The organism is Streptomyces sp. NPDC001832, assembly GCF_040297265.1.
Classification (GTDB): Bacteria; Actinomycetota; Actinomycetes; order Streptomycetales; family Streptomycetaceae; genus Streptomyces.
This window is the reverse complement of record NZ_JBEOYU010000005.1, coordinates 183,621-224,417: the sequence shown is the minus strand read 5'-3', so window position 1 is coordinate 224,417 and position 40,797 is coordinate 183,621. Positions and strand designations below refer to the sequence as shown.

Here is a 40,797-nt window from a genome sequence, read left to right as displayed (position 1 = left end):
CCGACGCCCCGCACCCCACCACCATGTGGGCAAACCACCCCAAACGAACACCCGGCGGAACGCGGGAAAGGATCAAGCACCTTAAACGTCAAGCTCAGAGGCTGTCGGGTGGCCTCTCAGCTCTTGGGGACGATCTGGATGTCCATGTCGATGGTGATGCTGGAGCCGATGGCCGCGATGCCTCGGGCCAGCATGGTCTGCCAGGTGAGGGTGAAGTCCTCGCGGTGCAGTTCCGTGGTGGCCCGGCAGGCCGCGCGGGTCTCGCCCTCCAGGCCGTTGCCCACTCCGAGGTACTGGGTGTCCAGCGTGACCGTACGGCTGACGCCGTGCAGTGTGAGCGCTCCTGTCACACCCCAGCGGGTGCCGCCGCGGTGGATGAAACGGTCGCTGTAGAACTCCAGCGTCGGGTAGCGGCCCACGTCGAGGAAGTCGCTGGAGCGCAGATGGTCGTCGCGCATCTGGACGTTCGTGTCGATCGACGCGGCATCGATGATCACGTGCATGGCCGAATCCTCCATGCGATCGGCGATCCGGACAGCACCGGCGAAGGTGTTGAACCGGCCGTGGATACGTGCCATGCCAATGTGCCGGGCCGCGAAGCCGATCTGCGAGTGCGTCGGCTCGACCTCCCACTCGCCGGGGTCGGGCAGTTGCGGGGGCGCGGACAGTTGCAGGGTCACGTCGCCGAGGCTCGCATGGCCGCCCTCGACGACCGTGGCCGCGCCGTGGAACGGGGTGAATCCCTCAGACGTGACGGCCAGCCGGTATTCGCCGGCCGGGACGGTGGCAAGGACACTGCCGTACGGGTCCGTCTCACCACTGACGACCTTGCGGCCGGCGCTGTCCGTGACAACGAACTCGGCCTGCTGCATGACCTCGTTGACGGGGTCGAGCACTCGGCAACTGAGCACTCCTGCGGTGCGCGGCACCTCAAGTCCCGCGAGGGCATCGCCGCGCGCGGCACCTGTTGCTCCCCTGTTTCCCAGCCAACGGCCGAACATCTCTACCTACCCGGGGGTGATTCACCTTGGGCCTGGCGGCTGGACGTCCTCGTCGGAGCAGCGGCCCGCCGACAAGCATGCATTCGATCACCCTTGCGGTGTTCGAGGCAAACAGAGCAGCTCGCAGGGGCTTGCGTAGAGGTGTTACCGAAGGTCCGAATTGGACCAGCCGGCGAATGGAGGGGGGAGAAGGAGCGGGGCTGGGGTGCGTGCAGCTGCAAGGCGGAGGAGGGTGTCGATGCGAGGGCCCCTCCCACGCCTTTCGGGCTATGGGGGAGCCTGCGGCTGACAACAACGCCGCAGATGTGCGCACCCGCCAGGCTGGACTGAGCCTGGGCGACTGTATGGCTGAGCGGCCGTACAGGCGGCCGTCGACGGGCGTAAGTTTCATGGCTGGCCCACCGCCCGCAGACCCCGCCCGGCACCCGTCACGGCGATCGCGCCGTCGGTGTCCGTACGCAGCACCACCGCGCCGCCGGCTCTGAGCGCATCGACGGTGCGCGCGGCCGGGTGACCGTACGGGTTGTCCCTGCCCACGCTCACCAAGGCGAGTCTCGCGTGCGCGCCGCGCAGCAGAGCGGGGTCCTGGTGAGCGGAGCCGTGATGGGCGACCTTGAGAACGTCTGCCCGTGGCAGCGCGGGATACCGGCGCAACAGCCCCTGCTGGGCTGGAGGTTCGAGGTCACCCAGGAGCAACAGGGTCATCCCGCCGGCCCGGACGTACAGGGTGACGCTGGCGTCATTCGGCTCCTGCGGTACGGGCCCGGACCCGGGGGCCGCCGATACACCGCCCGCCCCCGCACCGCCCGCCGGCCAGAGGACCCGCCAGTCGAGCGGCCCGATCCGGCGACGTTCACCGTGGACGGCCCGCACCAGGGGGACGCCTGATGCGGCGGCCGTTCTCCGTACGAACGCGACCTGGTCCGGCGGTTCGTCCAGGCTCGTCGTCTGGATCGCCCCCACCGCTCTGCCCCGCAGCACACCGGGCAACCCCCGTACGTGATCCGCGTGGAAGTGCGTAAGGATCAAAAGTGGCACCTCGGTGACGCCGAGGTTGCGCAGACACCGGTCGACGAGCCGGGGATCGGGACCGGCGTCCACGACCACACCCGTGCCGTCCCCCGCGGCCAGCACCAAGGCGTCACCCTGCCCCACATCGCACATCGCGAACGCCCAGTTCGGCGGCGGCCATCCGGTCAGCACCCGGGTGAGCGGCACCGGGCGCAGCACCGCAAGGATCAGCAGCAGCGCGGCGGCCGAACAGACCCAGGGGCGGCGCACGATACGACGGGCGGACAGCATCACCAGAACCGTCAGCGCGGTGAGCAGCAGCGCACCCTTCCCGCCATCGGGCCAGTCGATCTCCGCCCCGGGCAGGGCGGCCCCGGTGCGGGCCACCGAGGCGATCCACCCGGTCGGCCAACCCGCGATCCGGGCGAGCAGCTCTGCCACCGGCATGGCCACCGGCGCCAGGGCGAGCGCGGCGAACCCGAGGACCGTGGCCGGCGCCACCGCGAACTCGGCCAGCAGATTGCACGGGATCGCCACCAGGCTGACCCGGGAGGCGAGCAGCACGACGACCGGCGCGCACACCGCCTGCGCCGCCGCTGCCGCGGCCAGTGCCTCGGCGAGCCGGGGCGGAACCCGGCCCCGTTGCAGCGCGTCGCTCCACTTCGGGGCAATGGTGAGCAGGGCGCCGGTGGCCAGGACGGAGAGGACGAAGCCGTAACTGCGCGCCATCCACGGGTCGTACAGCACCAGCAGCAGAACCGCGGCGGCCAGCGCGGGAATCAGTGATCTGCGGCGCCCCGTGCCGATGGCGAGCAGGGTGATCAGTCCGCAAGCCGCGGCCCGCAGCACGCTCGGCTCAGGCCGGCAGACGATGACGAAGGCGAGTGTGAGCCCGCCGCCGAGCAACGCCGTCATTCTGAGCGAGATCCCCAACCAGGGCGCAAGACCACGGCGTTCGACACGCGATGCTGTGCCCGGCGGTCCGATCAGCAGGACGAGCAGGATCGCCAGGTTGGCACCGGAGACCGCCATCAGGTGGGTGAGATCGACCGTCTGGAAGGCATCGTGCAGTTCGGGCGTGACCCGTGAGGTGTCGCCTACCACCAGGCCCGGCAGAAGCGCCCGCGCATCGGGATCCAGCCGCTCGGTCGCCTGCCGTAGACCGCCACGCAGAGCACCCGCCGTACGCTGCAGAAAGGAAGGGGGCCCGGTGATGCGGGGTGGGCCTTTGCCCTCGGGTCGCAGCGCGGCGGCATTGCGCTCCCCTTCGTGCAGCGGTGGTGCCAGTCGGCCGCCGATGTGCAGTTGCGTGGAAGGGAGCAATTGCTGCCACCGAGCCATCGATCCGCTGGGCGAGATGATCAGCAGCACCGGCGTACGCAGCCGGGTGACCGCGCCGTCGGGCCCCGTCAGTCGCGTGATCTCGGCGTCCATGAGGAGTGAGGCGGGCGTGCTGTGGTCGCCTCGCACCCGGGACTGGGTCTGCCTGGCGTCGGACGTCACCGTCACCTCCGCCTCGACCCTCGCGAATCGCTGGGCAAGCCCATGGATCGGCCCCTGCCGTACGTCCGCGCCGTGCAACCCTGCCGACGCGGCCCCGGCCGCCGCGCAGAGCAGCACCGCAGCAGTGGCGGTCGCGGTGGTGTGCGGCCGCCGCCGGTTGTGTACCGCGCGCTCGTCGTCTGCCGCCCCTCCCCCGGCGTCGGCCGACAGCCTGTGCATCGCACGGGTCGCCAATAGTCCCGACATCGCCAGGAGCACCGTGGATGCGCCGATGCAGAGCATCGCGCCCGCCGCCGTCCACCGGCCCGGCGCACTCAGCGCGAGCGCCGCTCCGGCCCAGGCCGCCATGGCCGGCGGGACCAGCCGGAGGTCGACCGGGCCCTCCTGCCGCGGGTTTGAGGCACCCAGCCGTCGGCCCGACGCCGCATGGACGTCCGGGTGGTTCATGGCCCCACCAGCGGTTGGAGGTCGGCGAACCGCCGGTCGCCGATCCCGTTGACTTCGCGCAGCTCATCGACGGAACGGAAACCTCCGTGCTGTGTGCGGTAGTCGACGATGTGCTGAGCGAGAACCGGGCCGACACCGGGCAAGGTGTCGAGTTGTTCTACGGTCGCGCTGTTGAGACTGACCGGTCCGGTCGTGGGGCTGCCACTGCCGCCAGTAGCGGCTGCTCCCGTACCGCTGGCGGCAGGAAGGCCGGGCGGGGCGCCCACCACGATCTGCTCACCGTCCATGAGCACCCGCGCCCGGTTGAGCCCGGCGAGGTCGATACCCGGCCGGGCTCCGCCCGCCGCACGCAGCGCATCGGCGACCCTCGCACCGGACGGCAGTCGGTGGATCCCCGGCCTTCGCACCTTCCCGCTCACATCGATGACGATGTGCCCGCCAGGCCCCGTCGGGGGCGGCAGCCCCGGTGACGGCTCCGGCACTCCTGTGTCATCCGGCGCCGGGGCCGATGTCCGGGCATGCGCGGCCTCGTTGACCGGATCAGGAGCGCGTACGGAATGAGGGCGCGCGGACCAGAAATGCACCGCGGCGAAGACCGCGGCCGCGATCAGGACAACGACCAGTGCAGCAAGAGACTTTGACTCCAAACCACATCTGAGCTGCAGCCACACCGGAATCCGCTCCCGCAGTGCCGGAACCAGCCTCTCCCACCGCCCCGGCATCCCCGAGACCGTCGCCGGGGTCGGGGACGGGGACGGGGTCGGGGACGGGGACGGGGTCGGGGGCGGCGCAGGAGCCGTAGCTGGAAAGGGACTTGGTGTCGGGGACGGGCTCGGCGTAGAGAGTGGGCTTGGGGCCGAGACCGGAGCGGGAGCCGAAGCCAACCCCAGCACAGGTCTCGCGACTCGTCCGCCGTACGCACCTCCCATGAGGGCGTCCGCCCGATGGCGCGAAGCCGCCGCTACGACGTCTGCACGCCCACGCGACGGCCGTCGCCTTCCGGGGCCGAGACCGGGACCGCTACGGGTGCGCCCGTCCGAGGCCGGGGCGCGGCCGGGGCCGCTGCCGCTTCCGCTGGTTGCTCGATGTGATCGGGGAGCCATGCCTCACGACGGTAGGCACATCCGTCCGAACCTGCTGAACAGGCTCAATTTCTGTGGACAACCGGCCAGTTGTGGATAACTCGACCACCCCGAGGAATGACGCCGGCGAACCGGCTTCAGCGCGGCGAAACCACTGCCCCGAGCAGACCGGGCCCGGTGTGCGCACCGATCACCGCGCCCACCTCGCTGACATGCAGATCGACCAGACCCGGCACCCGCTCACGCAGCCGCTCGGCGAGGCGCTCGGCCCGCTCGGGTGCTGCCAGGTGATGCACGGCGATATCCACCCGGCTGCTGCCCGCCCGTTCCGCGATGATCTCTTCCAGACGCGCGATCGCCTTCGAGGCCGTCCGTACCTTCTCCAGCAGTTCGATACGCCCGCCGTCCAGCTGGAGCAGCGGCTTCACGGCGAGCGCCGATCCCAGCAGAGCCTGCGCGGCACCGATACGACCGCCGCGGCGTAGATAGTCCAGCGTGTCGACGTAGAAGTACGCGAAGGTGTCCGCTGCCCGCTTCTCCGCGGCTGCGACGGCCTCATCCAGGCTTCCGCCCGCCTCTGCCGTCTCCGCCGCCGCCAGGGCGCAGAATCCGAGGGCCATGGCAACCATCCCGGTGTCCACCACCCGTACCGGAACCTGTGCGTCCTTCGCTGCGAGCAGAGCGGCGTCGTACGTACCCGAGATCTCGGCCGAGAGGTGCAACGAGACGATGCCGGTGGCTCCGGCCGCGGCCGCCGCCCGGTATGTGGCGGCGAAGACCTCCGGGCTGGGCCGGGAAGTCGTCACGGGGCGACGCTTCTGGAGCGCCACCGCGAGGGAACGGGCCGAGATCTCGGTGCCGTCCTCCAGAGCCTGATCACCGAGAACGACGGTCAGCGGCACCGCGGTGATGCCGTGCCGCTCCATCGCCTCGGGCAGCAGGTAGGCCGTGGAATCGGTGATGATCGCGACATGGCGGGACATGAGCGGGAGGTTACCTGGCGAGTCCGCAGCTCGGCAGTCCGGCCCCAACCGAATGATCGCTCCCGATCGCTTCGGACCGCATCCTTTCACCACTGGTCATCGGACGCCTCACCACCGGCCTTCGAACGCCTCAGTTCGTCGTTTCGGGCCGAGCTGCCTTCTGCCACGGGTATTCGGTCTGTCGTCGCGGGTCCGCAGCTGTGATCGCCTGCGCCACATCATCGGCCGGCCCACGTCCCTGTCCCTGTCCCTGTCCCTGTCCCTGTCCCTGTCCCTGGTCACGCTCGCCGTCCTGCGGCTTCCCCTGACCGCGAATCGGCTGCTCGTCCGACTCCACCGTCCAGTGCCGCAGCGCCCCGGCCTCCACATCGATCTGCGCTTTCAGGGCGTCCAGGTCGCCGTCGGTGAAGTGCCGCGCCCGGTCCCGCACGGCCCATCGCAGCGAATCCGCGGAGTGCGTGATCCGCTCCGTACGCTGCTTGAGTCCAGGCAACAGCGAGGCGACCGTCGCCCGGTCGGGCTCGCGCTCCAGTCTCTTCAGCTCGTCGTCCAGCTCGCGCCCGTGCACGCTCAGCCGCTGGAAAAGGCCCAGCGACTCCGAGAGCGAGGCGTCCTCGGCGGCTCCCGACTGCAACGCCTCCTGCGTGGCCCGCATGGACGTGCGCAGCGCAAGCCGCAGCTGCGCCAGTTCTCCCCCGACGCCCGCCTGGCCATAGCTCTTCGCCCGCAGCGCGGTGTCCTCGACGGTGCGGCGTGCCTGGGTGACCGTACGGTCCACACCCCGCTTCGCCGCGCCGATGGCCTTGACGCCCGCGTACACGCCCAGGGCCACGAAGGCGAAAAAGAGCAACCCCAGAATCAGGATCACGGCTTCCATGAGCGCCCCTCGGATGTCGTTTCGGCTGCCGGCCCCTCCACCGTAAACGGAAAGGGCAGGCCGAGGGTTCCTTCGGAACCCCCAGCCTGCCCGTAGGGGAATGCCCCCACACCGCCGTACAGCAACCAGCGATTACGCGACGACCGCCACGCAGAACGATGGGCACCGTCACACGGGACGATCAGCGGCGTCACGCCGGGACGATATTGACCAGCTTCGGCGCGCGCACGATCACCTTGCGGATCCCCGCACCGTCCAGCGCCGCGACCACGGCCGGGTCGGCCAGGGCCAGTGCTTCCAGTTCCTCGTCCGCGATCGACGGGGAGATCTCCAGACGCGCCTTGACCTTGCCCTTGACCTGCACGACGCAGGTCACGGTCTCGTCCACGACGTACGCCGGGTCGGCGACCGGGAAGTCCTGGTGCACGACCGACTCGGTGTGGCCCAGTCGGCGCCACAGCTCCTCGGCGATGTGCGGCGCCAGCGGCGCCACCAGCAGCACCAGCGGCTCGGCGACACTCCGGGACAGCGGACCGCCCGCCTTGGTCAGGTGATTGTTCAGCTCGGTGACCTTGGCGATGGCCGTGTTGAAGCGCATCCCGGCCATGTCCTGGCCGACCCCGTCGATCGCCTTGTGCAGCGCCCGCAGCGTCTCCTCGCCCGGCTCCGTGTCGACGACGGTGACCTCACCGGTCTCTTCGTCCACGATGTTGCGCCACAGCCGCTGCAGCAGCCGGAACTGGCCGACGACCGCGCGCGTGTCCCACGGCCGCGACACGTCCAGGGGACCCATCGCCATCTCGTACAGGCGCAGCGTGTCCGCTCCGTACTCGGCGCAGATCTCGTCCGGCGTGACGGCGTTCTTCAGGGACTTGCCCATCTTGCCCAGGACGCGGCTGACCTTCTCGCCCCGGTAGGAGAACTTTCCGTCGCGCTCCTCGACCTCGGCCGCCGGGACCGCGATGCCGCGGCTGTCCCGGTAGACGAACGCCTGGATCATGCCCTGGTTGTACAGCTTGTGGAACGGCTCGGCGGACGAGATGTGCCCCAGGTCGTGCAGCACCTTGGACCAGAAACGGGCGTACAGCAGGTGCAGGACGGCATGTTCCTGGCCGCCGATGTACAGGTCGACACCACCGGTCGGCTGCCCCTCGCGCGGGCCCATCCAGTACTGCTCGATCGCCGGGTCGACCAGCTTCTGGTCGTTATTCGGGTCCAGGTAGCGCAGCTCGTACCAGCAGGAGCCCGCCCAGTTGGGCATGGTGTTGGTCTCGCGGCGGTACTTTTTCGGGCCGTTGCCGTCGCCCAGGTCCAGGGTGACGTTGACCCAGTCGGTGTTCCGGGACAGCGGGGTCTCGGGCTGGGTGTCGGCGTCCTCGGGGTCGAAGGTGCGCGGCGAGTAGTCGTCGACCTCCGGCAGTTCCAGGGGCAGCATCGACTCGGGCAGCGGGTGGGCGATGCCGTCCTCGTCGTAGACGATCGGGAAGGGCTCGCCCCAGTAGCGCTGGCGGCTGAACAGCCAGTCGCGCAGCCGGAAGTTGACGGTGCCCTCACCGACGCCGTGCGCCTTCAGCCACTCGGTGATCTTCGCCTTGGCGTCGACGACACCCAGACCATCCAGCGAGATCTCGTCATTCGCGGAGTTGACCAGCTTCGCTTCGTACGAGTCGAAGGCGTCGTCCCACGTCGAGGGATCCGTGCCGCGGTCGTCCGACGGCTCGACGACACAGCGCATCCGCAGCTCGAAGGCCCGCGCGAACGCGAAGTCGCGCGCATCATGCGCCGGTACGGCCATGATCGCGCCGGTGCCGTAACCCATCAGGACGTAGTCGGCGATGAAGACGGGCACCTTCTCGCCGCTGACCGGGTTGGTCGCGTACGCACCGGTGAAGACACCGGTCTTGTCCTTGGCCTCGGCCTGCCGCTCCACGTCGGACTTGGCGGCGGCCAGCTTGCGGTACGCGGTGACGGCCTCGGCCGGGGACGCGTACCCGCCGGTCCACACCGGGTGGGTGCCCTCGGGCCAGGCGGCCGGAATGATCCGCTCGACCAGTTCGTGCTCGGGCGCCAGCACCATGTAGGTGGCACCGAACAGGGTGTCCTGGCGGGTGGTGAATACGGTGATGTTGCCCGCACCGTCGACCGGGAAGTCGACGCGCGCGCCTTCGGAACGCCCGATCCAGTTGCGCTGCTGCAGCTTGATGGCCTCGGGCCAGTCCAGGCCGTCCAGGTCGTTCAGCAGCCGGTCGGCGTAGGCGGTGATGCGCATGTTCCACTGGCGCAGCTTGGCCTTGAAGACGGGGAAGTTGCCGCGCTCGGAGCGGCCGTCGGCCGTCACCTCTTCATTGGCCAGTACGGTGCCCAGGCCCGGTGACCAGTTGACCGGCGCGTCGGAGGCGTACGCCAGGCGGTACTCGCCCAGGACGTCCGCGCGCTCGGCGGCGCTCAGCGCGCTCCAGTCACGGCCGTCCGGGGTGGGGCGCGAACCGCTCTCGAACTGTGCGACCAGCTCGGCGATCGGGCGGGCCCGGTCGGCCTCGGTGTCGTACCAGGAGTTGAAGATCTGCAGGAAGATCCACTGCGTCCACTTGTAGTACTCCGACTCGATCGTGGCGAACGAGCGGCGCTTGTCGTGGCCCAGGCCCAGCCGACGCAGCTGGGCGGTCATGTTCTCGATGTTGGCCTCGGTGGAGACCCGCGGGTGCGTGCCGGTCTGCACGGCGTACTGCTCCGCGGGCAGGCCGAAGGCGTCGAAGCCCAGGGTGTGCAGCACGTTGTGCCCGGTCATCCGCTGGTGGCGGGCGAAGACATCGGTGGCGATGTAGCCCAGCGGGTGACCGACGTGCAGGCCCGCACCCGAGGGGTACGGGAACATGTCCATGATGAACTTCTTCGGCTTGGCGACCATTTCCGGATTGCCCACCAGGTCACCGGTCGGATTCGGCGCCTCGTACGTGCCCTCGGCGTCCCAGAAGTCCTGCCAGCGTGCCTCGATGTCGGCGGCCATCGCCGCCGTGTAGCGGTGCGGCGCAGCCGTCTCGGCTGCGGAATTCGTCTCGCTCATGATCCTCAAAGCTCCATCGATCGTCATCTGCCGGCGCCCACGTCTACGGACACGCGTCTACGGAAACGAAAAATCCCCTCGCACAGGAGGGGACGCCGCGCCGATTCCGACCAGGCATTCTCACCGGTCGGGACTGATCAGCGCGGCTCGCTAAGCAGAAGGCGTACGGCACGCATGGCGCCAGGGTACCGCACGGACCCGGATCCGGTCCGGGCACGGCCGGTCCGTGGACGCTGCGGAAACGACCGCACGACGGATGTCCAGGAAGCGGGGGTGCTCCGTGTGCTCCGTTTATCGCCCTGTACATCGGCAGCGTACGTACACAAGAAGCGGGTCACCCTGTGAGGATGACCCGCTTCCCATTTCTTCGCTGTGGAGCTAAGGAGAATTGAACTCCTGACCTCCTGCATGCCATGCAGGCGCTCTACCAACTGAGCTATAGCCCCGTGCTGTGCGCCGCCCGTTTTCCGTGGCGACATCGAGAACATTACCGGTGACCCTGCCACTCCACCAAATCGTTTCCTACCTGCACTGCTTTGACCGATTTTGCGTCATCTCAGGGGGGTCACGCGGTAGCAAAGGAGTAGAAACGCTTGAGCGCGCAGTGCTCCTCCAACAGTCGCCCGTAGATCGGTTCTCCCTCCAGCTCCCGGTAGGTCTCGATCGGGTCGCCCTTTATGATCAGCGCCCGCGCACACTCCTCGCACCAGTACTGGTACTCCGGATTGATCGGATCCATGTCCCTGACGATGGGCGTACCGCTGCCGCACCAGTCGCACTTCCGCCTGTGTGCACCCATGAGTCAGCTCCGGCTTTGGCCGCGGGCAGTACACACGCAGGAGACCCTGCCGTTCCCGCCGAGCACTTGGACCGCACGGGACGGATCATCGGCAGGACAACCGGCGCGGGCGCGGCGTTCGGGGACAAGGAGCAGGTCCGGGACCTCGTGGCGGCTCGCAGGCATCGCGCGCTCCCTCCCGTTCGGTCCGTCGCCCCCTCCGGCGGTCCGATTCTGCCATGCCGCGCAAGGGGGTCTGCCCGCCGGACATCCGGTGCCGTCATGGCATCGGGCCTGGCCCCGGTCGAATACGGGTATCGGGAGCCCGCTGATGCCGGTACTGACAGCACCTGGCAACTCCCCTGTGGGGCACCGACGATGACGGTGTGTCGACGGTGACGGCGCATCAGCAGGCCGGACTGCGCCGTCGCACTCCGGGCCTGCGTCGCACAGAAGACCACACAGCTCTCACTGTGGCGCAGCGGGGTGTCTCCCCGCCGGCACCGCGGGTGCAGCCCTTCCGGCGCCGGGCGGCGACCGCCGGGATACGGATGACCTCGATGTCACTGTCCGTCAATGGGCTGCGGAAGTGCCGGAACGGCGACCCGGGGAAACGCAAAGATCCCGCCCCCTGATGGGGACGGGATCTTCATTGTGGAGCTAAGGAGAATTGAACTCCTGACCTCCTGCATGCCATGCAGGCGCTCTACCAACTGAGCTATAGCCCCGCTGTTCGCTGTGCTTCTCTGCGTTTCCGCGCTGCGAACAAGAAGAACTTTAGCCTGTGACCAGCCAGAAAGTGAAATCCGGCCGACGCCGCCACGGAGGTGACCCCCGAGCGCCGTCCGGGCCCGCCCCCACAGGCAGGCCCCTGGCCCTCCCAGGCCCCGGCGCTCCTACGTGTCGTCGCCGAGCACCGGCTCCGGCAGCGTGCCGGCATTGTGCTCCAGCAGGCGCCAGCCCCGCGCGCCCTCGCCCAGCACCGACCAGCAGCAGTTGGAGAGCCCGCCGAGCCCTTCCCAGTGGTGCGCCTCCAGGCCCAACAGCCGGCCGATGGTGGTGCGGATGGTGCCTCCGTGGCTGACCACGACGAGCGTGCCGCTGTCGGGCAGTTTCTCAGCATGTGCGAGTACGACCGGGGCGGCCCGGTCGGCGACCTCGGTCTCCAGCTCACCGCCGCCGCGGCGCACGGGCTCGCCGCGCTTCCATGCGGCGTACTGCTCGCCGTACAGCCCGACGATCTCCTCGTGGGTGAGGCCCTGCCAGTCACCCGCGTAGGTCTCACGCAGTCCCGCGTCGCGCGCCACTTCGAGGCCGGTGATCGCGGCGAGCTCGGCGGCCGTGGCCGCAGCCCGCTGCAGATCCGAGGCGACGATCGCATCCGGCTTCAGCGAGGCGAGCAGCCGGGCGGCCCGCTGGGCCTGCCCGACGCCGGCCTCGGTGAGCGCGATGTCCGTGGAGCCCTGGAAACGGCGCTCCAGATTCCATGCCGTCTGTCCGTGTCGCCACAGAACGATCCTGCGGCCCCTGCCGCTTCCGCTGCCGTTCAGCTCTGCTCACCTTCCGTGCTGCCGGTGAGCTGAGCGTGCTCCGCGGCCTTGCCTCGGGTCTTGACAGCGTCCTCGGGGAGCGCGATCTCGGGGCAGTCCTTCCAGAGACGCTCCAGCGCGTAGAAGACCCGCTCCTCGCTGTGCTGGACGTGGATGACGATGTCGACGTAGTCGAGGAGGATCCAGCGCGCGTCGCGGTCACCCTCGCGGCGTACCGGCTTGGCTCCGAGCTCCTTCTGGAGCCGCTCCTCGATCTCGTCGACGATCGACTTGACCTGGCGGTCGTTGGGGGCCGAAGCCAGCAGGAAGGCGTCTGTGATCGACAGCACGTCGCTGACGTCGTACGCAATGATGTCGTGCGCGAGCCGGTCGGCGGCCGCCTGAGCGGCGGCGTTGATGAGCTCGATGGAGCGGTCCGTGGCGGTCACAAGCAGGCTTTCGTCGGCGGTCAGATCAACCTCTAGGGTCTCACGGACCGCCGACAGCCCACGCAGCGAACGTTTGAAGATCGAATCGACATCATCCGGGTGGTGCGGTCCCGGTCATTTGATCTCGTAGTTCTGGCCGAGCACGACAGACACATCCGCGTTCGCAGCAGGCTTGCCCTGCTTCAGCGCGCTCGTCGGCAGGCCCAGGGTCTTGGCGACCTGCGTCGCCTTGTCCTTGTCCGCCGCAGTCCTGTAGACGACTTCCGACAGGGCCGCGGGTTCGGCCGTTCCGCCGCCGGCGAAGGCATAGCCGCCGTTGACCAGCCTGACCCGGGCGGACTCCGTACCGTCCTTGTCACCGGTGGCGTTCTTGACCCCGACCCGCACTGCCGCACCGGCGTCCGGAGTCTTCACCGTGCCGCCCAGGATGTCCTTGACGACGCTCTCGGTGGCCGCGTCGCTGAGGGTGCCGTCGGCCTGCACCGGCAGCAGTGTTGTCTTGTAGTCGCCCATCTTGGCGTGCTCGGCGAGCTTCGCCAGCGAGGCACCAAGGTCCTTCTCGGGGAGCGACGGGTCGAGGATCTGCCCCAGCGTCTGCACGGTGACCGTGGCGGCCTTCGGGTCGTTCGAGATCTTCCGCAGAACACCCTGCATGACCTCCCCGAACCGCGTGAGCTGCTTCGTTTCGGCCTCACCGGGTGCCCGGTAGGTGGCGTACGCGACGGCCATCTGGCCGCTCAGGGTCTGCGCCTCGCCCTTCTTCACCAGAGGGGAAGCGCCCTTCTTCGGGTCGGGCACTTCGGTGTCGGTGTCGACCTCGATGCTGCCGACCAGATCGACAAGAGTCTCCAGATAGGGAGTGTCGAGCCGCCACGTGCCGCTGATCTCGGTGCCGAGCAGTGTGTCGATGGAATCGCGGGTGCCGGTGGTGCCGTCGTTTTCGACGGACTTGCCGAGGGTGGTGGTGACGCCCCCGTCGTCGGAGACCGCGAGCGAGTTGGGGAGCAGGACCGTGGTCCCCTGTTTGGTCGTCACATTGTCGACGAGCAGCGCCGTGGAGGTGCCCCCCTCCTTGGTGTTGTGCAGATGGACCACGATGACGTCCCGCTGCTGCGGACCCGTTGATGCAGTGCTGTCCTTCTCCGAGCCGGAGAGGCCAGGGATCTTTCCGGCGGACCAGAGGTAGCCGACACCGCTGACCACGACCAGGACCACCACGGCTATCAGCGCGACCATGCGGTTGCGGCCGCGACGCCGTGCCTCCTCGCGCCGCTCGCTGCGGCTCTCGGTGAACTTCAGCCAGTCGATGACGTCTTCGGAGTCCTCGTCGGGCTCCTCGATGAAGGAGTACTGCTCGGTGCGGTGGTCGTGGTCGGCTCGACGCTGCCCGGGCACGGCCGGTTCCGGAGCGGCCTCGAAGTCGGGCTCGGGCTCGGGTTCCTGCGGGGGCGACGCAGGTGCGGGCGCGGGCGGCTGCGCGGCAGCCTGCTGCGGGATGTTCCACTGCTGGGTGGTGTCGACCGCGGCGGGCTGCTGGCCGGTGCCGTAGCCATAGCTCTCATAGCCGTCGTACGACTGTTGCTGAGGCTGCTGCGGTTGCTGGGGCTGCGAGGCGTACGGGTCGTACGGCTGCGGCTGCTGAGGCTGGGCGTACGACTGCGGCTGCGGCTGCGGCTGCGGCTGCTCAGGCTGGGCGTACGGGTCGTATCCGTACCCCTGGTCGGCCTGATGCGGCTGCTGCTGAGGCGCATACGGGTCGTACGACTGCTGTCCAGGCTGCTGATACACCGGCTGCCCGTACTCGTCGTAGCCGATGATCTGCGGCTGCTGGTAGTACGGGTCGTACGGGTTCTGTCGGTCGTTCACCGGTGCCCCTCTGCGTGGCTCATTCGCCGCGGTACAGCTGGCGCTTGTCGATGTAGCGGACCACACCGTCCGGCACCAAGTACCAGACCGGCTCCCCCTGCGCGACCCTCTCACGGCAGTCTGTGGACGAGATCGCAAGCGCGGGTACCTCCACGAGGGAGACCCCTCCCTCCGGCAACCCGGGGTCCGTGAGTGCATGCCCCGGCCGCGTCACACCGATGAAGTGGGCGAGCGAGAACAGTTCGTCGGCGTCCCGCCAGGTGAGGATCTGGGAGAGTGCGTCGGCACCGGTGATGAAGAAGAGGTCCGCGTCGCCGTGGATCGCGCGCAGGTCCCGCAGCGTATCGATGGTGTACGTCGGCCCGCTGCGGTCGATGTCGCTCCGACTGACCGAGAACTGCGGGTTGGACGCCGTCGCGATGACCGTCATCAGATAGCGGTCCTCGGCCGGGGAGACGTGCTTGTGGCTCTTCTGCCACGGCTGCCCGGTCGGTACGAAGATCACCTCGTCGAGGTGGAACTGGGCGGCCACTTCGCTGGCCGCCACCAGGTGTCCATGGTGAATCGGGTCAAACGTCCCGCCCATCACGCCGAGTCGGCGCTTTCTGCGGCCGGTAGGCACTTCCTGCTCTCCCATGCGTGCAGAGCCTACTGGCACAGCTGTTCGCCTTCGCTCAGCGGTCGCGGTTGAAGCGAGTGGTGATCCACAGCAGGAGCAGCAGCGCGACGAGCGCACCGCCCCCGGTGACAAACGGGCTGAGGCTTTCGTGGTTGCCACCGTGCTCTCCGCCCTCGGCGGCGAGAGTGACCAGCTGGTGTGCAGTGCTCGTGAGGCTCATCTTCGGCAGGACCTATCGATCGGGAGTCGGAAGGAAGACGTCGCGCACATCGTATGCGGGCGCCCCTGGCACGCTCACGCCGACTCAGTCGTTGTTGTCGTCGTCGCGGTATCCCCGCAGCAGGAACCAGCCGAGCAGGACAGCTCCGACGAGCGAGGTGAGCAGCACGATGCGAAGTGCGTTGCCAAGCCCCTGGTCCTCGGATGCGGCGGCGAGCAGAGCAACGGTATGCGGCATGTCGGGCGTCTCCTCAGTTGTCCACAGCCCCCCGCACACCGTAGCCCCAGCACCTACGCTGGGATTTGTCAGGGGGCGAGCGACGTCTCGTACGAACAGGGGGCCCATTCATGACCGAACGCAGCCACGAGAGCCACGAGAACGTGCCGAGCAGGCAGCGCAGGCGTTTCGCAGGGATCTCGTCACGGGCCTACGAACACCCGGCGGACCGCTCGGCACTGGTGGCCCTGCGCAAGCTGAGCGGTTTCGACACCGTGTTCAAGACACTGAGCGGCCTGCTGCCCGAGCGCAGCCTGCGGCTGCTCTTCCTCTCCGACTCCGTCCGGGTGAGCGACGCACAGTTCGTCCATCTCAACGACATGTTGCGGGACGCCTGTTACATCCTGGACCTGGAGAAGGTCCCGCCGATGTATGTCAACCAGGACCCGCAGCCCAATGCCATGTGCATCGGTCTCGACGAGCCGATCATCGTGGTGACGACGGGGCTGGTGGAGCTGCTCGACGAGGAGGAGATGCGGGCCGTCATCGGCCACGAGGCGGGACACGCCCTCTCCGGCCACGCCGTGTACCGCACGATTCTGCTGTTCCTCACCAATATCGCGTTGAAGGTTGCCTGGATTCCGCTCGGCAATGTCGCGATCATGGCGATCGTGACGGCACTGCGCGAGTGGTTCCGCAAGTCGGAGCTGTCGGCAGACCGGGCGGGCCTGCTGGTCGGGCAGGATCTGCAGGCATCGATGCGCGGCCTGATGAAGATCGCGGGTGGCAATCATCTGCACGAGATGAATGTGGACGCCTTCCTCGCCCAGGCCGACGAATACGAGAAGGGCGGCGATCTGCGCGACTCGGTGCTCAAGATCCTCAATCTGCTGCCCCGCTCACACCCCTTCACCACGGTGCGCGCGGCCGAGCTGAAGAAGTGGTCCGAGACCCGCGACTACCAGCGGATCATGGACGGTCACTACCCGCGACGCGACGAGGACAAGGACACCTCGGTGACGGACTCCTTCCGGGAGTCTGCGGCGCACTACGCGGACACGGTGCGAAGCAGCAAGGACCCGCTGATGAAGCTGGTCGGCGACATAGCAGGGGGCGCCGGAGATCTGGGCGGCAAGCTCCGCGACAAGTTCACCGGTCAAGGAGGCGGGGGCTCGGCCGGCAAGGGCGGCGCTACGGACGGCTCCGCTGGCTCTGCGGACTCTGCGGGGCCCCAGGAGCCTTGGAACCCTGGTGGGCCGGGGGCTGCCGGAAGCTGACCGTCAGCGTCCCGCAGAGCGCCGCCGTGGGCCGGTCCGTCGCGTACGGGTCGGTGCCCGCGGGGCCGCGGGAGACGGCGCGCTGCCCGGCGAGCAGCGGTCGCAGCGCACCAGTGGTGTCTGCCGGGCACGCCTGCGGTCCGGCCTGTACATAGCTGGTGCGCAGCTCCAGCCGGTGCAACCGCAGGTCTTCCCGGTCGAAGCGGAAGTGCAGCTCGCGCCGTACGGTGAAGAGCGAGGCTCCACCTGCCTGTTGGGGCCCTGAAGCCGCCGGGCGGAGCGTGTATGTGAAGGTGTGGTCCGACACCACCTCGAGTGCGTTGGCCCCCACCTCCGTGTAGCTCAGGGTGCCCCGGACCCGTATGTCCGGAGCGGCCAGTGCCACCTTCGCCGGATCGAAGCGCACCAGCCAGCCGGCCGCGGCATGCTGTCCGTCGTCGTCCGGCCGGCTCATACTTCGGTCGAACTGGGCCATCTGGTCCGGGTCGAGCAGCAGTTGTACCGGCCGCACCGCGTCTCCAGTGAGGACGTCGGGGTCGAGCGAGGACACCACCAGGTAGTCCCTGACCGTTGTCAGGGCCGTCGCCACCTGGCTGTCCGAGAAGTTGTCCGTCCCTCGGATCGCAGGCAGATTGATGCCTGCGGCGCCTGTTGCGAACTGCGCGGCGGGGCTCTTCGCAAGGAGGTCGGCGGCGGTTCCGCCGGGTACCGCACCCTGGGGAGCCAGGGGTACGACGGTCGACCTCAAAGGTTCGGCCCTTCTGCCGACGGGCGCCTGGTAGGGGTTGCGGAAGCCCATGTACACGGCTGCTCCGAAGGCCAGGGCGATCAGGAGCACCAAGGCGATGGCAGCCTTGGAGCCGGTGCGGAAGTTCCGGGCCGGGAGGCTGCTTACGGCGCGGGCGTGGTCCCCCATGCGTTCCTTGGCGGAGAATTCTTTCAGCCGGGCAGCACGCACGAACGACTCGTCGAAAACGAGTGACCGGTACTCGTCCTCACCGCCGCCCGGCGCACTCTCGGGCGGACCTTCTGGTGGTTCTCCGCGGTCTGCCATGACTTCTCCCGACTCCACGTCACCGACCGGAGCCGAAAGCGCTTCGCTCTGCTTCGGCCGAATGGCTTCGGACAGGGCCTGCCCGTCATTCGCATGACGTCGCATGACTGCGCATGTACGGACAAGTGAGAAGCCCCCTCGGAGAGAGGGTCACACCTTCAGGGTAGGTCGATTACGACCGGGGTAAACGCCCAGCCGCGAGAGAACCGTCCGAGAGTTGCTCCGGCCCCGGCCGACCGCCCTCAGGACGGGCGCGGGACCGCTGAGACCGTGGGGCGGGGGTAGCCGGCCGAGGCCGACGGGATGGCGCTGGGGACGGGGCCGGGGGAGCTGTCCACGCCGGTGGTGGCGGGCGGCGGGGCAGGGTCCTGGCGGTTGCCCGAGCTGTTGCGGTAGACGGCACTGAAGGCCAGCGCGACCATTCCGATGCCCATCAGCACGGCGAGTATCCAGGCCACCGGCCGGTGCCAGCGTGCCGCACCCCGATAGGGGCGCAGGGCACCGCCGTGGCGCCCATAGGGGCCACGGCCGTACGCGTCGTCGTCATCGGCGTCCAGCGGGTCGCTGTAGGCGCTCCCACGGCCGTATGCGCCGCCCTGCCCGTACCCCTCGTCATAGGGCTCGTCGTCCGACGGACCGCCTCCCGCCCGTGCCCGGGACGCCTCGGCCTCGGCACGCGCCTGCGCAGCCGCCAGCAGCCGCTCCACGGCGGTGGGTTCATGGATCTCGGCGGCCCGTACGAAGTCCTCGTCGAATACCACGGAGGCGAAGTCCTCGTCCGCGCCCCCGCGGTCGTCGTCGGGCTCCCAGCCGTCCGGGAACGGCCTGCCCCCCACGTCGTCCGGCACAGCTCCAGACTAGCCGCGCCGGGTCGTTCTGGGCAGGGAGCCCGCAACATTCACCGAACCGGGACGGTCACCGTACGTGACCGTCGCCCGTGACGATGTACTTCGTCGAGGTCAGCTCCGGCAGGCCCATCGGGCCCCTGGCGTGCAGCTTCTGCGTGGAGATACCGATCTCGGCGCCGAAGCCGAACTGACCGCCGTCGGTGAAGCGCGTCGACGCGTTCACGGCCACCGTCGTGGAGTCCACCAACTGGGTGAAGCGGCGGGCCGCGGCCTGGGAGGTGGTCACGATCGCCTCGGTGTGGCCGGATGACCAGAGCCGGATATGGGCGACGGCAGCGTCCAGCGACTCCACGACGGCCGCGGCGATGTCGTACGAGAGGTACTCGGTCTCCCAGTCCTCCGGCGTCGCCGCCACCACGGTGGCCTTCGACCTCTCGGCGTATTGGAGGACCCGCTCGTCGCCGTGCACGGTCACCCCGGCGTCGGCCAGCGCGTCCAGTGCCCGGGGCAGGAGGTCCGCGGCGATGTCCTTGTGGACCAGGAGCGTCTCGGCGGCGTTGCAGACGCTCGGGCGCTGCGCCTTGGAGTTGATCAGGATGTCGACGGCCATGTCGAGGTCGGTCTGCGCGTCCACGTACACATGGCAGTTACCGGTGCCGGTCTCGATGACCGGAACAGTGGATTCCTCGACCACTGTGCGGATCAGCGAGGCGCCGCCGCGCGGGATGAGGACGTCGACGAGGCCGCGGGCCCGCATCAGTTCCCGTACCGAGTCGCGGTTCTCGCCCGGCACCAGCTGCACCGCGTCGGCCGGCAGGCCGGAGCCGCCGATCGCGTCGCGCAGCACCCGTACGAGCGCGACATTGGAGGCGTACGCGGAGGACGAGCCGCGCAGCAGGACGGCGTTGCCCGACTTCAGGCAGAGGGCCGCGGCGTCGACCGTCACATTGGGCCGGGCCTCGTAGATGATCCCGACCACGCCGAGCGGCACCCGCACCTGACGCAGGTCGAGACCGTTAGGCAGGGTCGAGCCGCGGACGACCTCGCCGACCGGGTCGGGCAGCGCCGCCACGTCCCGCACATCGGCGGCGATGGCGCGGATCCGCTCCGGGGTGAGGGTGAGCCGGTCGACGATCGACTCGCTGGTCCCGGCCTCGCGGGCGCGGGCGACATCCTCGGCGTTGGCCTCGACGATCTCGCCCGTCCGCACTTCCAGCGCGTCCGCGACCGCCAGCAGCGCGTCGTCCTTCGCCGCGCGCGGCAGCGGCGCGATGTCGGCGGCGGCAGAGCGTGCTCGGTAGGCGGCCTGGGCGACCGGGGACATGTTGTCGTACGGCGAGAGCGTGGTCATGCTCGCAGAGTAGTGCGCACACTGCGGGCATCCGTCACGTATCCCGTGATGCGAGACAACTGTCCCGGGGCCGCCACCGCGCTCAGTAGGGGTGCACGCCGACCGGGGCGGCCGGGGACGGCCCGTATCCCTCGGCGACGCGCTGGTGATACGTCTCGCGGTCGATGACCTCCAGGCCGACGATCTCCCAGGGCGGAAGCCCGGCGGTGGAGCGGTGTTCCCCCCACAGCCGCAGCGCGACGGCCGCCGCATCGTGCAGATCACGGGCCTCTTCCCAGTAGCGGATCTCCGCGTGGTCGTCGGCGTACCGGCTGGTCAGCAGGAAGGGATGGTCGTGCGCGAGTTGTTCGAGAGCGCGTCTGACCTCCGTCAGCGGAATCGCAACGCCCGAGGCACTGAGCGTGATGTGCCAGAGTCTCGACGGGGTGTGCTCCTCCTTCGCCGTCGTCGGCTCGGGGCCGGTGGTCCGGTCGTCCCTGCGGTCCACGGACCGGCTCTCGTCGAAGCCGACACCTTCTCCGACGCTGGTCAGGGCCCGGCCACCCGTTCCTCGGGGCGGCGCCCCCGGGCGCGCTCGTCTCACCGGCGGCCTCCTGTGAATGCGATTGCTGTGCTGTACCCCACTGTGCCCCCGCTACAAAGTTGACCAGCCCGCGGCCGACAATGGGGCGGTTTTCGTGAACGTCTTCGCCCCGAGGCTGGACTTTCAGCCGTTTCAGGAGTCTGTCAGGGGTGCAGGACGACGAGATCGTCCCTGTGTACGACTTCGCGCTCATATGCTGGACCGAGTTCCCGCGCCAGGTCGCGGGTGGACCGGCCGAGCAGCTGCGGAATCTCCTTGGCGTCGAAGTTGACGAGTCCGCGGGCCACGGGGCGGCCTTCGAGGTCGCGCAGTTCCACCGGGTCGCCTGCGGAGAACTCGCCCTCGATCGCGGCGATTCCGGCGGGCAGCAGCGAGCTGTGCCGCTCGACGACCGCCTGTACGGCCCCGTCGTCGAGGGTCAGCGAGCCCTGCGGGGTGGAGGCGTGGGCGAGCCAGAGCAGCCGGTCCGCCGAGCGGCGTCCGGTGCGGTGGAAGTACGTACCGGTGTCGCGTCCGGCCAGGGCGTCGCCGGCGCGGCTCGCCGAGGTGAGAACGACCGGAACTCCGGCGGCCGTGGCGATCCGGGCGGCCTCGACCTTGGTGACCATGCCGCCCGTACCGACGCCCGCCTTCCCCGCGCTGCCGATGGTGACACCCGCCAGATCCTCGGGGCCGGCCACTTCGGCGACCCGCGAGGTGCCCGGAGTGCTGGGGTCGCCGTCGTACAGGCCGTCCACGTCCGACAGGAGGACCAGCAGATCGGCGCGGACGAGATGGGCGACGAGCGCCGCGAGCCGGTCGTTGTCACCGAACCGGATCTCGTCGGTGGCAACGGTGTCGTTCTCGTTGACGATCGGGAGCGCACCCATGTCCAGGAGCTGGTCGAGGGTGCGGTAGGCGTTGCGGTAGTGGGCGCGGCGGCTGGTGTCGTTGCTGGTGAGCAGCACCTGGCCGACGCGTACGCCGTAGCGCGCGAAGGATGCGGTGTAGCGGGCGACGAGCAGTCCCTGTCCGACGCTGGCCGCGGCCTGCTGTCTGGCCAGGTCCTTGGGCCGGCGGTGCAGCCCGAGCGGGGCGAGCCCGGCCGCGATGGCGCCGCTGGAGACGAGCACGATCTCGCGCTCCCCGCCGCTCCTCACCTTGGCGAGTACGTCGACGAGCGCGTCGACGCGGTCCGCATCGAGGCCGCCCGCCGCTGTGGTGAGGGATGAGGAACCGACCTTGACCACGACCCTGCGGGCCTCTGCGACGTCCTGCCTTGCCCCTGACACGTACATCCCCAATGATTCGGCCTCGCCCAGCCCTGGCAATCTACGTGAACGAAGGAAGAGGCGCCTGTGCGTTTCGCTCCGTGGACGTACGGACAGCTCCGTGGCTCGTCCGCACCTGGCCTCTCCACAGATGAGATCGACAGCTGCATCAGCAGTCACATTCATTACTCATATCAAATGATCGACTTCTCGGTGCCATACACAGGCACCCCGCGAAGAGAAGAAAATATGGGTGCGTGCCGACCGGTGCAAGCATCAGAACCCCTCGCTCATCCAACAGCCGATAGGCTGCTTGGCGGCGGCTCCCCCACATACGGCGGCAACAGTGTCGGCCCCACATCTGCCGCCATTTTCAGGGACCTACCAGACATGGGACATCAGCGATGCCAGTCAAAGTAAGTGTCGTCATTCCGGTATACAACCCAGGCAAATACATCGACCCCTGCATCGACTCGCTCCTGAGACAGTCCCTCTCCGCACGGGAGTTCGAAGTTCTCTTCGTGAACGACGGCTCCACCGACGACACTCCCGAACGGCTCGAAAAGCTGGCGGTGGAACACCCTCATTTCCGGGTGATCACCATCCCCAACTCCGGATGGCCCGGAAAGCCCCGCAACATCGGTGTGGCCGAAGCGAAGGGCGAATACGTACAGTTCGTCGACCAGGACGACCATCTCGCCTCCGACGCACTGCGCAGGCTGTACGAGATGGGGCACCGCAATGGCTCGGACATCGTCATCGGCAAGGTGGCGAGCAACTTCCGCGGGGTGCCGCACGGCGTGTTCAAGAGGAACCGCGAGAAGTGCACCCTGCGCGACGCACCCCTGTACGACAGCCTCACACCGCACAAGATGTTCCGTACGAAGTTCCTCCGCGAGAACGGCATCGCCTACCCCGAGGGCAAGCGTCGGCTCGAGGACCAGCTCTACATGATGCAGGCGTACTTCCCCGCCAAGGTCGTCTCGATCCTCGGCAACTACACCTGCTACTACTACTCCCGGCGCGACGACGGCAAGAACGCCGGGTCCACCAGGATCGTCCCGGCCAACTACTACGGGAACCTCCGCGAAGTCCTGGACGTCGTCGTGGCCAACACCGAGCCGGGCAAGTTCCGGGATCTGCTGCTCCGCCGCTTCTACCGGGTCGAGATGCTGAGCCGGCTCAGCGAACCCTCGGTGGTCAAGTACCAGCCCGAGTTCTTCAACGAGATGTGCGACGCGATCAGGCCGCTGGCCATCGACTTCATGGGCGACGGTGTGCACGACGGCCTCGGGCCGCTGCTGCGGATCCGGTCCACGCTCCTGCGCAGGGACGACCGGGAGGGGTTGCTCCGGATCGCCCGGTTCGCCGGGTCCGTCAAGGCGTCGGCCCGTCTGGAGGAATTCGCCTGGCAGCCGGACGGCCGCGCCGCCATCACCATCACCGCTCGGCTGGTCCACGGCGAGGACGAGGCGCCGGTGAAGCTGCTGCGCAAGGACGGCCGCTACTTCCTGCACCCCGACCTCGGCGGCGGGCTGCTGTCGGAGGACGAACTCCTGGACGTCACCGACGACATCGACGGCTTCTCCGCCGAACTGTCCCTGCGCAATCGCGAGACGGCCGTCGAGTGGCCCTGCCCTGCGACGTTCACCACTCGGACCGATGAACTCGGCGACGGAGCCTGCGAGATCGTTCTGAGCGGCAGTGGATATGTGTCTTCGGAGGCGGTCAAGGGCCGTGGCCGGGTCTCCCGCGGCTTCTGGGACATCTGGGTGCCACTGCGCGGCCTGGGCCTGGTCCGCAAGGCAAGGCTGGGTGCCGACCGCGCACCGGAGGTGGACGCCGCCTGCCTGCCCGCGTCGCTCGGCTCACCGGCCCGTGCCGTCATCCCGTACTTCACCGACCCGTACGGCAACCTCACGCTCGATGTGAGCCGTCGCAGCAAGAAGCTCGCCGCCTATCTGGACGGCCGTACGGTCCTGCGGACGCCGGGCCGCCGACCCGAACTCCGCCTGGAGCTCTTCACCGCAACCACGACCGTCGCCTCCGACGCCCAACTGGTCCTGAGCCCGGTCGATGGAGCCGGATCGGCCGTGCACACGCTGCATACCGTGCTGCAACCCACAGAGGGCCGGGCACACCTCACCGTGCCCAGTCGCGCCCCCGGCGTCGCAGCGGGCGCCTGGAAGCTCTCCGTCCGGCTGGACGGAGAGAAGGGCCCCGCGCTCAGCCTCTGCACCGTCACCATCAGCAGGGACGGCAGGATCGAGCTGGATCCGGATCTACCCGAGGCCGCAGAAACGATCATGGTCGGCGCGGCCGCCCAACGCCGGAAGGCGACTCTGCTTCGCGCGCTGCGCACCGTCGGCGGCCCGATCGTGCGCAGGCTCCCGCCGGAGGGCCGGAAGCGCGCGCGTCGTCTCGCTGCCCGGCTCACCGGCTGATCCGTTTCTCACAGATCAGCCGTCTCCCATGACGAGACGGTCCCACTCTCCCACCAGCACCAGCACCAGCACCAAACACATCGGAACAAGGACGTGATCGCATGCGGCAGCTTTCCCTCCCAGGGGCCTGGGTGCATGAGCCCAAGGTCTTCCCGGACAGCCGCGGCAGCTTCCACGAGTGGTTCAAGGCGTCGGAGCTCAGCGAGGCCGTCGGACACACGCTGCGGCTGGCTCAGGCCAACTTCTCCATCTCCAGCCGGGGAACACTGCGCGGCGTCCACTTCGCCGATGTGCCGCCGAGCCAGGCAAAGTACGTCAAGTGCGTACGCGGCGCGGTGCTCGACATCATCGTGGACATCCGGGTCGGCTCCCCCACGTACAAGCAGTGGGAGGCCGTCCGGCTCGACGACACGGACCATCACGCGGTGTATCTCTCCGAGGGGCTCGGCCACGCCTTCATGGCCCTGACGGATGACGCGTCGGTCGTCTATCTGTGCTCCGAGGGCTACGCGCCCGGCCGCGAGCACGGCATCAACCCGCTCGACCCCGAGCTGGGCATCGAATGGCCGAAGGGGATCACCCCGTTGCTGTCCGACAAGGACGCTGCGGCCCCGTCGCTGGCCGAGGCCGAGGAGCAGGGCCTGCTGCCGTCGTACGAGGCCTGTCAGGCGTACTACGCCGAGCTGCGCGCCCGGGACTGAGCGGCTGTCGGGTGGCCTCCGTGGCCTCCGGTCGCCCGGTCAGAGGCCACCCGACAGTCTCTGAGCCCGAAGCGGAAACGCCGAAGCCCCCGTGGTCCGTACGGATCGCGGGGGCTTCGTGCTATGTCGGTCCGGTCAGCCTGTCACGGCCTTGATCCGCTGGCGGATCGGTGCGAACGCCGAGCGGGGCCGGCGCAGGTTGCGGGCGCGCGCCAGGGCCGGCCAGAAGTCGGCGCCGAGCAGCGCCTCGGGCCGGACGGCGTTCTTGCGTACCAGGACCTCGTCGGGCACGTCCTGCGGATCGGGTACGACGTACTCTTCGATGATCTCGTCGTACGCGTTCTTCAGGACGTCGCTCTCGGGGTTGGCGCCGAACACGGCGACCACACCGGTCGGTGCCGTATCCACCTCGACGACCACCAGGTCGGGACGGTAGCGGCGCAGCACCTGCACCACCTTGTACACATCACCGGTCCAGAACTTGGTGTGCCGGTCACGGGCCGCCTCGTCGACATCGCGCGGCAACATGTCGTCCAGCACGATCACGCTCGACCAGCGGGCGTGCTTCTCGACGTTCATGAAGTCGCGCAGGGCGTACTCGAAGAGGTGCATGCCGTCGATGAAGGCGAACTCCAGCTTCGGATCCCCGCCGAGCACATTGAGCGGATCGCGGCGGGCAAGGGCGCGGAACGGGTTGCGGCCGTTGCGCAGATGCAGCAGCGGGTCCTTGCGGGCGAAGAAGTCGTCGCTCGTCGCCTTGACCAGGTGGACGTCGCAGCTGATGTCCGTCACCACCCGGAAGGCGGGGTCGACGGCGACGGAGGGTACCCGCGAGAGGGCCAGGCTCCTGCCGTCGTTGACCCCGATCTCCAAATAGTTCCGAGGACGATAGACGCGGTGCAAATGACGCAGAAATTCATGGCGGTTCACGTGGAGCAGCCCTTCGGAGAAAACCAACTGGTCTGGTCCCCGGCGAAGTTACCCCATGAGCCCACTGTGATGTAACCGTCCTCCGCTATGTAGACCTTCATTGTTCACGTCTTTGAATTCGAGGGGATTTGATCATCAATACGATCATTCGATGATCGCGGCCGCTCTGTTTCAAGGAGTGCCGGAAAAGCCTCTTCCAGCGCCGCCCGCCAGTCCCGGATCGGTTCGATCCCGGCCGCCGCCCAGCGGTCGTGTCCCAGCACACTGAAAGCGGGCCGGGGAGCCGGCCGTACGAAGGCCTCGCTGGTCGTGGGGCGGACGCGCGCCGGGTCGGTGCCCAGCAGCCGGAAGATCTCCCGGGTGAAGCCGAACCATGTCGTCTCGCCGCCGCTGGTGCCGTGGTAGACGCCCGCGGGTGCGGTGCCGGCGAGAGCGGCCTGTCCGAGCCGGACCAGCCGGTCGGCCAGATCGACGGTCCAGGTGGGCTGTCCGCGCTGGTCGTCCACCACGTCGAGGGTGTCCTTGATGCCCTCCAGCTTGATCATCGTACGGACGAAGTTACCGCCGCCCGCGCCGTACAGCCAGGCAGTACGGACCACGTAACCGGTGTCCGGCAGGGTGTCGAGCACGGCCTGCTCGCCGGCCAGTTTGGTGCGGCCGTAGGCGCTGCGCGGTCTGGTGGGGCCGTTCTCGGCGTACGGCTTCTCGCCGTCCCCGGCGAACACATAGTCGGTGGAGACCTGGAGGAGAACGGCGTTGTGTTCGCGGCAGGCCGCGGCGAGGACCCCGGGGCCCGTGCCGTTGACCCGCAGCGCGGCGTCCTCCTGGGACTCGGCGTCGTCGACAGCGGTCCAGGCGGCGCAGTTCACCACGACCGCGGGGCGGTGCTTGTCGAAGCCGGCACGCACCGATTCGAGGTCCGCGATGTCCATGGCCGCACGGTCCGCGGCGACCGCGGTGACGTCCTCACCGGCGAGCCGGGCCAGGACGTCCTGGCCCAGCATCCCGGCGGCTCCGGTGACCAGCCAGACGGCGCTCACAGCGCGGCCCGGTCCTTCAGCGGCTCCCACCAGGCGCGGTTCTCGCGGTACCACTGCACGGTCTCGGCCAGGCCGGTACGGAAGTCCTTGCGGGGCTCGTAACCGAGCTCCTCGCGGATCTTGGTGCAGTCGACCGAGTAGCGGCGGTCGTGGCCCTTGCGGTCCTCGACATAGGTGACGCTGGTGTCCCAGTCGGCCCCGCAGGCGTCCAGCAGCAGGCCGGTGAGCTCCTTGTTGGAGAGTTCGGTGCCGCCGCCGATGTTGTAGACCTCGCCTGCCCGGCCCTTGGTGCGGACCAGTTCGATGCCCTGGACGTGGTCGTCGATGTGCAGCCAGTCGCGGACATTGGCGCCGTCGCCGTACAGCGGGACGGTCCTGCCGTCCAGCAGGTTGGTGACGAACAGCGGGATGACCTTCTCGGGGAAGTGGTGGTGCCCGTAGTTGTTGGAGCAGCGGGTCACCCGCACGTCGAGGCCGTGGGTGCGGTGGTACGAGAGCGCGATCAAGTCACTGGACGCCTTGGCCGCGGAGTACGGCGAGTTGGGCGCGAGCGGCTCGGTCTCGGGCCAGGAGCCCTCGTCGATCGAGCCGTAGACCTCGTCGGTGGAAATGTGTACGAAGGTCTTGATGCCGGCCAGGTGCGCGGCGTGGATCAGGGTGTGGGTGCCCACGACGTTCGTACGGACGAATTCGGCGCCGCCGTCGATGGAGCGGTCCACATGGGACTCGGCCGCGAAGTGCACCACCTGGTCGTGCTCGGCCATCAGCTTGGAGACCGGCTCGGGGTCGCAGATGTCGCCCTGCATAAACCTGAATCCGGGGTGGTCGCGCACCTCGTCGAGATTGGCCGGGTTGCCCGCGTAGGTGAGCTTGTCGAGCACGGTGACGGCGATGTCGCCGGGGCCTTCGGGGCCGAGCACCGTTCGGACGTAGTGCGAGCCGATGAAGCCGGCGCCGCCTGTCACCAGGATGTTGGTGGTCATGAGGAGATCTGCACCTTGCTGTGGTCGCCGAGCACGAGTCGGTGGGCGGACGGGGAACGGGGCGCGGGGGTCACTTGGACATCACGGCCGATGAGCGACGCCTCCACACGGCGGACACCGGCGATCGAGGCGCCCCGCAGAACGATGGAGTACTCGATCTCGCTGTCCTCGATCCGGCAGTCCTCCGAGACCGAGGTGAACGGGCCCACGTACGCGCCGCTGATCAACGACCGGGCCCCGATGATCACGGGCCCGACGATGCGGCTGCCACTGACCTTGGCGCCCGCCTCGATCCGCACCCGGCCGATGATCTCGCTGTCCTCGTCGACCTCGGCCTCCTCGCAGGACGGCTCGATGGCCTCCAGGACGGTCCGGTTGACCTCCAGCATGTCGGTGACATTGCCGGTGTCCTTCCAGTACCCGCGGATCGTGGTGGAGCGGACGTCACGCTTCTGGTCGATCAGCCACTGGATGGCGTGGGTGATCTCCAACTCACCGCGCCAGGAGGGCTCGATCGAGCGGACGGCCTCGTGGATGGCGGGGGTGAAGAGGTAGACGCCGACGAGCGCCAGATCGCTCTTGGGCTCCTTCGGCTTCTCCTCCAGCGCAGCCACCCGGCCTTCGGCGTCGAGTTCCGCGACGCCGAAGGAGGTGGGGTTGGGCACCTGGGTCAGCAGGATCTGCGCGTCGGGCTTGTCGGTGCGGAACTCCTCCACCAGACCGGTGATCCCGCCGACGATGAAGTTGTCACCGAGGTACATGACGAAGTCTTCGTCCCCCAGGAAGTCACGGGCGATCAGCACCGCGTGGGCAAGGCCGAGCGGCTCGTCCTGGGGGATGTACGTGACCTCGATGCCTAGCCGGGAACCGTCGCCGACCGCCTCGCGGATCTCCTGGGCGGTGTCGCCCACGATGATGCCGACTTCGGTGATGCCCGCGTCGGCGATGGCTTCCAGGCCGTAGAACAGCACGGGTTTGTTCGCCACGGGCACCAGTTGCTTGGCCGAGGTGTGTGTGATGGGACGCAGGCGGGTGCCCGCCCCTCCGGACAGTACGAGAGCCTTCACGTGACCAGTCCTCATGGTTGAGATATCGGTCTTGTCGCGGCTGCGACCTGCGGGGCGACTTTACTGAGAATTGCTGTGCAATTCGTAGCGCGTCACCCCCGTGAACGAGATGCGAACGCACGTACGGAGTCCGGCCGGGGTGGATTTGCTCAGCCTATGCGACGAGCCTCGCCTTCCAGCGTCGTACGTCCCGCCGCATACGCCGGACGACGCGCCGTGACAGTGACGCCTTACGGGCTACGGTCTCGGGCTTCTCGATGCGCTTTCCGTCGTGCCAGTCGGGCACGGTGACCTCGAAATCGGACTCCGAGAGACCGCTCGAACGGTCCCGGAAATGCGGGTACGCAAGGAAGAGCTTGTCCCTCTTTCGCGAGCTGACCACATCCGGAACCGTTTTCGCTTGCAGATACGTCAGCATGTCCACCAGCACGTCGGCCCGGCCCGCCGCGACAGCGGCGAGCCGCAGCCTCTCGGCGACCTTGATCAGGCGCGCCACCCCGTCGTTCCAGTACGTGTCCGTGAGCGGCGCCGCGAGCTCCATCTTGTGGCGCCGGACCTCCTCCGAGTCCCGGAGGAAGTTGGGACCGAACTGCTGCATCATCCCGACCGTGAAGGGACGGACCATCAGGAAGTCCCGCTTCGGTCCGGCCGGCTCGAGCCGGTGAATGAGCGCCATCATGGCCCGCATGGAATCGAACCGCCATACGTAGGTGCCGCTCTTGGTCACATGCTTTCCGTCGTCCCGGCCGACCAGGTAGTAGCAGGTGTAATTGGAGATGACGGAGACTCCGGCGCCCCGGAGGTACGCCTCCATGGTGAAGAGCGCATCCTCACCGGTCTTGAGTCCCTCATCGAATTTCAGACCAATTCGCTCCAGCAGTTCACGCCGGAAAAGTTTCTGGGCACTCAGCGTGTAAATGACCTTGGAATTGTATACATTGACGCGTTCCTTGGTGGCTGTCCACATCGACCGAGGCGCTCCGCGATTGACCCCGACCACCTTGCCGAGCACCACATCGGTGTGCGCCCGGTCGGCCATGGCCACCATCCGCTCCAGGGCCTCGTCGCCGAAGTAGTCATCCGCATCGAGAAAGAACACATAGCGCCCCCTCGCCATGCCGAGACCCACATTGCGCGGCCCGCTGGGACCACCGGAATTCTCCTGCCGGACCACCCTCATCGGAACCGCGGATCGGGCCGCGAACTCCTCCAGGTACTCACCGGTGCCGTCGGTCGAACCGTCATCGACCGCCACGATCTCGATCCGGTCGGCGCCGATGGTCTGCTTCTCCACCGATTCGAGGCAGCGGATTAGATAGGGCATCGCCTCATATGCACCAATGATCACGGTTACGTCAGGAATTGGCATCTCGTTCACATCAACAGAAGACAGACACCCCCGCGTGTTGGTTGCCCAACGCTATGCATGTGAAGCGTGACCTTTATCACAACGGCCCGGCACAACCTTGAAGGGTTGTGCCGGGCCGTTGGAATCGTAGGACAGCCCTCAGCAGGGCGGCTCTCAGCCGTTCACAGATTCGCCGAGGTTTCGCGCCAAGCCTGCGTTCCGGGCCTCCGACTTGGCCGCGAGCGCCTTCATGGCCATGTCGAACTGCACGATCGAGGTGGGCTCGTCCGGGCCGAGGAGGTATTCCTTCAGCTCACGCCGGTCGACCGCCAGGGTGTCCGCGGCAGGTTCCACCACCGCCGCGAGCAGGACGTCCAACTCGGTCGCGGCATTGGACAGGATGACCGCGGCGCGGACCGCGGTGTTCTGCCGACGGAATTCGTCCTCGCCGAGCCCTGCCGAATCGGTGACCGCGTACGGCTTGCCGCTCGCGATGAAGTCCGACACCACGCTGGAGATGTCCGAGACCATGGCGTCCGACTCGTTGAAACAGTCGTACAGACGCATCTGGGCGCCCGTGATGACCTTGTGCTCCCACCAGCCGAGCGCGCGCCAGGAGGCGGCGTTCCACTCGTCCTTGAGCCGCGCGATCTCGGCCTCGCGCGCCGGGTCGGCCAGCGAGTCGCGGGACATCTCGGCCTCGTCCCTGGCGACGTGGCCGCCGCTCGACAGCACCTCGAGCCGTGCCTCGATACGGGCCAGCTCGGCCCGCGCCGCAGCCTGCACCGCCTGGAGTGCCGCCGTTTCCTTCGCCCAGCGGGGGTCGGCCGCGCGCTCGACGGCGGCCTTCTCGATCATCGCGGTGATCCGCTGGTGTGCGGCCTTGGCCTTGGCACTGCGGGTACCCGTGAAGGGGTGCGGCTTGTAGAGCAGTCGCACCGGCTTCTCGGAGTTCAGCAGCCGCTTGACGATGTTCTCGCCGGCCAGCAGCAGCGAGGTGTTGCCCGGGTTGTCGTCCCAGCCCTCCCAGGTGGGTGCGTACAGCACGGTCGGGATCGGGTTCTTCGGCTCGCCGGTCCACGACTGAATGGTGGCCAGCTGCGGGCGGCCCACCTCGACGATGTCCTCGTCGCGCACGCCGACATCGGCCAGCGCGTAACGGTCGCGGCCGGCCCGGCCCGCGGTCCACACCTCGTCGTAGGCCTTGCTGTACGGGTTGACGCTGGCGAGCTTGTCACTGTCGCCGTGGCCGATGAAGACATGCTTCATCGTCGGCACCCGGAGCAGGTGGATGTTCTTGCCGACGTTGGCCGCGTAGAGCGCGACCCGCACCGACGAAAGGTCCAGGTTCATCAGGTGCACACCGCCGGGCACGCAGAGCACCGGCACCGACGTCGTGTTCAGCTGAGTAAGTATCGCGCGCTCGCGCAGCAGGATCAGCGGACGCCCGTCGAGCTGCGCCATGGTCTCCAGCCACATGTTGACCTGGTAGGCCGAGTCCTTGGAGCCGGAGAAGTAGAGCACCACGGTCGGCTTGTACTCGCGCAGCCAGGTGCTCACCGCGTGCAGCACCTCGGTATCGGGCGCCACGAGCCGCTTCGGACGAATGTACGGGAGAAGCGCCGCCAGGTAGCAGACCGCGAGAATCAGTGTGATGGCCAGGCCCGCGTAAGCGAAGCCGTTCCTATCGGTCTCGACCGCGACCAGCACGCCCACCATCGCGAAGATGTCCAGATGGAGCATCTTCTCCGCGGGGCGGTTCAGCAGCAGGCGCGACGGGGCGTCCGGGATCCGCACCTGCCCCAGGTCGACGTTGCGCGTGACCACGGGGAGCTTGCGGCGGAGCTTGATAAGCGTGACCGTCGCACTCTGCGGTGCCTGGAGACCGTAAAAGGCCAACAGGCAGGCGACCGTCACAAAGAACAGCATCTGCTCTCCGTACCCCATACGGGAAAGCAGCAGAATCAGCAGCAGCTGGCGGACCAGGAAGCGGATCGAGAGCCCCGCGCGGACTGCGGCAAGCCGGTTGATCAGGTAGCTGCCGCAGTGATGCAGATACCGGTCGGCCAGATAGGTCACCGCGGCGGCACCGGCGAAGAGCCAAAGATTGGGGATAATCGCCGCGAGCATGACGCACGGGAAGCCCAGAGCCATGAGGAGAGCGGCGGCCAGCTCCGAACCACTGCCCACTCGAGCCATACGAATGGCTTTCGAAATCACGAAGTACCGCTCCCGGGGGTGCCGACTGATTACCTTGCGAGTGAAATGTGAAGCCAGATCTTCACGAATTCGGACCCCTGTAGTTCGCACGCGGCGTCTACAGGGGTCCGAATAGTCTTCGATTGTCAATCAGTATTACACATCGGCCTGTCGGTCCAGGACAGCGGCCAGCGCCTGCTCGAAGCCCGATGCCTCGGAGGCACCACGGGTCGGGTCCTGCTGCCGTACGTCGACGACATGGCCGGTCATCTCGGAGAGCAGGACGTCGAGGGAGGTCCTGGCGACCGCCTCGGAGGAGAGCAGCGTGCCGGCGGGCTCGTCGCCGAACGCCTTGGTGCGCATCGGCGTGGCGGTGCGCTCGGGGTTCACGCAGTTCACCCGCACTCCGTCGCCCGCCCACTCGTCGGAGAGCGCCTGGGTGAGGTTCACCATGGCGGCCTTGGTGGACGAGTAGAGGCTGTACTCCGCGCGGCCCCGGGTGTAGCTGCTGGACGTGTAGAGCAGCAGCTGGCCCTTGGTCTCGGCGAGGTACTTGTACGAGGCGCGGGCGATCTGCACGGGCGCCAGGTAGTTGACGTTCAGTGCTTCCTCGATGGTCGCGTTGTCCGTCTCGGCCAGCTTGCCGATGCGGAGCACGCCCGCGGTGTTGATCACGTAGTCGACGCGACCGGTGTCCGCATACGCCTTGGAGAGCGCGTCGTCGATGTGCTCCGGATTCTCCACGTGCGTACCGGTGGTGGAGCGGCCCAGGGCGTAGACGGTGGCGCCGTAGGACTCGGCGAGCGCCGCGATGTCAGCGCCGATGCCGTACGAGCCGCCGAAGACGACGAGGGTCTTGCCGGTGAGCAGCTCACGGTAGGCGGCGTCATCGGTCGGCTGCGGCACGGCCGTGGAGGCCAGTTGGAAGAGCTTGTCCGCGATGAAGACGTCGACCGGCTGAGTGACCTTCATGTTGTACTCGTCGCCCGCGACGACGTAGATCGGCACGTCGGGGAGGTACTTCAGGACGACCGAGCAGTCGTCGGTGGCCTGGAAGTTCGGGTCGCCCGCGGCAACCTCGTACGCCCGGCGGATCGTGGAGAGCTTGAAGGCCTGCGGCGTCTGGCCACGGCGCAGCCGGGAGCGGTCGGGCACGTCGGTGATGAACTCGCCGTCGCCGCCGTGGGTGCGGGTCACGATGATCGTGTCCGCGGACGGGATGGCGACGTCGACCGCCTGGTAGCGGTCCAGGGCGTCGACACAGTCCTTGATGACGCGCTGCGAGAGCAGGGGGCGCACGGCGTCGTGGAAGAGGACATTGCGGTCCTCGCCCTCGGCCAGGCCCTCGCCGAGGGCCGCGATGGCACGCTCGGTGGTCTCGTTGCGGGTGGAACCGCCCTCGATCACCTTGGTGACCTTGGTGAGTCCGGCCTTGGTAACGATCTTCTCCACGTCGGGCACATAGCCAGGAGCCATGAGCACGATGACATCGTCGATGGAGTCGGACTGCTGGAAGATCGACAGCGTGTGCTCGATGACGGCCTTGCCTGCGATCTTCAGCAGCTGCTTGGGGATGGACAGTCCCACGCGCTGACCGGTACCGCCGGCGAGCACGACTGCTGTGGTTCGGGCTTTGACTATGTGCTGAGCAGACACAGACGACCTACCTTGCGAGGGCTGAGAGATACAGCGATGGTTGCACTCTCCGTTACCGTCTCGCAAGGTGGACGTCGGCCGTTGCATGCCGTATTGAAACCTGGTGTTGCCTTGCGATCAGGGCGGATAGCGGAATTGACACGCCCGCACCAAGTGACCGAGACCACACGAATGAGCGGCATGAATCACCCTTGAGCGGGGTCGGTTCCCGCCGGTTGGGGGACGGCTTGGTCAACGGATCCGGGCGACGACCGACAACGCGGCGGTCCCGTCTGGCCGGGGGCGGACGACGCTACTTTCGCAACACGCCCTAGAACGGGTTGAAGTCGTCGAACTCGCGCTGCGCCTCGTCGCGTTCCGCCTCACGGTCGCGTCGGCGCTGTGCCGCCGGCCGAGGTGCTTCGAGACGGTGGTCCTCGCCACGCCGACCGAGCATCTCCGCGCCCGCCGCCATGGTCGGCTCCCAGTCGAAGACGACCGCGTTGTCCTCGGCGCCGATCGCCACACCGTCACCCGCCCGCGCGCCGGCCTTCATCAACTCGTCCTCGACACCGAGGCGGTTGAGACGGTCCGCCAGATACCCGACGGCCTCGTCGTTGTTGAAGTCGGTCTGACGCACCCAGCGCTCCGGCTTCTCGCCGCGCACCCGGTAGAGGCCGTCCTCCTCCTTGGTGACGGTGAAGCCCACCTCGTCGACGGCCTTCGGGCGGATGACGATACGGGTCGCCGCCTCCACGGGCTTGGCCGCACGCGCCTCGGCGATGACGCCCGCGAGCGCGAAGGAGAGCTCCTTCAGGCCGGTACGGGCGACGGCGGACACCTCGAAGACTCGGTAGCCGCGCGCCTCCAGGTCCGGGCGGATCATGTCGGCGAGGTCCTGGCCGTCCGGGATGTCGATCTTGTTGAGGACGACGATGCGGGGCCGGTCCTCCAGGCCGCCGTACTGCTTCAGCTCCTCCTCGATCATGTCGAGGTCGGAGACGGGGTCACGGTCGGACTCCAGCGTCGCGGTATCCAGCACGTGCACGAGTACCGAGCACCGCTCCACGTGCCGCAGAAACTCCAGGCCCAGGCCCCGGCCTTGGCTGGCGCCCGGGATCAGGCCCGGGACATCGGCAATGGTGTAGACGGTGCTGCCGGCGGTGACCACGCCGAGGTTCGGGACGAGGGTCGTGAAGGGGTAGTCGGCGATCTTCGGCCGGGCCGCGGACAGGACGGAGATCAGCGAGGACTTACCGGCGCTCGGGTAGCCCACCAGCGCGACATCCGCGACGGTCTTGAGCTCCAGGACGACGTCCCGCGCCTCACCCGGCTCGCCGAGCAGCGCGAAACCGGGGGCCTTGCGCCGGGCGGAGGCCAGCGCGGCGTTGCCGAGGCCGCCGCGGCCGCCCTGCCCGGCGACGAACGTGGTGCCCTGGCCGACCAGGTCGGCCAGCACGTTGCCGTTCCTGTCGAGCACGACCGTGCCGTCGGGCACCGGCAGAACCAAGTCCTGCCCGTCCTTGCCGGACCGGTTGTCGCCCGCGCCGGGCTGCCCGTTGGTGGCCTTGCGGTGGGGGCTGTGGTGGTAGTCGAGGAGCGTGGTGATGTCCTGGTCGACGACCAGGGTCACATCGCCGCCACGGCCGCCGTTGCCGCCGTCGGGACCGCCGAGCGGTTTGAACTTCTCACGGTGAACGGAGGCGCAGCCGTGGCCCCCGTTACCCGCGGCGACATGCAGCTCGACGCGGTCCACGAAGGTGGTCATGGTGGGAACCTCCAGTTACATACATGCAGAAATGTCTCACTCGTGCTGTCCCGCGTAGGAGAAAGCCGTCTCTCATGGGAGAAACACGCGAAAGGCGGACCCGCTTCCCGCACGGGAAGTGAGGTCCGCCTCCGCAGAAACCGCTCGACGAGCGCCGAAAATCAGCCGGCGATCGGAACGATGTTCACGACCTTGCGGCCACGGTGCGTGCCGAACTCGACCGCACCGGCGGCGAGTGCGAACAGCGTGTCGTCGCCACCACGGCCGACGCCCGTGCCCGGGTGGAAGTGGGTGCCGCGCTGACGGACCAGGATCTCACCGGCGTTGACGGCCTGACCGCCGAAGCGCTTCACGCCGAGCCGCTGAGCATTGGAATCGCGCCCGTTCCGGGTGGACGATGCGCCCTTCTTGTGTGCCATGTCTCCTCAGTCCCTTACTTCGCAGCCGTGGGGATACCGGTGACCTTGATCGCCGTGTACTGCTGACGGTGACCCTGGCGACGGCGGTAGCCGGTCTTGTTCTTGTAGCGAAGGATGTCGATCTTCGCGCCCTTGTGGTGGTCCACGACCTCGGCCTGGACCTTGATCCCGGCCAGCACCCACGGGTCGCTGGTGACGGCGTCGCCGTCAACCACGAGCAGGGTCGAGAGCTCGACCGTGTCGCCAACCTGGGCAGTGGAAATCTTGTCAACCTCAACGATGTCACCGACAGCAACCTTGTGCTGGCGGCCACCGCTGCGCACGATGGCGTACACGCGGATCTCTCTCTCGCTCGGAACGGATCCCCTGATGCCAGCCGCCCGCGCAGGCCGAAGCCCGCGACGATCCGGAAGGACGAGCGGCCTCTCCCGGCGGACGAGCCACCAGGAGGAATGTGCTCAGGGGTGGGCGCGCATGGAAACACGCCGAGGGCTAAGGCTACGGCGCCTCCCCCGGGCGGTCAAACCGGGCCCTGGCGGCTTCTGCCTCCCCCATGCGAAAGAGGTGCGGTCCCGCTCAGATGCTGTCGGGTGACCTCTGATCGGAGACCACCCGGCGGCATCTGAGGGAACCGCACCTCTTTCACTGCTGTCCGACCCGCCGGTCAGCTCTCGGTGTCGACCAAGACGGAGGACTGCGGCGACTGCTCCGCGGCGACCGCCTTCTTCGCTGCCGTCTTCTTGGCTGTCGTCTTCTTGGCCGTCGTCTTCTTCGCGGCGGTCTTCTTGGCAGCCGTCTTCTTGGTGGCTGCCTTCTTGGCGGTGGCCTTCTTGGCGGTGGCCTTCTTGGCCGTCTTACGGACCGTCTTCTTGGCCGGGGCCTCCGCTTCCGCTGCTTCCGGAGCTTCGGCGGTCGCGGTCGACTCGGCGCCGGGCTCCGGCTCGGTGGAGCCGGTCACCACGACGACCTCTGCCGCCTGGGCACCTGCGGGCGAGCCCGCGGGGGCGGAGACCTTGCGGGTCACCCGACGGCGGGCACGCGGCGGAGCGGCCTCGGGGACCACCTCTTCAGGCGCTGCCTCGGGCTGCGGAGCCTCGACGACCGGGGCCTCCTCGGCAACCGGGGCGACCACCGACACCGATACCGGCTCCTCGACCGGCTCAACCTGCTCGGCCGGAGCCGGCGAGCCCGCCGGGGCGGTCGCCTTCCGCGTCACCCGACGGCGCGTACGGCCCTGGGGGGCCTCGGCCACCGGGGCCGCCTCGACGACCACCGGGATCTCGGCGGCCGGCTCGGCCTCCACGACCGGCTCGGGCTCCACGACCACGACCGGCTCCGGCTCGACGACCGGGGCTGGAGCTGCTGCGGCCTTCGGGGCGCCGACCGGGGCCGTTGCCTTACGGGTCGCGCGGCGCCGGCCGCGGCCGCGCGAGGCGGCCGCCTCGGCCTCGGCCGGGCTGCTGTACAACTCCTCGTCCGGGACGAACTCCGGCTCGGGCAGCGCCACCGGTGCGGCCACCTCGGCCTCGGCCTCGGCCTCGGCCACATGCTCGTGGTCCAGCTCGCGGTCCTGACCCGCACCGCCCCGGCCGCGCTTCTTGGAACGCTTGCCGTTGCCGCCTCCACCGACCGAGGTCGGCTGCTCCATGTGCACGATCACGCCGCGCCCGTTGCAGTGGACACAGGTCTCGGAGAAGGACTCCAGCAGGCCCTGGCCCACCCGCTTACGGGTCATCTGGACCAGGCCCAGCGAGGTGACTTCGGCGACCTGGTGCTTCGTACGGTCGCGTCCCAGGCACTCCAGCAGGCGCCGCAGCACCAGGTCCCGGTTGGACTCCAGCACCATGTCGATGAAGTCGACGACGACGATGCCACCGAGGTCGCGCAGCCGCAGCTGACGCACGATCTCCTCGGCCGCCTCCAGGTTGTTCTTGGTGACGGTCTCTTCGAGGTTGCCGCCCTGACCGGTGAACTTGCCGGTGTTGACGTCGACGACGACCATGGCCTCGGTCTTGTCGATCACCAGCGAGCCGCCGCTCGGCAGATAGACCTTCCGGTCCAGCGCCTTCATCAGCTGCTCGTCGATCCGGTACGTCGCGAAGATGTCGACCTCGGAGGTCCACCGCGACAGGCGGTCCGTCAGATCGGGCGCCACCTGCGAGACGTAACCGTGGATGGTCTCCCACGCGCCGTCGCCGCTGACGATGACCTTGGAGAAGTCCTCGTTGAAGATGTCGCGGACGACCCGGACGGTCATGTCCGGCTCGCCGTAGAGCAGCGTCGGTGCGTTGGAGCTGCCGGTGCTCTTCGACTTCTTCTGGATGTCCTCCCACTGCTGCTGCAGCCGCTCGACATCGCGACGCAGCTCGTCCTCGCTCGCGCCCTCCGCCGCGGTACGGACGATGACACCCGCGTCCTCGGGAACGATCTTCTTGAGGATGGTCTTCAGCCGGGCCCGCTCGGTGTCGGGCAGCTTGCGGCTGATGCCGGTCATCGAGCCCTCGGGCACGTACACCAGGTAGCGGCCGGGCAGCGAGACCTGGCTGGTCAGGCGGGCGCCCTTGTGGCCGATCGGGTCCTTGGTCACTTGGACGAGGACGGACTGGCCGGACTTGAGCGCGGTCTCGATACGGCGCGGCCCGTGAGCCATGCCGAGCGCCTCGAAGTTCACCTCACCGGCGTACAGGACGGCGTTGCGGCCCTTGCCGATGTCGACGAAGGCGGCCTCCATGGACGGCAGTACGTTCTGCACCTTGCCCAGGTAGACGTTGCCGACGTAGCTGGTCGCCTGCTCCTTGTTGACGTAGTGCTCGACGAGCACGTTGTCCTCGAGGACGCCGATCTGGGTGCGCTCGCCGTTCTGGCGGACGACCATCACGCGCTCGACGGCCTCGCGGCGCGCCAGGAACTCGGCCTCGGTGATGATCGGGACGCGACGACGGCCCTGCTCACGGCCCTCGCGGCGGCGCTGCTTCTTCGCCTCCATACGGGTCGAGCCCTTGATGGACTGGACCTCGTCGAAGCCGGTGCCGAGCTCGCGCTCTTCCTTCCTGCGGGGCTCGCGGACCTTGACGACCGTACGCTCCGGATCGTCCGTAGCGCTCTCGGCCTCGGCCGCGGTGTCACCGCTGCGACGACGGCGGCGACGGCGACGACGGCTGCTGGAGCCGACGACGGACGCCTCGTGGTCCTCGTCCTCCTCAGCCTCTTCGGACTCCTGAGCGCGCTCCTGGTCTTCCTCGGCGTGCTCGGCGGCGGCCTCGTCGCCGTGCTGCTCCGCAGTCTCGTCACCCTCGGTGGTCTCGCCACGACGGCGGCGACGGCCTCCGCGACGGCGACGGCGCGAGGGCCGGTCCCCGTACTCGTCCGTCTCCTCGGCCTCGTGATCGGCCTCGGCCTCGGGCTCCTCCTCGGCGTGCCCCTCCACCGCGGCAGCGGCGGTCGGCTCGGCCTCGGCGGCCTCACCACGACGGCGGCGACGGCGGCGTGAACCGGCCTGCGGCGCGGCCTCGGCGGCCGGGGCCTCGTTGGTGGCGGTCGGCTCCTCGACCGTCTCGGTCTCTTCCTCGACCTCTTCGTGACGCGAAGCGGCAGCGGCGGCGGCCGCGGTCTCCGGGGTCTGGAACATCGGCTCGGCGAAGACCGGCGCCTGGAACACGGCCACGGCAGGGCGCGTCGCGCGACGGCTCTTGTGTACGGGCTCCTCGTCCTTGCCGGTGAACTCGGGCCGGCCAGCGGCGGCGGTGGCCCGGCGGCGCTGACGGCCGCGCGGTGCGGCGTCCTCGACGTCGGCGGGCTCGGTGACCGGCTCCTCGACAGCGGCCTCGGGCAGGTTCTCGCCGGTTACTGCGGTGTCCTCGGTGGCCTTCGGCGCACCCGCCGGCGCGGTCGCCTTGCGGACGGCACGACGACGTCCGCGCGGGGCCCCGGCGGTCTCGACGGCTTCGGTGACGACTTCTACTGCTTCTTCTGCTTCCTCTGCTTCTGCGGGCTCGGCCGGGGCCTCGGTGGGCTGCGGTGCACCGGCGGGAGCCGATGCCCTGCGCCGGGTGCGGCCGCGCGGCGCGGCCGCAGGCTTGGTGGCTGCCGCAGCCGGCTCGGGCTCGGCACCCGTCACGGGCGTCGCTTCCTCGACGATCTCGACGGCCTCGGCGGCCTGCGGCGCACCGGCCGGCGCGGTCGCCTTACGGACCGCACGACGACGCGTACGCACCGGCGCCGCTTCCACAACCTCGGCCTCGGCCTCCGCTGCGGG

At 68.5% G+C, this 40,797-nt stretch carries 32 protein-coding genes and 2 tRNA genes; 3 read left to right on the top strand and 31 right to left on the bottom strand.

Annotated elements, in window-relative coordinates; translation table 11 throughout:
• Positions 1-116: 116 nt before the first annotated feature.
• From ABT115_RS07015 to ABT115_RS06945, 15 genes are all read right to left on the bottom strand, one after another.
• Positions 117-1,001: a YceI family protein gene (locus ABT115_RS07015; protein WP_351784858.1), complete on the bottom strand. Its 885-nt coding sequence runs from the start codon at positions 999-1,001 to the stop codon at positions 117-119.
• A 387-nt stretch (positions 1,002-1,388) separates the two neighbouring features.
• On the bottom strand, positions 1,389-3,962 hold the full coding sequence (locus ABT115_RS07010) for a ComEC/Rec2 family competence protein (RefSeq protein WP_351784856.1): 2,574 nt from the start codon (positions 3,960-3,962) through the stop codon (positions 1,389-1,391).
• A complete protein-coding gene (locus ABT115_RS07005; RefSeq protein WP_351784854.1) occupies positions 3,959-4,381 on the bottom strand; it encodes a ComEA family DNA-binding protein in 423 nt (140 codons plus the stop codon). The genes ABT115_RS07010 and ABT115_RS07005 overlap by 4 nt, the downstream gene beginning before the upstream one ends.
• 800 nt (positions 4,382-5,181) lie before the next feature.
• A complete protein-coding gene (locus ABT115_RS07000) occupies positions 5,182-6,027 on the bottom strand; it encodes a DegV family protein (RefSeq protein WP_351784852.1) in 846 nt (281 codons plus the stop codon).
• A 130-nt stretch (positions 6,028-6,157) separates the two neighbouring features.
• Positions 6,158-6,904 carry a hypothetical protein gene (locus ABT115_RS06995; RefSeq protein WP_351784850.1) on the bottom strand — a complete coding sequence of 249 codons (747 nt, stop codon included), beginning with the start codon at positions 6,902-6,904 and terminating at the stop codon, positions 6,158-6,160.
• 190 nt (positions 6,905-7,094) lie between these two features.
• Positions 7,095-9,968, bottom strand: a complete 2,874-nt coding sequence (gene leuS / locus ABT115_RS06990; RefSeq protein WP_351784848.1) for a leucine--tRNA ligase — start codon at positions 9,966-9,968, stop codon at positions 7,095-7,097.
• Positions 9,969-10,341: 373 nt separating this feature from the next.
• Positions 10,342-10,414, bottom strand: a tRNA-Ala gene (locus tag ABT115_RS06985).
• Positions 10,415-10,533: 119 nt separating this feature from the next.
• On the bottom strand, positions 10,534-10,767 hold the full coding sequence (locus ABT115_RS06980) for a hypothetical protein (protein ID WP_351784846.1): 234 nt from the start codon (positions 10,765-10,767) through the stop codon (positions 10,534-10,536).
• 634 nt (positions 10,768-11,401) lie between these two features.
• A tRNA-Ala gene (locus tag ABT115_RS06975) sits at positions 11,402-11,474 on the bottom strand.
• Between the two features lie 168 nt (positions 11,475-11,642).
• Complete coding sequence (locus ABT115_RS06970) at positions 11,643-12,296, bottom strand: histidine phosphatase family protein (RefSeq protein WP_351784874.1); 654 nt, start codon at positions 12,294-12,296, stop codon at positions 11,643-11,645.
• A complete protein-coding gene (rsfS, locus tag ABT115_RS06965; protein WP_266361561.1) occupies positions 12,293-12,724 on the bottom strand; it encodes a ribosome silencing factor in 432 nt (143 codons plus the stop codon). The genes ABT115_RS06970 and rsfS overlap by 4 nt, the downstream gene beginning before the upstream one ends.
• Positions 12,725-12,838: 114 nt before the next feature.
• Positions 12,839-14,590, bottom strand: a complete 1,752-nt coding sequence (locus tag ABT115_RS06960; RefSeq protein WP_351784844.1) for an LCP family protein — start codon at positions 14,588-14,590, stop codon at positions 12,839-12,841.
• A 19-nt stretch (positions 14,591-14,609) separates the two neighbouring features.
• The gene (nadD, locus tag ABT115_RS06955) at positions 14,610-15,227 is read right to left on the bottom strand and encodes a nicotinate-nucleotide adenylyltransferase (RefSeq protein WP_351784842.1); all 618 of its coding nucleotides are present in this window, start codon (positions 15,225-15,227) and stop codon (positions 14,610-14,612) included.
• A gap of 37 nt (positions 15,228-15,264) precedes the next feature.
• Positions 15,265-15,429, bottom strand: coding sequence for a hypothetical protein (locus ABT115_RS06950; RefSeq protein ID WP_351784840.1), 165 nt, complete (start codon positions 15,427-15,429; stop codon positions 15,265-15,267).
• Between the two features lie 84 nt (positions 15,430-15,513).
• Positions 15,514-15,666, bottom strand: coding sequence for a hypothetical protein (locus tag ABT115_RS06945; protein WP_351784838.1), 153 nt, complete (start codon positions 15,664-15,666; stop codon positions 15,514-15,516).
• Between the two features lie 110 nt (positions 15,667-15,776).
• Here ABT115_RS06945 and ABT115_RS06940 point away from each other — a divergent pair, with 110 nt between their 5' ends.
• The gene (locus ABT115_RS06940) at positions 15,777-16,922 is read left to right on the top strand and encodes a M48 family metallopeptidase (RefSeq protein ID WP_351784836.1); all 1,146 of its coding nucleotides are present in this window, start codon (positions 15,777-15,779) and stop codon (positions 16,920-16,922) included.
• Here ABT115_RS06940 and ABT115_RS06935 read toward each other — a convergent pair.
• The 5 genes from ABT115_RS06935 to proB form a co-directional block, all read right to left on the bottom strand.
• A complete protein-coding gene (locus ABT115_RS06935) occupies positions 16,837-17,976 on the bottom strand; it encodes an SCO2583 family membrane protein (RefSeq protein WP_351784834.1) in 1,140 nt (379 codons plus the stop codon). The genes ABT115_RS06940 and ABT115_RS06935 overlap by 86 nt on opposite strands.
• A 242-nt stretch (positions 17,977-18,218) precedes the next feature.
• Positions 18,219-18,824, bottom strand: coding sequence for an SCO2584 family spore wall biosynthesis protein (locus tag ABT115_RS06930; protein WP_351784832.1), 606 nt, complete (start codon positions 18,822-18,824; stop codon positions 18,219-18,221).
• Between the two features lie 67 nt (positions 18,825-18,891).
• Positions 18,892-20,175 (bottom strand): glutamate-5-semialdehyde dehydrogenase, encoded by a 1,284-nt coding sequence (locus ABT115_RS06925; protein WP_351784831.1) that lies wholly within the window; start codon positions 20,173-20,175, stop codon positions 18,892-18,894.
• 82 nt (positions 20,176-20,257) lie between these two features.
• Positions 20,258-20,758 carry a DUF8830 family protein gene (locus ABT115_RS06920; protein WP_351784829.1) on the bottom strand — a complete coding sequence of 167 codons (501 nt, stop codon included), beginning with the start codon at positions 20,756-20,758 and terminating at the stop codon, positions 20,258-20,260.
• A gap of 143 nt (positions 20,759-20,901) precedes the next feature.
• Positions 20,902-22,035: a glutamate 5-kinase gene (gene proB / locus ABT115_RS06915; RefSeq protein ID WP_351784827.1), complete on the bottom strand. Its 1,134-nt coding sequence runs from the start codon at positions 22,033-22,035 to the stop codon at positions 20,902-20,904.
• Between the two features lie 377 nt (positions 22,036-22,412).
• Here proB and ABT115_RS06910 point away from each other — a divergent pair, with 377 nt between their 5' ends.
• Together ABT115_RS06910 and rfbC are read left to right on the top strand one after the other, a co-directional pair.
• A complete protein-coding gene (locus tag ABT115_RS06910) occupies positions 22,413-24,452 on the top strand; it encodes a glycosyltransferase family 2 protein (protein WP_351784825.1) in 2,040 nt (679 codons plus the stop codon).
• A 101-nt stretch (positions 24,453-24,553) separates the two neighbouring features.
• On the top strand, positions 24,554-25,153 hold the full coding sequence (gene rfbC, locus ABT115_RS06905; protein ID WP_351784823.1) for a dTDP-4-dehydrorhamnose 3,5-epimerase: 600 nt from the start codon (positions 24,554-24,556) through the stop codon (positions 25,151-25,153).
• A gap of 135 nt (positions 25,154-25,288) precedes the next feature.
• Here rfbC and ABT115_RS06900 read toward each other — a convergent pair whose 3' ends face one another.
• The 11 genes from ABT115_RS06900 to ABT115_RS06850 all read right to left on the bottom strand — a co-directional run.
• Entirely contained in the window at positions 25,289-26,083 is a 795-nt protein-coding gene (locus ABT115_RS06900; protein ID WP_351784821.1) for an O-methyltransferase, read from the bottom strand.
• Between the two features lie 104 nt (positions 26,084-26,187).
• Positions 26,188-27,123, bottom strand: a complete 936-nt coding sequence (gene rfbD / locus ABT115_RS06895) for a dTDP-4-dehydrorhamnose reductase (RefSeq protein WP_351784819.1) — start codon at positions 27,121-27,123, stop codon at positions 26,188-26,190.
• Positions 27,120-28,106 (bottom strand): dTDP-glucose 4,6-dehydratase, encoded by a 987-nt coding sequence (gene rfbB, locus ABT115_RS06890; protein ID WP_351784817.1) that lies wholly within the window; start codon positions 28,104-28,106, stop codon positions 27,120-27,122. The genes rfbD and rfbB overlap by 4 nt, the downstream gene beginning before the upstream one ends.
• A complete protein-coding gene (locus ABT115_RS06885) occupies positions 28,103-29,173 on the bottom strand; it encodes a glucose-1-phosphate thymidylyltransferase (RefSeq protein WP_351784815.1) in 1,071 nt (356 codons plus the stop codon). Before ABT115_RS06885 ends, rfbB begins: the two co-directional genes overlap by 4 nt.
• A 154-nt stretch (positions 29,174-29,327) precedes the next feature.
• Complete coding sequence (locus ABT115_RS06880; protein WP_351784813.1) at positions 29,328-30,542, bottom strand: glycosyltransferase family 2 protein; 1,215 nt, start codon at positions 30,540-30,542, stop codon at positions 29,328-29,330.
• A gap of 153 nt (positions 30,543-30,695) precedes the next feature.
• Positions 30,696-32,720 carry a hypothetical protein gene (locus tag ABT115_RS06875; protein WP_351784811.1) on the bottom strand — a complete coding sequence of 675 codons (2,025 nt, stop codon included), beginning with the start codon at positions 32,718-32,720 and terminating at the stop codon, positions 30,696-30,698.
• Between the two features lie 156 nt (positions 32,721-32,876).
• Positions 32,877-34,376, bottom strand: a complete 1,500-nt coding sequence (locus tag ABT115_RS06870) for a D-ribitol-5-phosphate cytidylyltransferase (protein ID WP_351784809.1) — start codon at positions 34,374-34,376, stop codon at positions 32,877-32,879.
• 310 nt (positions 34,377-34,686) lie between these two features.
• Positions 34,687-36,123 carry a GTPase ObgE gene (gene obgE, locus ABT115_RS06865; protein WP_351784807.1) on the bottom strand — a complete coding sequence of 479 codons (1,437 nt, stop codon included), beginning with the start codon at positions 36,121-36,123 and terminating at the stop codon, positions 34,687-34,689.
• 161 nt (positions 36,124-36,284) lie between these two features.
• Positions 36,285-36,542, bottom strand: coding sequence for a 50S ribosomal protein L27 (gene rpmA, locus ABT115_RS06860; protein WP_018103204.1), 258 nt, complete (start codon positions 36,540-36,542; stop codon positions 36,285-36,287).
• A gap of 14 nt (positions 36,543-36,556) precedes the next feature.
• Complete coding sequence (gene rplU / locus ABT115_RS06855; RefSeq protein ID WP_349996974.1) at positions 36,557-36,877, bottom strand: 50S ribosomal protein L21; 321 nt, start codon at positions 36,875-36,877, stop codon at positions 36,557-36,559.
• A 329-nt stretch (positions 36,878-37,206) separates the two neighbouring features.
• Positions 37,207-40,797 (bottom strand): Rne/Rng family ribonuclease (locus ABT115_RS06850; RefSeq protein ID WP_351784804.1); only part of this gene is annotated, 3,591 nt, incomplete at its 5' end.

Coding starts and splice junctions, on each gene's coding strand:
- rfbB (WP_351784817.1), bottom strand. CDS start 28,106: ATGACCACCAACATCCTGGTGACAGGCGGCGCCGGCTTCATCGGCTCG.
- ABT115_RS06980 (WP_351784846.1), bottom strand. CDS start 10,767: ATGGGTGCACACAGGCGGAAGTGCGACTGGTGCGGCAGCGGTACGCCC.
- ABT115_RS06880 (WP_351784813.1), bottom strand. CDS start 30,542: ATGCCAATTCCTGACGTAACCGTGATCATTGGTGCATATGAGGCGATG.
- rpmA (WP_018103204.1), bottom strand. CDS start 36,542: ATGGCACACAAGAAGGGCGCATCGTCCACCCGGAACGGGCGCGATTCC.
- ABT115_RS06945 (WP_351784838.1), bottom strand. CDS start 15,666: ATGCCGCATACCGTTGCTCTGCTCGCCGCCGCATCCGAGGACCAGGGG.
- obgE (WP_351784807.1), bottom strand. CDS start 36,123: ATGACCACCTTCGTGGACCGCGTCGAGCTGCATGTCGCCGCGGGTAAC.
- ABT115_RS07000 (WP_351784852.1), bottom strand. CDS start 6,027: ATGTCCCGCCATGTCGCGATCATCACCGATTCCACGGCCTACCTGCTG.
- ABT115_RS06910 (WP_351784825.1), top strand. CDS start 22,413: ATGCCAGTCAAAGTAAGTGTCGTCATTCCGGTATACAACCCAGGCAAA.
- ABT115_RS06995 (WP_351784850.1), bottom strand. CDS start 6,904: ATGGAAGCCGTGATCCTGATTCTGGGGTTGCTCTTTTTCGCCTTCGTG.
- proB (WP_351784827.1), bottom strand. CDS start 22,035: ATGTACGTGTCAGGGGCAAGGCAGGACGTCGCAGAGGCCCGCAGGGTC.
- ABT115_RS06950 (WP_351784840.1), bottom strand. CDS start 15,429: ATGAGCCTCACGAGCACTGCACACCAGCTGGTCACTCTCGCCGCCGAG.
- ABT115_RS06940 (WP_351784836.1), top strand. CDS start 15,777: ATGACCGAACGCAGCCACGAGAGCCACGAGAACGTGCCGAGCAGGCAG.
- ABT115_RS06925 (WP_351784831.1), bottom strand. CDS start 20,175: ATGACCACGCTCTCGCCGTACGACAACATGTCCCCGGTCGCCCAGGCC.
- ABT115_RS06875 (WP_351784811.1), bottom strand. CDS start 32,720: ATGGCTCGAGTGGGCAGTGGTTCGGAGCTGGCCGCCGCTCTCCTCATG.
- ABT115_RS07010 (WP_351784856.1), bottom strand. CDS start 3,962: ATGAACCACCCGGACGTCCATGCGGCGTCGGGCCGACGGCTGGGTGCC.
- leuS (WP_351784848.1), bottom strand. CDS start 9,968: ATGAGCGAGACGAATTCCGCAGCCGAGACGGCTGCGCCGCACCGCTAC.
- rfbC (WP_351784823.1), top strand. CDS start 24,554: ATGCGGCAGCTTTCCCTCCCAGGGGCCTGGGTGCATGAGCCCAAGGTC.
- nadD (WP_351784842.1), bottom strand. CDS start 15,227: ATGGGAGAGCAGGAAGTGCCTACCGGCCGCAGAAAGCGCCGACTCGGC.
- ABT115_RS07015 (WP_351784858.1), bottom strand. CDS start 1,001: ATGTTCGGCCGTTGGCTGGGAAACAGGGGAGCAACAGGTGCCGCGCGC.
- ABT115_RS06935 (WP_351784834.1), bottom strand. CDS start 17,976: ATGGCAGACCGCGGAGAACCACCAGAAGGTCCGCCCGAGAGTGCGCCG.